Source organism: Pseudomonas sp. (genome assembly GCF_048269965.1).
Classification (GTDB): Bacteria; Pseudomonadota; Gammaproteobacteria; order Pseudomonadales; family Pseudomonadaceae; genus Aquipseudomonas.
Genome location: NZ_JBLWTV010000025.1, coordinates 1 through 55,395, shown reverse-complemented (window position 1 = coordinate 55,395; position 55,395 = coordinate 1). Strand labels below are relative to the sequence as shown.

The window sequence follows — 55,395 nt, the reverse complement described above, 5'->3', positions numbered from 1 at the left end:
TGCTTCGAAACGCGCCAGGGCATAGACGTAGGCCTCTACCTGGCTGGCACTGCCCAGGAAGTTGCTCTGCGGTCGAGTGAACAGCGGCATGGCGGCCTGTGGCACAGCGTCGATGCCCTTCTTGCGGATCACTGACAGCGCCAGTGCCGCGCCACGTGTCACGGCGTTGTGCCGGCGCGCTTCCTCGCGTAGCGGCAGCAGCAGCTCGCGAGCCTTGCGCAGTGTCAGCTGGGCGGTGGTCTGCATTTCCAGGATGCGTGCGTGGGTGCGCAGCAGCAGGTCGTCGTCGACCAACTGGCCGAGACGCTGCTGATCGCCGAGCAGGCGCAGCAGCACCTGTTCGACGCGGCGCACGCCCTGCTCGAAGGCGCCGTCGGCGGCGACCAGCTGGATCATCGGCTCGACGTATTCGTCCCAGGTGGCGAGCACTTCGGCATAGCGCTGGCGCAGAGGAATCTGCCGATCCGAGGTCTTGGCGCGGTCGGCCACGCTGACCAGCGCCTGTTCGTCGTTGGCCAGCTTCTTCAATACGTCGCGTACGCGCATGTCGAGCAGGCGCAACTGGCGCGCCAGGTCGTTGGCATCGCGTACTTCGAAGGCGTCCTGGATATAGCCGGCCAGGCGCTCCAGGTGGCGCAGATAGGCTTCGATCTCCAGACACAGGCCCAGGCGGTGCTCACGGCGCAGGTAGGCGAGAAAGTCGTGGATCTGCGCGTTCAGCTCGAAACGGTTGGGGCTCTTGGCTACCGGCACCAGGATGTCCAGACGAATCCAGGTGTCGAGCAACGCAGTGGTGTCGCTGGGCGTGGCGTCGGGCAGTTGCGCGGTGAGCTGGCCGCGCAGCTCCACCAGGCTCAGGGTGCCGGCGTCGAAACGCTCGCAGAGCGGTTCGAGCAACGTCCAGTGTTCGGCGAGGGCGCGCAATACGCGCTTGGGATCGATCATCGAGGCGCCGGTTCCAGGCAGGTTGAAAGCGGCGATTGTACTGCAAGGTGGATGCCGGGTTTGAGTCCGAATCGATCAGAGGCAGGTGACGCTATTCGGCACATTGGGACGGGCTGTGCGTGGGAAGCGCTGGCAAGTGCTTGAAAAGCCGAGAAAACCTGGGTTTTAGAGGTGGCACGCTTTCTGCCGTGGTTAGCCATGAACCTGTTTGTGGAGCCCCTGATGTCTGCCCTTGCCTTGAGTGTCGATGCCCGTTGGCATGAGCTGCAGCACCAGCGTGACCTGAACTGGGACCTGCACGCCATTACCGACCGTGCCCAGGCCATCGCTTTCCTGCGGCGTTTTGAAAACCGTCTGTGCATTTACTCCAGCTATGTCGGGAAGCTCTACAGCAACTACAGCTTCGTGGTGCCGCAGGACGAGCAGGGCGGTATCACCATCCTGCCGGACGAGATGGCCTGGCATGACACCTTTCACGATATTCCCGCCGATGCCGTGGAGCCCACTGGCGTGCACATCCTGCCGGGTGAAACGGTGGGGTTCGACGGCCTGTACCTGAAGGTGCCAGGCGAGTCGCGCCTGATTGCCTCGCGCGAACTACCGTTCCAGGCCGGCTTGCGTCTGCTGATCGAGCGCTATCGAGCGCGCGGCGAGCATTTTCTGCCCGTGCTGGTGAAAGGCGATCTGCGTGAATACGAGGCGCGGATGCCATCGTTGCATCTGCACCGCATCAATCCCGCCAAGCTCGCTCACTGCTCGCGCTTGAGCATCGACAGCATCCGTGGCGCCATCGCCGAGCATTTGCTGAGCCTGTTCCGTCAGCATTGAGCACGGCGGATGTTGCGCCAATGCGATCCGCGCCAGCCCTGTCCGCTCTGGGTGGCGCAGGTGGTGGGCAGGCCTTGCCCGGTCATATCACTGTAACCGCTCGGCCGTAGGGTCTTCGCTCAGCCAGGCCAGACTCCGGTCATCACCGGTTGTACAAAAAATCCCCAATGCCCTTTCGATATTCGCCGGTTATCGGCACAATTCGCGTCCACTTTTTCCCGGGGGCTGAAAGGGCACCTCTAAAAACGTAGGCGAGGCCTTCAGCGCAAGGCAAAAACAGGCGAAAAACGGTCGGAGTCGCGTTCGACTTTACGAGTAGTAAATGAGCATTTTGAGCCTGTTTTTAACGCAGCGATGGCAACGCAGGTAGTTTTTTAAGGTGCCCGAAAGACCTCCATTGATTGACCTTGCTGGGGCGACGAGATGATCCAGACGCCGTACTACCTCATCGACAAACAGAAGCTGCTGGTCAACCTGGAGAAGATCGCCTACGTGCGCGAGAACTCCGGTGCCAAGGCGCTGCTGGCGCTGAAATGCTTCGCCACCTGGTCGGTGTTCGACCTGATGCAGCAGTACATGGACGGCACGACCTCGTCGTCCCTCTACGAGTTGAAGCTCGGTCGGCAGAAGTTCGCCGGCGAAACCCACGCCTACAGCGTGGCCTGGGCCGACGACGAGATCGAAGAGATGGTCGCCAACTGCGACAAGATCATCTTCAACTCCATCGGCCAGCTCGAGCGCTTCGCCGAGCGGACCGAGGGCACCATCCGCGGCCTGCGCGTCAACCCGCAGGTGAGCAGCTCCGATTACCTGCTGGCCGACCCGGCGCGGCCGTTCAGCCGCCTGGGCGAGTGGGACCCGGTGAAGATCGAGCAGGTCATGGGGCAGATTTCCGGCTTCATGTTCCACAACAACTGCGAGAACGGCAGCTTCGAGCTGTTCGACAAGATGCTCACCACCATCGAGGAGCGCTTCGGTCACCTGATCGCTCAGGTCGAGTGGGTCAGCCTCGGCGGCGGCATTCACTTCACCGGCGAGGGCTACCCGATCGATGCCTTCTGTGCGCGTCTGAAAGCCTTCTCCGAGAAATACGGCGTGCAGGTATATCTGGAGCCGGGCGAAGCAGCGATCACCCTCAGCGCCTCGCTGGAAGTCACCGTGCTCGACACCCTGTACAACGGCAAGCACCTGGCCGTGGTCGACAGCTCCATCGAAGCGCACATGCTCGACCTGCTGATCTACCGCCTCAATGCCAAGATGGCGCCGAAGGACGGCGAGCACACCTATATGGTGTGCGGCAAATCCTGCCTGGCCGGCGATATCTTCGGCGAATACCAGTTCGACAAGCCGCTGCAGATCGGTGATCGCCTGTCGTTCATCGACGCGGCCGGTTACACCATGGTCAAGAAGAACTGGTTCAACGGCCTGAAGATGCCGTCCATCGTGGTGAAACAACTCGACGGTAGTGTCGAGGTGGCGCGCCAGTTCGAGTTCGACGATTACCTGTCCAGCCTCAGCTGACAGGTCCAGGTCACGTAGGGTGGACGGCGCTTCATCCGTCCACCGTTTGCCAAGCGATGGTGGATGAAAAGAGCGTCATCCACCCTAGGGCAACGCGCTTTTTTCCAACGCAGTAACTATCCAAAAACGCAGTTCCCTGGAGGTGAAACAATTGAAGAAGAATGTTCTGATCATTGGTGCAGGAGGTGTTGCCAAGGTGGTGGCCCATAAGTGCGCGCAACACAATGACGAGTTAGGTCGCATTGCAATAGCGTCGCGCAACATCTCCAAATGCCAGGCCATCATCGACAGCGTGCAGGCCAAGGGCGGTCTCAAGCAGCCCGGCGAGATCAAGGCCTATGCGCTGAACGCCCTGGACGTGGAAGCGACCAAGGCACTGATCCGCGAGACCGAATCGCAGATCGTCATCAACGTCGGTTCGGCGTTCCTCAACATGTCCGTGCTGCGCGCCTGCATCGACACCGGCGTCGCCTATCTGGACACCGCCATCCACGAAGATCCGAGCAAGATCTGTGAAACCCCGCCGTGGTACGGCAACTACGAGTGGAAGCACCTGGCCGAATGCCAGGAAAAAGGCGTGACCGCCATCCTCGGTGTCGGCTTCGACCCGGGCGTAGTCAACTCCTATGCCGCTCTGGCGCAACAACAGTACTTCGACACGATCGAGTCGATCGACATCCTCGACGTCAACGCCGGCTCGCACGGCAAGTACTTCGCCACCAATTTCGACCCGGAAATCAATTTCCGCGAATTCACCGGCACGGTCTACAGCTGGCAGAACAGCCAGTGGACCAGCAACAGCATGTTCGAAGTCAAACGCACCGACGATCTGCCGGTGGTGGGCGAACAGAACCTGTACCTGACCGGCCATGACGAGGTGCACTCGCTGTCCAAGCACCTCGACGTACCGAACGTCCGCTTCTGGATGAGCTTCGGCGACCACTACATCAACGTGTTCACCGTGCTGAAGAACCTTGGCCTGCTCTCCGAGCAGCCGGTCAAGACCGCCGAAGGCCTCGAAGTGGTGCCGCTCAAGGTGGTCAAGGCCGTGCTGCCTGACCCTGCCTCGCTGGCGCCGGGCTATACCGGCAAGACCTGCATCGGCGACCTGGTCAAGGGCACCAAGGATGGCCAGCCGCGCGAGCTGTTCATCTATAACGTGGCCGACCACGAAGACGCCTTCGCCGAGACCGACAGCCAGGGTATCTCCTACACCGCTGGTGTGCCGCCAGTAGCCGCCGCGCTGCTGGTCGCACGTGGCGAGTGGGATGCACAGCGCATGGTCAACGTCGAGCAGCTGCCGGCCGAGCCGTTCCTCAAGCTCCTGGATGTGATGGGCCTGCCCACCCGCATCAAGGACGAGCACGGCGATCGTCCCTGGGATCAGTAAGCCCAGGTGAACCCCGAAAGCCCCGCTGCGCGAACAGCGGGGCTTTTGCTTTATGGGGGCAGACATTGTTTGCTCGCAATCGCGCCGCGACGCTTCCCGCTCCGGCCATTTCACGCGACAATCCGCCTTTGTTGAAAATCCTCTCTCTGGAGCGCCTGTGATTCCCGAACAGCGCCGTCGCGCCTACCTCGACGCCATGCAGGTGGCCACCTGGCTGCCGCGCACCGAACTGCCCTTTGCGGCGGCGTCGCGCCTGGAGCTGCTCGAGCCGCAGCAGGCAGAGGTGTTCGAGCCTGTGCCAGAGCCTGTTGCCGTCACTCCGGCAGCCGTGCGTGAGGCGCCGGTCGAGCGGCCGAAGATCGAGATTCCGCGCCCTGGCGCCCAGCCGCGCACGGTGATGGCCGAAGTGCCAGCGGCGGAGGCGGAACCGGTCGAGGAAAAACCGGCTCGCGTCAGTGCGCCACCGCCGCGTTTTTCCCTGCAGTTGCTGCGCGCCGGCGACTGCGCGCTGTTGGTTGAGCTGCCCACTGGCCAGCCTTTCCAGAGCCGTGACCCGGCCTACATCCTGCTCAAGGATCTGCTGCGCGCCGCGGGCCTGCCGGACAGCCCGCAGCTGCTTGGCGAACCGGTGCGCTGGCCGCTGCTGGTGCGCGGCAATATGGATCAAGGCCCGCAAGCGGCGCTGGAATTCGTGCAGAGCTTCGTGGCTGCGCGTCTGGAGGAGCAGCCGAGCGCCTGCCTGTGGCTGGTGGGGCTGCCGGCCATTCGCTTTGCCGGCGAAGGCGACGAACACAGCTACAACCGCGAACTGCAGGTCGAAGGCCTTGGCGCCTGCTGGGCCTTGCCAGGCCTGGAACTGTTGATGGAAGAGCCAGCGCGCAAGCGCGAACTGTGGCAGGCCATGCGACGCGTGCGTCAGCGCTGGTCAGCCTCCGCTCGTTCCTGAGAACCCCCGTCTTTGTGCCCGAGTTACGCCCAATGAGCGATGCGATTACCTTCCGCCCGATGACCGAGGCGGATCTCGATGCCGTGCTGAAGATCGAATATGCCGCCTTCAGCCACCCCTGGACGCGTGGCATCTTCACCGACAGCCTCAAGTCCTATAACTGCTGGCTGATGTTCGAGGGCAATCAGCAGGTCGGCCATGGTGTGATCAACCTGATTCTCGACGAAGCGCACCTGCTCAATATCACCGTCAAGGCGGAAAGTCAGGGCCGTGGCCTCGGCCTGCGCCTGCTCGAACACCTGATGAAAGAGGCGTACGAGTTGGGCGGCCGCGAGTGTTTCCTCGAAGTGCGCGCCAGCAACCAGAGTGCCTATCGCCTGTACGAGCGCTTCGGCTTCAACGAAGTGGGGCGTCGGCGTGATTACTATCCGGCAGTGGGTGGGCGCGAAGATGCGCTGGTGATGGCTTGCACACTGGTCGATTGATTAACAGCGTAGCCCGGATGCAATCCGGGAAATCGTTGCCCCGGATTGCATCCGGGCTACGGTCTGGCCGTTTGATCGCACCAGGCGTTTCACCCCGGATGCCCATCCACCCGCGCCCGACACAGCATCGGCGCGTAATGCCAGGCGAACAGGGCGAAGGCCAGGCCCCAGCAAAGCGCTGCCAACCCTAGCCACCCGCCACCGGCCGCGACCCGGATCAACGCGCCCAGATTGAGCAGGCCGAAGGCCCAGGTCATCGCGCCTGGTGGTTGCAGGGCGCGCCCGGTGTGGCCGAGGCTGACCCGCGCCATCATCGCCAGGATCAGCCCGCCCATCGCACCCACCGCCAATGCGTGGCTGGCCAGGCTGGGTTGTGTCAGCCAGCCCAGGTGCCAGGCCGCCATGCCGAGGCTGGCGATCAGCAGCCAGGTGTAGGCCAGATGCAGCGACCACAGCAGCGGCACGCGCCAGATGCCCGGCAGGTACCAGCGCCACAGGCGCAGGCCGTGCAGCACGCTCAGCACGATAAAGGGCACGGCCAACCAGGACCGGGCCTGCAGGTTATGTCCGCTGGCAAACAGTGCCGCGACCAGCACGCCGCAGGCCAGCAGTAGACGGTCCAGCCAGGGATGGGCGGCGAAGGCCTCGACCCGCCCCAGGCCGCGCTGCGTGAAGAAGGGGATCACCCGTCCACCGATCAGGCCCAGCATCACTGCAATCAGCCACAGTGCGGCCAGTGCCCCTCGGCGTTGCAGGTCGCCATCTCCGCTTGCCAGGCCAGCGAGAGTGAGGGACTGACACAGGGCGAGCAGGCTCAGCACCAGCAGAATCGGGTAGTTGTTGCGCTGTTTTGCGGCAAGCAACTGGTGCGCCATCTGTGCGATGAACAGGCCGATAAAGGCCAGTTGCAGGGTGATCAGCACCGGCAACGGCGCGGGGGCGAACCAGGCCAGGCGCGCCGCCAGCCACAAGCCGAACAGCGCGATCAAGGGGCGCCCGCCGAGGCCGGGGCGGCCCGTCCAGGTCTGCACGGCAGTGAGCAGAAAGCCGGCGATGATCGCCAGGCCGAAGCCGAAGGGCATTTCGTGGCGATGCCAGGCCAACATGCCGCCGGGCACCGCTGGGTTTGTCAGGCCGTGCAGCACCGCCGCCCAGAGGGCGACGGCGAGCAGGGCGAACAGGGCGCCAGCGAGGAAGAACGGCCGAAAGCCCAGGCGCCAGAGCGGCGCAATGGCCAGGGCCTGCTGGCGATCAAGCAATTGCATGAGCACATGCCCTGTCGTTCAGGCGCTCCTGAGCGATCAGACGCAGCACGTAGCCGATCTTCAGTACGCTGGGGCCGATCAGTGTCAGGCTGTGGGCCAATACCAGTGTCGGCACATTCAGGTGCTTGTCCAGGCAGTAGGCCAAGACCAGCCCGACGAGCAGCAGAATCAGGCCGCCCCCGAGCAGTTGGCTGGACAGATGAAGAATGTGCGCAGCTGGAAGATTGAGCGGATACATGGTTTACCTCCTGATTGATCAGCTATCCAGTGCCGAAGCCGGGCCGAAGAATTCGTAGCGGCTTTGCTCGGCGGGAACGCCCAGTGCCTGCAGATGACGCTTGACCTGAGCCATGAAGGGTTTCGGCCCGAGGAAGTAGGCGTCCAGATCGCGCTCGGCCGGCAGCCATTGCTCCAGCAGATCGCGGCTCAGAAAACCGCTGGCGTCGGCCTGGTCGCCGTCCCGCGGTTCGCTGTAGCAAACGTAGTGACGGATCTGTGGGTGTTCGGCGGCATGGGCATCGACCCAGTCGCGGAAAGCGTGCACCTCGGCATTGCGCGCGCAGTGGATGAAGTGGATGGGACGGCCGCTGTGCCGCGCCGCGTCGAGCATGGCCAGCGCCGGGGTGATACCGACGCCGGCACTGATCAGGGCCAGCGGCTTGTCCGAGGCGCTCAGGGTGAACTCGCCAGACGGCGGGAACAGTTCGAGTTCGTCGCCGACCTGAACGTTATCGTGCAGGTGATTGGAGACACGGCCGCCGGCCTCGCGCTTGACGCTGATGCGATATTCGCGACCGTTGGCCAGGGCCGACAGCGAGTAGTTGCGGCGCACTTCTTCGCCATCCAGCAGCAGGCGCATGCCGATGTACTGGCCGGGTTGATGGTCGAGCAGGGCGCCGCCATCGACCGGTACAAGGTGAAACGAGGTGATCTCGGCGCTCTCGGCTACCTTGCGCGCCACGCGGAAGGCGCGCGCGCCGCGCCAGCCGCCCGGCGCCGCTGCATTCTCGGTATAGAGCTGCTCTTCGGCGCCGATGAAAATATCGGCCAGTTGCTGGTAAGCCACGGCCCAGGCTTCGATCACCGCGTCGGTGGCGATCTCGGCACCCAGCACCTCGCGGATCGCGCGCAGCAGGCAGCCGCCAACGATGGGGTAGTGCTCGGGGAGAATCTGCAGGGCCACGTGTTTGTTCACCACCTGACGCACCAGCGGGCCGAGGGCTTCGAGGCGGTCGATATGGCGGGCGTACATCAGTACGCCGCCTGCCAGGGCGCGCGGCTGGTCACCGCTGGCCTGGTGGGCCTGGTTGAACAGCGGGCGCACCTCGGGGTGCTCGCTGAGCATCATCCGGTAGAAGTGGGTGGTCAGCGCCTCGCCGCCGCTTTCCAGCAGCGGCACGGTGGCTTTGATCAGGTCGCGTTGAGCATTGGTCAGCATAAGGGTATCTCCGCAGGGCAAATAAAGACGCCGGTGTGGCTCGTCTGGCCAGTTGTGGCGTGCTAGCGTTAGCGATAGATACCTATCAGTAAGCGTGCCAATTAAATAATCCTTAAATATCAGCTGCTTACTTGTTTTGTTGTGTTAATGACTCGCTTTGCATGTGGGTCATAATGACTTTGAGTAGTCTAAATGACCGCTAATCCTCTGCTGGAAACGCTTATTCCCCTGGTCGCCGATCTGTCTCGCGAGTTGGACGACGGCGAACGTTATCGTCGCCTGCTCGCGGCCCTGCGTCAGTTGTTCCCCTGCGATGCCGTGGCGCTGCTGCGACTCGACGGCGAAATCCTGGTTCCCCTGGCGGTCGAGGGGCTGAGCCCCGATACCTTGGGGCGGCGCTTCAAGGTCAACGAGCATCCACGCCTGGCTGCGTTACTGGAACACGTCGGGCCGACCCGTTTCGCCGCTGATTGCGGCCTGCCTGATCCCTACGACGGTCTGGTCGAGGGGCTGCATGGCCACCTGGAAGTACACGATTGCCTGGGCTGCCCCTTGTATCTGGACGAGCGGCTCTGGGGCCTGCTGACCCTGGACTCGCTCGACCCGGCCAGCTTTGGCCGGCTCGATCTGGACAGCCTCGATGCGTTCGCCAGCCTGGCCGCGGCTACGGTCAAGGTCAGCGAACGCATCAGCGGCCTGGCGCAGCGGATTGAAGCCGAGCGCCAGCTCACCGAGTTGTACAAGCAGGCTCGCCAGCAACCGCGCGAACTGGTGGGGCAGAGTGCGGCGCTGCGCAAGCTGCAGGACGAGATTCGCCTGGTCGGTGACAGCCCGCTGACGGTGCTGATCACCGGCGAGACCGGGGTCGGCAAGGAGTTGGTGGCCGAGGCGATCCACGCGGCTTCGCCACGTGCGCAGCGCCCGCTGGTCAGCATCAACTGTGCGGCGTTGCCCGATGCGCTGGTGGAGAGCGAGCTGTTCGGCCATGTGCGCGGCGCCTTTTCCGGGGCCATGAACGAGCGCAGTGGCAAGTTCGAGCTGGCTGATGGCGGCAGCCTGTTTCTCGACGAAGTGGGCGAGCTGCCCCTGGCGATCCAGGCCAAGCTGCTGCGTGTGCTGCAAAGCGGCCAGTTGCAGCGGGTCGGCTCGGATCGCGAGCACCGCGTCGATGTGCGGGTGATCGCTGCCACCAACCGCGATCTGGCGGCGGAGGTGCGCGCGGGGCGGTTTCGTGCCGACCTGTATCACCGTCTGAGCGTTTACCCGTTGCCGGTGCCGCCGCTGCGCGAACGTGGTCGCGATGTGCTGTTGTTGGCCGGCTACTTCCTCGAGGAGAACCGCGCTCGCCTCGGGCTGCGCAGCTTGCGCCTGAGTCCTGAGGCGCAGAAGGCGCTGCTCGGTCATGACTGGCCGGGCAACGTACGTGAACTGGAACACCTGATCGGCCGTGCGGCGATCAAGGCACTGGCGCGCCACGGCGAGCGCCCGCGCATTCTCAGCCTGGACGTGCAGGACCTGGATTTGCCGACGGCCCAGGCGATGGCTGCCTTCGACGACGTGCCGGCGCCCGTTGATCTGCCCCCGGCAGGCCTGGAACTGCGTACGGCAGTGGATGTTTTCCAGCGCCAGCTGATCGAGCAGTGCCTGGCGCGCCATCATGGAAAATGGGCCGACGCGGCGCGTGAGCTGGGCGTGGATCGCGCCAACCTCAGTCGTTTGGCCAAGCGCCTGGGCATTCGCTAGGGTGCGCTGCGCGCACCGGGGCCATCGGTGCTGGCTGGCGGTGCGCACCCGTTCGTAGCCCGGATGCAATCCGGGGATTGCCGGCTTCGGACTGCATCCGGGCTACAGATACGAAGGGTTATCCCTGCTGGAACACCAGCGCCTTCAGGTCGCTGTTCGGATCGATATCCGCAAACTCCGGCGGGTTGTCCAGGCGCCGTTCGAAGCGCAGTTGCGGCACTTGCTCGGTCATGCTGTCGATCAGAAATGATGGGCCGATATCCGGTGAATTGACGCAGGCCAGCACCGTGCCGCGCTCGGTGAGCAGCTCGGGTAGGCGACGCAGGATCTTGCGGTAGTCCTGGGTGAGGGCGAAGCTGCCTTTCTGGAAGGTCGGCGGATCGATGATCACCAGATCATAGGGCCCGCTCTTGCGCACCTTGCCCCAGGATTTGAACAGCTCGTGGCCGAGAAACTCCACCCGGCTCAGGTCGTGGCCGTTCAGGCGGTGGTTGTCGCGCCCACGGGAAAGCGCGGCGCGTGCCATGTCCAGGTTGACCACTCGCTCTGCGCCGCCTGCGATGGCCGCGACGGAGAAGCCGCAGGTGTAGGCGAACAGGTTGAGCACGCGCTTGCCGCGCACTTCTTCCCGAACCCATTGCCGTCCGAGGCGCATATCGAGGAACAGCCCGCTGTTCTGCTTGCTGCCCAGGTCGAGCAGGTAATGCAGGCCGTGCTCGGTGATCTGCCACTGCGTCTGCGGTTCGCCGGCCAGCCACTCGCTTGCGCTGCCTTCGCGATGACGATGTTGCAGCAGCAGGCCGCGTGCACCGCTGTGCTGCCACTGCGGTGAGCGAGTCAGCTCGTCCAGCAGTTCATACAGGGCGGCAAGGTGCTGCGCTTCGGGTTCGCGAAACAGCATCACCAGCACGATGCCTGACAGCCAGTCGACGGTGATCTGCTCCAGTCCAGGCCAGCAGCGACCACGGCCATGGAACAGGCGGCGGGTTTCCGCGCCGGGGTGGTTTTCCAGTGCCTGCAGCAGGTGCTCACGCAGGACGGCAAGGGCAGCGTCAGTCATCGCGGGTCAGCACTTCCAGCAGCTCGATCTCGAAGGTCAGGTCGGCGTTGGGTGGAATCGCGCCCATGCTGCGCTCGCCATAACCCAGGTGCGCGGGCACCTGCAGTTTGCGTTTGCCGCCAACCCGCATGCCCATCAGGCCCTGGTCCCAGCTTTTCGGTTTGTGATATTGCGTTATCATGACCCCTTTACACCCCTCTCCCTTGGGAGATTCCCCCTCTGATTCAGGTTGCGCAGTATGACAAAGCAAGCAATCCCCTACATTCGATTTTCCAGCTACAGGCAAACCGAGGGTGATAGCTACAGGCGACAGGCTGAGCTGATAGACAGGTGGTTAGCCCAACACACTGAGTACACACGCTCGAACCTGACATTTGAGGACCTAGCTAAGAGTGGCTTTTCTACACATGCCGGTAAGGCCGCATCAGGCTTTTTAAAGATTCGTGAAGCTATCGAAGCAGGGGCGATCCGGGCCGGCGACTGCGTGTTACTGGAGGCAATCGACAGAGCGACACGGCGCGGCGCATTGGATGCTTTCGATTTGTTGGCGCCCATTCTGCGAGCTGGGGTATCCATCGTGACGATTGATGATGGAACGGAATACACAGAGCAGAGTTTGAACGGGACACAGATATTTCTACTGGTGGCAAAACTTCAAGCTGCACATGGCTACTCTAAAACGCTTTCAGAGCGCGTATCAGCGTCTTATGATGCAAGACGTACCAAGGCTAAGGGTGGGGAGAGAATTAAGCGTCATACGCCCGTATGGCTCGATTCAGAGGGTGGTGTAATTGAAGATGTGGCACAGCAAATCCGCCTTGTATTTGATTTGTATGTTTCTGGTGTTGGCAAACATTCAATTGCATCAAGAATTAGGCAATCTGGTGTTGAGAAATTATCTAAATGTTCAGGACCAACAGTTCAAGGTTGGTTAACTAATCCTGCTTCTATTGGAGCATGGGCTAACACTGATAGCACGGGAGATTTAATCCATGGTGTTTATCCGGCAATTGTAGAGCCCGAAACATTCCATCTTGTTCAGAAGCTTCTAACAGAGCGTAAAACAGAGCGGAAACGCACAAGTAAACACTTTCTTGTCGGATTGGTGAAATGTGCTCACTGTGAGGCGTCAATGGTGTTTCATTCAGTGAAGGGGATTCCTTCTGCCATGCGTTGCCTCACTCACCATAGGCTCAAATCGGCTGGGTGTATTAATAATAAATCTATCCCTATAAACATCATCAAGCTTGTGCAAGTGTTGACGTCAAACAGAGCATTCAAGCGGGCATTGGCAAAACAAACCTTATCCAACACTGACAAGCGTAGAATCACCTTAGAAGCTGAAATAGCACAGGCAACAACAGAGATTAACAAGTTGGTGGTGCTGGCGCTGTCTGTTGATCTACCAGAGATTCAAAGCAAGCTGATAGCATTGAAAGCCGATAGGGAAGCATTGGAGGTAGAGCTTTCTTCCCTGAACACTGGAGACATTATTGTAAGTGAATCTTTGACAGTGTTGAGGGAGGAAAGCTCATTAATGCATTCTGACCCCGTTGTGTTGAATGCAATGCTTAAAGATGTTGGATATGCAATTAAATGCGATAGGGATGGCCGTATAACAACCACTGAGGGGAGAGGGCAATGGGAATATCTAGGTGTGAAGAGAAAACCAAAGAGCAACAGCACAGAGGCGTACAGGCTCTATGAAAAGCCTTACACCATGATTATGGTGAATCCTGATCCCTCTATCGAAGTGCCAGCTATCCACACAACTGACTTGCTGTCAGAAGCAGAAACAAACATTCGATATCAGAAATATTCAGGGCTTGTCTTGTCAGCTATGAATGGTGGTGGTGGTGAAGAACATCTAGACACGCCATATGTCAGGATTATCAGAAAATGAATTCCCCATTCCCCGCCAGAAATAAAGTTGTTTTTGGTTAGGCAAATATATTTCTGATTAGAGAAATATCATGTTGGGGATATTGTATTGATATCTGCTTTGCTTAACGGTGTGGACAACTCCCACTCCCTTCTTTTTCTATAATATCAAAATATCTGTTCATTACAGGAAATGCTTTATAAGGCCTCTAGGAGGCCCTACAAGGCGTTTTAAGCTCATAGGGCTACCATCGTACTATCTTGCATAGAAAAGCGCTGTATGAGGCTATCTGGTGGCTTATACGCTGCTTATGCACCTCAGATAACAAATTCATGGTAACTAGCGTCAATCTCGCTCTGAGTGAGGCCAATGTAAGCCATCGTCACCGCTGGACTTGAGTGATTCAACACTTTACAGATGAACTCAATAGGCCGGCCTGCGCTGTGCATCAACCAACCACGGGTTTTGCGCATGGAATGTGTGCCTAGCTGAATACCCAGTTCATCCCCTACGGCCTTGAACGCAACGGCGACAGCCACACGGCTGACAGGCTTACCACTGGCCCTGTTGCTCTCTACTTCAAACAGATAGGTGTGGTGAGGGTGTGCGGCGCGGCGCGCTCTCACTATGTCCATTGCCTTGCTGTTCAGCTCGATAGAGCGTGTCTTATTGGTCTTCCCTTCTTTCAGCACCAGACGACCCGACAGAGCCTCATCATAGGTGATTGTGAGTAAGTCGGTGATCCGTAGCGCCACCTGAAGGCCAAAATTCCAAATGTCAGCATACAGGCTGTTGCCACGTGCATTTAGGGTGAGCTTATGGGCAATTTGTTGCACCTCAGCTTGAGTCTTGACGGCTTCTACGGCTTGCATGGTATTCCTCTCTATTTATCTGGCCTGGCTAATTAACACAAAAAATCTGATAGATGCAGAATACCACCGCTAGACACGAAGTCAAGAGATACGGTGCTTTGCTAGTTTACAAAATAGGATTCTGTTAATTAGAAGCCATTTCGAGATGATGGCCAGACACGGCAGCATTTGCCGACACACAACACAAACAAGCAGAGAGGGGAGGATTCTGCTTAACACAAAGATCAAGCAGCAGCAGAAAGAATGAGGGGTGTAGCTATATTGAATGTTGGGAGGGGAGGGGGATGCTGTATGTGCCCCCCCCGTTATTCCCTATTATTCCCGCATTTTTATGGGGTTATTTCTGGTGATACAGGATTATTTCAGTTGAAATTCAGGTAACTGTCAAACAGTTCTGCTGCTTCCTTCTCAAGCTCATCCATCAACTTTTGCTCTTTCTGTTCTGCCTTCTCAAGCTCTTTGCGCTCATGGTTGGCTTTGCGCTGAGCAATTAGCTTGGATTTTGCTTGCTGCACTTCGTCACGAATCCTATTTTCATACTTCGTCTTCACGTTAGCTTTGACCACTTCCAAATCCTTGTCGATTTCAGCCTGCTTCTTTTTGAAAGGAATCAGATATGGGTCAGTACGATGATGGCCGTGTGTGAGGTGTTCATAGCCCTGTTGTGTCAGTTCCACAATGCGCTGACACGCAATCATGAAACTTGATTCAGTGATTAGAAATGTTGCATTCCCAGGGGCTGCTAACCACTGTTGGCACGCAACCTCTTGTAGCTGTTTAAGCTCTTCAGCATTGAATTGTGTAGGCATTTTCACTGTGCATTCTTTGTCATTGATAATTGTTTTACTCATTTATATTTCTCCTATGTGATTAGCGCTTGTTAATCATGAATTGTCTAAATTGCTTAACCATTGATTTCTTCCTAACTTCTTCCTCACTCAATGACTTGCTAACACTTGCTGTGGTGGTGTTGTTCGTGGTGCTTTTAGCGATCACTGGCTTTGCTGGTGATGGCTTGCTGGTGAAGATATCAGCCACTGTTGGCTGTTTGTTTGGATGTTTGTTCATCCAAGCATTGTATGATGCTAACGCCTCTTTCGATGCCGGAATATACTTTGATGACTTAATGTGCATCTCAATATCTGTGTGGATTACACCAGTGATTACTGATTTGCTTAGTACAAAATATTTCATGTTTTAATTCTCCATTGTTGTTATTGGGCGTATGCCCGTTATTTGTGTTTGTATTGGTATTTACTGATGAATAAGAATAAAAACTAAAGCATCCCTGAACACAACAGCATTTCTAACTGAAGGAATGCAGTCAGTATTTAGATATCATCATAATTCAGTGTTGGGCTTTTGCTTCTGCTTTTCTTATGTTCTTATGAGCAAGCAGCGCGAGCGAAATAAGAACATGCTTTTATTGTCACTACATACTAATATTCTTATTATTTATTCTTATACCTATTCTTATTATTCTTATTGTGTTGCAAAATGCAACTCTCGTAAGTGGCAAAATGCAACTCTCGTAAGTGGCAAAATGCAACTCTCGTAAGTGGCAAAATGCAACTTTGGTGGTTGCAAAATGCAGCTCTCGTGAAAGATGCTTTCTCAACCTATCAGAAGGGGCAACTCTCATTTATTTCCATACCGAGATAATCATATTCTCGTTGGTAATAATCACCGTAACACTCAACCGGGATATCTTCCTGTAGGTGTGATGGCATCACTGCTGGTGCTGGATGCTGGGGTGATGATTCTTCTTGCTTCTTGTTAAAAACCAATTTAATAGGCTTAGTTATCGCAGACTTAACAACTGTTGGCTTCTCTTCAATATCAACAGAAGAGATATCTTTTGAATTCCTTTCTATAAGCTCTTTAGAGCTGTTTTCTGGTGTAGGCGCTACGTCTGCATCAGATTCACTAGAATCTGCTTGTACGGGCTTATTTAGGGCCTTCTCGGCATGCTCCTGTACCTCTTCCGACACTACTTCCAATGCGTAGGGCAGTACCCAGTTGCAACCTTCCCATTTTGGTTCTTTAATCAGGTATCCGTGTTCTTCAAGCAGTTTCATAGCCTTAATGACGATATCTCTCGATACGCGGCATGCCTTGGCAATACTCCGCTGTGATTCGTGATAGGTGTTCCCTTTCATTTTGCAGCTTTCATAAAAGTCTTTCATGTATTGAAAAATCACAAGCTGAGTTAGGTTTAGATCGAACTTTGTTCCCTTTTTGCGACATACAAAGCCAGGAGCTTTTAGAAGGCGGTGAGGGATCAACAGAAAATTTTCATCAGTGGTTTGTGGTTTAGCTTTTACTGCATTTGTCATTAGTATTGTTCTCCATTTGTGGAACGAGGGATTTATATTTATTTGTGATCAGGCACTGCACAGCATGAGTTGGTGAATCAATTCCCATGGCTTGCATTATCTGTAGTAGCAGTTGCCTGCTGTTGTCATTCAATACAATTTTCATCTGTTTTCCTTTCTTGTTTAATTGCATCTGTGTTCAGTGCTTTTCATGGTGTGTTGGGAATGTGTGTTGGGAATTTAATCTAGGGTTTGCCAAATTCCGCAATCCGTACCGCGTGGCACTAAGGCTGCAGAGGAGCAAAATGTGTGAGACATAGGTCAGCCTCAAAAACACACTTTGATGCTCTACAAGCCAATAAACACGTTGTTAGCGATAGCGACGATTATCAATCGTGGTGGTGTATCTCACCTTACCGCTCTCTTGCTGGAGGTAGGGTGTCTTCACTGCAATATCACCAACATCAGGACAAAGATCAGGATGTTTTGATAACCACAGATGATAAACATCTAGTGCTTTGTCATTTGCCCTGATGAACTTATGTTCTGTAGAGGTTTGGGGAAAACCGCTGGTGGAAATTACATTTACGATTAGGTTTGATTGTCTATGTACAACGAAATAATTCATCATTGATCTCCTGTATAGGAGACTTTTCTTATTCTTCACAGCCTGACAGGGATTGGTTCCTCTCTGTTGTCCTTACGCTAATTTGAATTTGATAGTCTCTATTTTATGTTTATTTAAATTGTTGTGCTTTCTCAGTGTGGTGAGACGCGACCTTTTACCATTGCAGAATGCTGCAATCAAGAAGTTTAATTGATAAGAATATATCTAATTTAATTGATAACTCTGTTATTCAATTTCATAAATTCTTGCTTCAACTCGTAGTCAAGTATGTGGCTTTTTAATAGCTTAACAACTAAAGCTGATAGGGATGTTTGCATGTTTGCATTGTTGATTGATTCGAATAGCCATGCCGGTACATTCACTGATATCCGATGTTGACGTTTAATTCTCTTTTTTTGTGACATTATTATTTTTCCTTTTCTATGATTGTTGTTATTAGGTGCCGGGGATTTGACACAATGGGAAATAGAGATTTCTACCCCAGTATTGATTTCCTGAATTTGATGCGATTGTGTCGCTGCCTCTTACAGAGATTGCTGTTTTAGCTGCGTTCACTGAGAAGTAGAACCCAACACTGCTTGCAGATTCATTAACTGAAAATGGAACAGCTTGTGTAGCATCTCTAAAGATCACCCATGGCATACCGTCGAATGTAGTGGTGATTGCTGCGGATGTTGTGGAATTAGCTACTGTGAGGTCTGGTCCTGGCACCGCTGCAATCTGCTTAACTCTCGGATACTTTCTTGATGATGAAAAATTCAATTCCCCATTAGCATCGAATATCTGTAAACCAAAACCTTCATCACCAGTGTTAGTAACAGACTTTGCTGTTGATGCCAGGGCTAAATCAAATGTTCCTCTTGTGCCTAAATTGCTTATATACAACAGTAGGTTATCCCCTGATCGTCGTATGTGCGTCCACCCATACCAAAGCCCAGCACGAGGACGTAGCAATAATGTTGGTGTTTCAGGCCAGCCTGAATATGGAATAACGACAGGATCAATTCCGGTAGGCATTGTTAGATTAGGTAAATAGGTATGTACGTAGATGTTTGGTTCATTTGATGATATGAGCAAATCTCCAGACGTATTATAGATTTCAATTCCTGCTGTCATTGTTTTAGTGCCGCCCAATAATGTGTTTCTGTTGGTGTGAAATAATCAAATCTCCTAACGGTGAATGAGCCATTGTTGATTCTTATAACTACATAGCCCGTACACGATACATACCAACTACCATCATCTACCATTCCCGGTACACTAATAGTGTAAGATTGTGATGAGGTGGTGAATGTTAGTTCTCCTGATGCCATTAACTTGGCAAGCTTGTCTGTAAGGTCGGCAACGATGTTCCCGTCTGCATCCCACACTTGTAATCCTTGCATTACACTTCTCCTAATATTGATTCAATAGCTTTGATCTTCTGAACATCTGCCAACATTAGTAGCTTATTCAGGGAGCTTGAAACACGCTGGCGCAGATAGAAGAGCCTCAATCTGCAAGCTGTACTGCAAGTGGTACGTGGTCTTCCGATTGATGGCTGTGTTAGTGGTGAGCTACAGACATAACACTCAGTAGATTTCATTGAGGTTCCCCTTGCTTATAGTTCTTGTTCGGGTGATTGCCACCAAATAGTTTGATGCTTTCTAAATAAGCAAACCCTGTTGTGTTATTGATGTTTAGCTTTTCAGTCCAGCGCTTGAACCCTATAGAACAAGCATCTGAACATGTAAATTTTGAAGATCGAACAAATTCATAAGTGGCATTGCACCAAATGCAATGTTTGGTAAATTTAGGCAATAGTCTTTCCCTCCATTAGGTTATTAATAGATAAAAGTTGTCGGTTTAACGAATTTAAAGCAATAAAAAAACCCCTGGATTAGAGGGGCTTTCTAGAGAATATGTGCTGACATTAATAGGAAAGGAAGAAACCTATTAAGAGGTCAGCGATGCGCCATAATCAACTAGAGGGAAGTTATGGGCGCTGTATGCCGATGCTGATTTCGACATATATAAGGAAGTGCTTCAGAAGGAACTAGAAGGAATGGATAAATTTTCATTTATCTATAGCACATAATAACATTAGTTTCCCAATCTGTCAAGTGTTTTATTAATTTTATTTCAACTTTTTAGTCAAGAAAGTGTATATAGAATCAAACTTTCACAACACTTTTAATACTTATGTTTTATAAAACCCAGTAAATCCGGGGGCTGTAGAGCATTTGATGTTTTAAATAAAGTCAATCACTGCTCGTCGGAAAGTTGTAACAAATTGTGTATTGTCACTAATAAAAACCCTGATCCCAGCCCTTGATCACCCGGCCGGTGCCGATCACGCACTGGAAGGGTTTGCCGCGCGAGTAGGAGGAGTCGAACTCGCTGCCGCCCTCCAGCCAGCCACGGTACTGGGTGGTGATCAGGGCGCCCTTGACCACGGCCTTGCCGTCGCCGGGTTGCAGGTCTTCGATGATCAGTTCGTCATTCATGTCGGGGTTTCCTTGCGGTGACGGTTTTGACTGGCCTGTACCGAGCGTTCGGCGGGTACGCGTAGTTGGATCAGCAGGTAGTCGGAGAAGGCGGGCGCATAGCCCTGCTGGGCGATGGCGCCGGCCATGCAGCTCAGCCAGCTTTCCGCCAGCGCCTGGTCGATTGGCCACTGCGCATGGAAGGCCGGAATGCTGATGCTGCCGTATTTCTCGGCGAACAGACGCGGCCCGCCCAGCCAGCCGCTCAAGAAGCACGCCAGCTTGTCGCGCGAGGCGCTCAGGTTGGCCGGATGCAGGGCTCGCAGTGCGGCGGCCTCGGGGCGTTCGTCCATCAGCCGGTAGAAGTCGTCGACCAGTCGGCGCAGACCGTCGATGCCGCCTGCGGCCTGATAGGACGCATCACCGGTGCCGTAGGGAGGTGTGTGGCTCATCGCGTTGTTCCGCGGAAAAGGCGCCATTGTAACTGCTCGCGTAGAATGGCTTGCCAGTTTGAGGCGCCTAATCCTGTGGGAGGCGCTTTAGCGGCGACTTTCGCGGCTAAAGCCGCTCCTACAGGCTGCCCATGATCTGCCGTGCAACCCGTGACCCAATCCCAATGACGCAACCCCAGCAAGGCTTCGTGCTCAGCCGCCATTGGCGCGACACGCCGGAGGGCACCGAGGTGGCATTCTGGCTGGCCACCGATGCCGGCCCACGCCAGATACGCCTGCCGTGCCAGGAGACGGTAGCTTTCATCCCGGCCGAGCAGCGCGCCTGGGCCGAGCCGCTGCTGCGCACCGAGCCGGGTGTCGAGCTGCGTGAGCTGGCATTGCGCGACTTCAAGCGTCGCCCGGTGCTGGGGTTGTACTGCCGCCAGTACCGCCAGTTGCTGCAGCTGGAGAAGAAGCTGCGTCAGGTCGGCGTGGACGTCTTTGAAGCCGATATCCGTCCGCCGGATCGCTACCTGATGGAGCGCTTTATCACCGCCAGCGTGCTGTTCGACGGTATCGAGCAGGAAGACGGCAGCCTGCTGTGCAAGTCGCTCAAGCCCGCCGTTGATTACCGCCCGGCGCTGCGCCTGGTGTCGCTGGATATCGAGACCAGTGCCCGTGGCGAGCTGTATTCCATCGCCCTGGAAGGTTGCGGCCAGCGCCAGGTGTACATGCTCGGCCCGGCCAATGGTGACGCCGGCATCCTCGACTTCGATCTGGAGTACTGCGACAGCCGCAAGGTGCTGCTCGAACGCCTGAATGACTGGCTGGCGCTGCATGACCCAGACGCCATCATCGGCTGGAACCTGGTGCAGTTCGACCTGCGCGTGCTGCGCGATCACGCCGAGCAACTCAAGGTGCCACTGATTCTGGGGCGTGGCGGCGACGTGATGGGCTGGCGCCAGCACAACAGCAGCCAGCATTACTTCGCCGAGGCGGCCGGGCGGCTGATCATCGATGGTATCGAGGCATTGCGCTCGGCGACCTGGAGCTTCCCGTCGTTCAGCCTGGAATCGGTGGCGCAGACGCTGCTCGGCGAAGGCAAGGCCATCGACACACCCTATGCGCGGATGGACGAGATCCAGCGCATGTTCGACGAGGACAAGCCGGCGCTGGCTCTCTATAACCTCAAGGACTGCGAGCTGGTCACGCGCATCTTCGCCCATACCGACCTGCTCGCCTTCCTGCTGGAACGCTCCAGCGTCACCGGCCTAGCTGCCGACCGCAGTGGCGGTTCGGTGGCCGCCTTCACCCACCTGTACCTGCCGCCCATGCATCGCCTGGGTTTCGTCGCGCCGAACCTCGGCGACATTCGCGGCGAGAACAGCCCCGGTGGCTTCGTCATGGATTCGCGCCCTGGTCTGTACGACTCGGTGCTGGTACTGGACTACAAGAGCCTGTATCCGTCGATCATCCGCAGCTTCCTGATCGACCCACTGGGCCTGGTCGAAGGCCTGCACCAGCCGGATGACGAACACTCGGTGGAGGGCTTTCGCGGCGCGCGCTTCTCGCGTACCCGGCATTGTCTGCCGGCCATCGTCGAGCGTGTCTGGCAGGGGCGAGAGGCGGCCAAGCGTGACGGCAATGCAGCCTTGTCACAGGCTCTGAAGATCATCATGAACGCGTTCTACGGCGTGCTCGGTTCCAGCGGCTGCCGCTTCTTCGATCCGCGTCTGGCCTCGTCGATCACCCTGCGTGGGCATCAGATCATGAAGCGCACGCGCGAACTGATCGAAGCCGAGGGGCATGCGGTGATCTACGGCGATACCGATTCCACCTTCGTCTGGCTCGGGAGTGCGCATGGCGAGGAAGATGCCGCGCGGATCGGTCGTGGCTTGGTGAGCAAGGTCAACGCCTGGTGGCGTGAGCATCTGCAGCGTGAACACGGCCTGACCAGCGCGCTGGAGTTGCAGTACGAAACCCACTATCGACGTTTTCTCATGCCCACCATCCGTGGCACCGAAGAGGGCAGCAAGAAGCGCTACGCCGGCCTGGTGCACGGCGCCGATGGCAGCGAACGCATGGTGTTCAAGGGGCTGGAGACGGTGCGTACAGACTGGTCGCCGCTGGCCCAGCGCTTCCAGCAGGAACTGTACCGTCTGGTGTTCGCCGGTCAGGCCTATGAGGACTACGTGCGCGACTACGTCAAACGCACCCTGGCCGGCGAGCTGGACGAGCTGCTGGTCTACCGCAAGCGCCTGCGCCGGCGCCTCGACGACTACCAGCGCAACGTGCCGCCGCACGTGCGTGCTGCGCGCCTGGCCGACGAGCACAACCAGCATCTTGGCCGGCCCTTGCAGTACCAGCGCGGCGGCTGGATCAGCTACCTGATCACCACGGGCGGGCCGCAACCGCTGGAGCGTCTGCTGTCGCCGGTGGACTACGAGCATTACATCAGTCGCCAGTTGAAGCCTGTGGCCGATGCCATCCTGCCGTTCGTCGGCGGCGAGTTCGAGCGCCTGGTGGATGGGCAGCTCGGGTTGTTCTGAAACCTTCGGATAAACAGCGAACCCTTTAGGTGGCAGCAGGTTCTGTGGCGTCTTAGAGCCGGAAATACTTTGCAAAAGTCGTCTCGTTGAGCCGCGTTCGCGGCCTGAGTATCGTGGCGCCCGTGATACCGGGCCCCTCTGGCGGTTAACCCCGCGATGTCGGATCACAGTCTGTTCAATCTGACTGTAGGAGGGGCTCATGACTGCCCTAGAACCGTTTCTATTCGCCGACTTTCTCGGCACGGCCACCTGGTTGTGGCTGGTCTTCATCGCTGTCGTCATCTCCCTGCTGGCCTTCGACCTTGGCGTGCTGCATCGCGATAACCGCGAAATCGGTGTGCGCGAGAGCCTGTTGCTGTCCGCTGGCTACATCAGCGCAGGTCTGCTGTTCGGCGTCTGGGTGTTCTTCCAGAAGGGCGGCGACGCCAGCATGGATTACCTCACCGGCTTTCTGATCGAGAAATCGCTGTCGATGGACAACGTGTTTCTCATGGCCATGATCTTCAGCTTTCTCGCCATTCCACGGCAGTACCAGCACAAGGTGCTGTTCTGGGGAATCATGGGTGTGCTGGTGCTACGGGCGATCATGATCGGCCTGGGCGCCGCGCTGATCCACGAGTTCGCCTGGATCCTCTACGTGTTTGGCGCCTTCCTGTTCTTCACCGGTGTGAAGATGCTGTTCTCCAAGCTCGACGATGCGCCTGATCTGCAGAACAACGTGCTGGTGAAGTTCCTGCGCAAGCATCTGCGTGTGACCGACAATCTGCATGGCCAGCGCTTCTTCGTCCGTCAGGACGATGGCAAGGGCCGCAGCGTGCTGTGGGTAACGCCGCTGTTCCTGGCGCTGATCCTGATCGAGTGCGCTGACCTGGTGTTCGCCATCGACAGCGTGCCGGCGATCTTCGCCATCACTCAGGATCCGTTCATCGTCTACACCTCGAACATCTTCGCCATCCTCGGCCTGCGGGCCCTGTATTTCGCCCTGGCCGCGCTGATCCACCGCTTCGCCTACCTCAAGTACGCGCTGGCCCTGGTGCTGGTGTTCATCGGCGCGAAGATCTTCCTGGTCGGCATCATCGGCAAGATCCCGGCGGTGGTGTCCCTGAGCGTGACCCTGGGCCTGCTGATCGGTGGCGTGCTGCTGTCGCTGTACAAGACTCGCGGCCAGCCGCCCGCGCAGATCTGATCACAGACTTTAGCCCGGCCATGCACAACGTCTGGCCGGGCCCTCGAAACTGGAGAAGCATGATGCACAAACATTTGCGAAATCGACTTGCGCCTGCCGCACTGGGCCTGGCGTTGATGGCTCTGGTCGGCTGCGATGCGGCCGAACAGTCAGCGCAGAAACTCGCCGAGCAGGCGAAGAAGGAAGCGCAGGCGCTGATCAACGACTCGGTCGGCGAAGTGGTCGATGAGGTCAACCGCCAGGTGGACTCTCTGCAGGAGTCCACCAATCGCGCCCTGGGCCAGGACGAGCCGGAGGAGGAAGCTGAAACGGAGCCCCAAGAGGCTGAGAAGACCCGCGAAGAGGGCGTCGAGACCTGAATCGCCATGCCATCAAGCGCAGCGCGAAACCATCAGCCGTGCTCGGCGCCAGCCGGATGCAGCAGTGCGCTCAGCAGCAACCCTGGCAGTTGTGCGAGGACGAACAACTGCCATTGACCCAGCAGCAGCTCCTTGAGCACCTCACTGGCGCTCCAGGTATTGCCGTATGAGGGCGCCAGCAGGGTGACGGCGCAGTAGGCGCAGAGCGCGGCGCTGGCGACAAAGACCAGCTGTGCAATGGCTTTGCCGTGACGCCGCAGCCCAATGCCCGCCACGATAAACAGCAGCAGGCCGGGTAGCGAGGCGAGCGTCAGTTCCAGCCACAGCGAAGTGTGCGGATCCAGCGTCAGGGGCCAGGCCAGTCCCAGGCGAGAGTGCTGCAGCTCGCTGGTCAGCAGGCCAATGAACAGCGCGGTGGTCGGGATCAGCGCCAGACCCGGCAGCGTACGTCTCAGGTTCTGACGCATGTACGCAGCAGACGTGACGGGCAGAGTGTTGCGGCATTCAGGCCGTGGCGGGCCAGATGTTCCGGCAGCGGCTGTCGACGGATCAAGGCTGCGCACGCCTGGCCCATGGCCGCGCTGGTCTGGATGCCGTAGCCGCCCTGTGCTGCCACCCAGAAGAAGTCATCGGCGTGAGTGTCGAAGCCGCCGACCAGATCGCCGTCGGCGACGAAGCTGCGCAGGCCGGCCCAGGTATGCGCCGGGCGGCGAATCTGCAAGGTGGTGTGTGCCTCGATCTGATGGATGCCCAGTGCGATATCGAGCTCTTCCGGTTGCACGTCATGCGGCACCACCGGGTCGGCATTGGCGGGTGAGCCCAGCAGCAGGCCGGCATCGGGCTTGAAGTAGAAGGACTCATCCAGGCTCACCAGCGCAGGCCAGGCCTGGCAGTCGACACCCGGCGCACCGTCAAAGGTGAAGGCCGCACGGCGTTTCGGCTGCAGGCCGATGCCGGGCAGCCCGGCGAGCTGGGCGATCTCATCGCACCAGGCGCCGGCCGCATTGATCAGCACGGCCGCGCGGTAGCTGTGCCCGGCGCAATCCACCTGCCAGCCGCCAGCGTGGCGCATGATGGTCAGCACGTCGCGGTTGCAGTGAATCTCACCACCTTGCTGGCGGATGCCACGCAGGTAACCCTGGTGCAGCGCTGCAGTATCGATATCGGCGGCGCTGGGGTCCAGCAGTGCGCCATGCACGCGCTCACGGCGCAGCACAGGCACCAGCGCGCAGGCCTCGTCAGCGCCGAGCAGACGAGCCTCGCTGACATGCTCGCGGGCTTGTTCGTACTGGCGCTGCAGCTCGGCGGCGTCACCGCTGAAATCCACCACCAGCTCGCCGCGCGGCGTGAGCAAGGGATGCTCGGTGAAGCCGGCCGGCGGTGCGTCGTAAAAGGCGCGGCTGGCGGCCGTCAGCGCGCGGACCTGCGGCGTGCCGTAGGCCACGGTGTAGAGCGCGGCCGAGCGGCCGGTGGCGTGATAACCGGGCTGCGCTTCACGTTCGAGCAGCAGCGTACTGCCGTGGCTGGCGAGAAAATAGCCGGTCGAAGCGCCGGCAATGCCGGCGCCGATAATCAGGTAATCGCAATGCTGCATGGCGTATCAATCAACGGGGTCAAATGAAAAAGGCGAAGCTGGAGGGCTTCGCCTTTGGTTTGCCTGCGCCGGCTCAGTGCTTGCGCGGCACCGGCTTGAGCAGCTCGTCCGGCGGCATTTCACACTGGATCTTGCGGCCGATCAGCGTTTCGATCGGCGGCAGGGCGAAGGCATCGTCCTCGCCGGCGAAGCTGATCGAGGTGCCGCTGGTGCCGGCGCGGCCGGTACGGCCGATGCGGTGCACGTAATCGTCCGGGTCTTCCGGCAAGGTGAAGTTGATCACGTGGCTGATGGCATCGACGTGGATGCCGCGACCGGCAACGTCAGTGGCGACCATCACGCGGATCTTGCCTTCGCGGAAGCCTTCCAGAGCTCGGATGCGCTTGTGCTGGGGAATGTCGCCGGACATCTGCACGGCGCTGATGCCGTCGCGGGTCAGGCGCTCTTCGATGCGCCGCACTTCGTCCTTGCGGTTGGCGAAGACCATGACCCGCGTCCAGTCATTCTGGCTGATCAGGTTGTACAGCAACTTGTATTTATCGGCCGAGGCCACGGCGTACACATGCTGCTCGACGGTGTCGCTGGCGACGTTCTCCGGCTCGATCTCGACGATGGCCGGGTTGACCGTCCACTGCTTGGCCAGGTTCATCACGTCTTCGGTGAAGGTGGCGGAGAACAGCAGGGTCTGGCGGTCGCCCTTCATCGGCGTCTGGCGGATGATCTGGCGTACCTGCGGGATGAAGCCCATGTCGAGCATGCGGTCGGCTTCGTCCAGCACCATCACCTCGACCATGTCCAGGTGCACTTCACCGCGCTGGTTGAAGTCCAGCAGGCGGCCCGGCGTGGCCACGAGGATGTCGCAGAAGCGCGACTCCAGTTGCTTGAGCTGCTTGTCGAAGTCCATACCGCCGACGAACTGCATGACATTCAGGCCGGTGTACTTGGTCAGCTCGGCAGCGTCCTTGGCGATCTGCACCACCAGCTCGCGGGTCGGCGCGATGATCAGCGCGCGTGGCTCGCCCATGTAGCGCTCTTTCGGCGGCGGGGTCTGCAGCAGCTGGGTGATGATCGAGATGAGGAAGGCGGCGGTCTTGCCGGTGCCGGTCTGGGCGCGGCCAATGGCGTCCTGGCCCTTGAGGGTGTAGCCCAGTACGCCAGCCTGGATCGGCGTGCAGTAGGGGAACCCCAGGTCATGAATGGCGTGCATCAGCTCGGGGGCGAGCTTGAAGTCATGGAAGCGCGTCTTGCCTTCGGCAGGCTCGACCACGAAATCGTCCAGTTTCCAGGTGTCTACCGGCTTGGCTGGGCGCTCGCGGCGCGGCTTGTCGGCCTTTGGCGGGCGGGGCTGTTGCTGCGCCGGGCTATCGCCTGCGGTCTCGCTGGCGGTGAGGGCGGGCTTGTTCTTGCGGGGACGCTTCTGCTCTGCGGCACCGCTCTGGGCGGGCGCTGCTACGGGTGACGGCGCTGGTTGTGGCTGCTCGTCTTCGGCTTTGCCGAACATTTTCTTGAGTGCTTTGAGCACGGGCTTCTCATCGACTGGTTAAGGAGTGAACGCCCGCCAGTGTAATGCAAGACGCGGGCGTGGCGAAGTGCTTCGCTCGCGTCTGTCAAGAGCACTGTGTGCTCAGGGCCTCATTTCTCCGGCAGGCTGGCCAGCAGCAGGCGCTGTACATTGCCGCCCATGATCGCGGCAATGGCGTCATTGTCGAAGCCGGCGGTTTGCAGTCCCTCGGTAAGTTGCGCCAGGCCGGTGACGTCGAACGGCGTATGCACGGTGCCGTTGAAATCCGAGCCCAGGGCGACGTGCTCGACGCCGACCTTGTCCGCCGTATAGCGGATGGCGTTGACGATGGCGGCGACCGAGGTGTCGCAAACGGCGGTGCTCCAGTAGCCGATACCGATCACTCCGCCCGTGGCGGCGATGGCCTGCAGGTGCTTGTCGCTGAGGTTGCGCGTGCCGGGGCAGGTGCCCTCGACGCCGGTGTGCGAGACCAGCACCGGGCGCGTGGCCATGGCCAGCACATCGTCGATCAGCGGGCGCGAGGCGTGGGCCAGGTCCACCAGCATGGATTTTTCTTCCAGGCGCGCGATCACCTGGCGCCCCAGCGGGGTCAGGCCGCCTTTTGCCAGGCCGTGGGCCGAACCGCCCACTTCGTTATCGAAGAAGTGGGTCAGGCCGGCGATACGAAAGCCTGCATCAAAGAGCGTATCGACGTTCTCCAGCTGGTTCTCGATGGGCTGCAGGCCTTCGGTGGCGAGCAGGCCGGCGACGCGCTGCGGGTCTTTGTCCCAGGCCTCGATGAAACGGGCCAGGTCCGCGCGGCTGCGGATCAGCACCAGGCGACCTTCGCTGGCGTGCGCCGCATCCTGCAGCTTCTGCGCCTGGTACAGCGCGCGCTGCAGCAGGCTGTTCCAGGTTTCCCGGGGCCAGCGCTGGGCCATGGCCAGCAGGGTGATGTTGTCGCTGTCGGCGGCGTTGCTCTCCATGTTCAGCCCGCGCGGCGTCTTGGTCACGGTGGAGAACACCTGCAGGCCGAGGCGACCTTCGAGCATGCGCGGCAGGTCGGAGTGACCGTAGTCGTAGCGTTTGAGCAGATCGCGCTCCCAGAGCAGGGCGTCGTCGTGCAGGTCGGCAACGAACAGCCCCTGGTGCAGCTTCTGCGCGCTGGCGCTGGCTGGATAGGGTGGCGGGCTGGCGACGCTGTTCATCTGCGCGTCGATGACTCGGGGCAGGCCCAGTACGGCGAGGGCGCAGAGGGGAACGAGCAGAAGCAGGGCGATCAGCAGTTTGCGCATGAGTGGCCATCCGGGCATGTTGTTATGCCGGGCACTCTAGCAGGCTGTTAAAAAACTACCTACGTTGCCATTGCTGCGTTAAAAACAGGCTCAAAATGCTCATTTACAACTCGTAAACTCCGCTTTTTCGCCTGTTTTTGCCTCGCACTGGCTGCCTCGCCTACGTTTTTTAACGGCCTGCTAGCAGGGACGCGTTGCGCGCGGCCCACCCAGCGGTAGGGTGCGCCGTACGCAGCAAGGCGATCTAGGCTCAGCCGCAGAGGCAGTTACGACCCTGTTGCTTGGCCTGGTACAGCGCCGCATCGGCACGCGCGATAAGGCTTTGCAGGCTGTCCTGATGGCGCATCTGCGCCAGGCCGATGGAAATGGTGACGCCGGGCAGCACGCCGACCGGCGAGTAGAAGGAGGCGATCTGCTCCAGGCTGATACGCAGGCGCTCACCGATACCGCGTGCAGCCTCATCGGTGATCTCCGGCAGGAGAATGACGAACTCCTCGCCACCGAAACGTACCAGGCTGTCCTTGGCCCTCAGCTGGCTGCTCAGGGTATGCGTCACCAGGCACAGGGCGTAGTCACCGGCCAGGTGGCCGTGCTGGTCGTTATAGGCCTTGAAGTGGTCGACATCGAGCATCAGCAGCGACATGGGTTCATCGTTGAAGGCGCAGCGGGTGCTCTCGCGCTCGAACACGTGCTCCAGCCAGCGCCGGTTGAAGCAACCGGTGAGGGTGTCGACGTTGGCGTTCTGCTCACTGTCGAGAATCTGCCGGTTGCCCTGGCGCACGCGTTCACAGAGCAGCTCCAGCAGGTTCTGCATCATCTGCGGGGATTGCTGGAACAACGCCACCAGGGACTCGCGATGCAGGCGCAGGACGAGGGAGGGGCGCTCGGCCACCACGTAGGCGGAGGGATGTTCGTTGTCGATGAAGCTGATTTCACCGGCGCAGTCGCCGACTTCGAGGGTGCTGACGGCCTGGTTGTCCAGTGAGCCGAGGTAGACGCGCAGCTGGCCCTCGATCAGCAGATAGAGGTGCTGGTTGCGATTGAAGGGGGAGAGCAGCACTTCGCCGGCTTCCAGCTCGCAGGCGCGAAATTCCCTTAGCAGCTGGTCCAGGCTGCTGGTGGCGACATTATGAAATAGTCGCAGCTGTCGAACTTGTTGCAGGTCTGCCTGCCAGTGCGCCGGTTTCATTACAATCTCGTCGGGCCTGAGCGGGCGAAAAGCCCGAGGCACCACCAACGCTCCCTGTCGTGTCTACGAATAGCGTTCGACATTATTCCCGGGCTTCAGGCGTGGCAATGCTTGCCTGAAGCTCTGCCGACCAGTGGTTGCACGAAAATGCAAAGTTGTTAACTGGTGCGCGTCCTTGCGCGCTCTGGGTCACGCTGCGAAGTGGATGCGATGGCCCACCGCGTAGCCGGACAGGCGCTCGCCAATGGTGGCAGCCAATGCCTGATCCTGATTTGGCAGGTGGATATGGGCCAGTTGACCGGCCTTGTCATCGCTCAGCACTTCGACCCGAACAGCCGGGTGCAGCTCATCGACAGCAGCCTGGTAAACACGGGCGATGGCATCGAAGCGCAGCGCTGGTTTGAAGGTCTTGCCCACCGCAGTGAGCGGAATGGCATCGATGATCCAGGCGTCCTTGGGCACCGCTGCTCGTTCGGGAATATGGACGGCGGCATGTTCCAGCAGCTCGACTTCGCTGACCTGCGCGCCCGGCTTGAGCTGCACGTAGACCACCGGCAATTCGCCGGCCTTTTCATCTGGCTTGCCCACGGCAGCGGCCATGGCGACGGCGGGATGCCTGTGCAGGGCGTCCTCGATCATCTGCGGGTCGATGTTGTGACCGCCACGGATGATCAGATCCTTGCTGCGCCCGGTCAGCCAGATATAGCCGTCGGCATCGACGCGACCCAGATCGCCGGTGTTGAACCAGTCGCCATCGACCCAGATGCCGGCGTTCTTGCTCGCCTGCAGATAGCCCTTGAACACCGTGGCGCCACGGATGCACAGGTTGCCGATCTCATCCTGCGCTGCATCCCGGAGATAGCGCCCCTGTTCGTCGAGTACCTTGATGCGCACTTCGCAGTAGGGCATGGGCAGGCCGATGGAGCCGGGGCGGCGTTCGCCTGCCGGTGGGTTGGCGCAACTGCCGCAGGTGCCCTCGGTCAGGCCGTAGCCTTCGAGCAGGGTCAGGCCGGTCTTGGCCTCGAACTGGCGGATCAGTTCCACCGGCATCGGCGCGGCGCCGCACAGGGCGTATTTCAGCGAGGACAGGTCATAACCCTCGCTGGGAATCTGCAACAGGCCGGCATAAATAGTGGGAACACCGCTGAAGAAGCTGACCTTGTGGCGCGCGATCACCTTCCAGAAGTTGCTGATCAGCGTGGTATTGCGATAACCCTGCGGTGTGGCCAGCAGCACTTCCGCGCCGCCGATGAACGCCGTAAGCCCGGTGACGATCACGCCGTTGACGTGGAACAGCGGCAGGCCGCAGAGCGTCACGTCGCCGACGCCGAAGCGGGTCACCAGGTTCATGCTGTAGGCCATCGCCACTTCGTTGCCGTGGCTGTGCGGCGCCAGTTTCGGCGTACCGGTGGTGCCGCCGGTGTGGAAGTAGCTGGCGATGTCGTCGGCGGCAATCACACGGCCGCTTTCCAGGTGGTCGGCGGGGCAGGCGGCGATGGTTTCATCGAAATCCAGCACGCCCTCAGGCAGCGGGCCGCGCTGGGCCTTGAGCGCGCTGCGTTGTGGTTCGGGCAACAGGTTGGCCATGTCCACGCAGAGAATCGCTTTCAGCTCTGGCAACCGATCGCGCAGGGCATCGACCTTGTCCCACAGCTCGGTGCCGGGGAAGGGCGCCAGGGTCACCAGCAGCTCGGAGTCCGACGCGTGGATCAGCTCGGCGATGTGCTCGGGATCGAGCAGCGGGTTGATCGCATTGACGATGCCGGCCGCCTCGCCGCCCCAGATGGTGTAGTGGGTCTGCGGCAGGTTGGGCAGCAGGAAGGATACCGCCTTGCCAGGACGCAGGCCCAGGCGGTGGAAGGCGTTGGCGGTCTGGGTGATCTTGCCGAGCAGTTCGGCATAGTTCAGGCGCAGCGGGGTCTCCTCTCCCGTACCCTGGGCAATGAACGACAGCGCCGCTGCCTCGGGACTGGCCTGCGCCGTGCGGCGAATCAGCTCGAAGGTGCTGCTGGGCAGATCGCGATCACTCAGGGCGGTGCGCTCGATCCGTTCGATATCCTGCAGTGTGCGAATGAGGGGCGCTGTGCTCATTTATCGTGCATCTCTCGGGTCGGTCAGTCGGCCAGCAGTTGGCCCAACCATTGGGCGATATCGCGAATCTCTTCCGGCAGCACCTCGTGCGCCATCGGATAGTCGCGCCATTGCACCGGCACCCCACAGGCGTGCAGGCGGTCATACGCGGCACGCCCCATATCGGGTGTCACCACGTCGTCGAATCTGCCATGCAAACAAAGCACCGGCAGTTGTCTTTTTGTATCCGCCAGCGGCATGTCGTCGCTGAAGGTCGGGGCGTAGGTCGAGAGTGCCAGTACCCCGCCGAGGACCTCTGGATAACGCACGAAGGCCGTGTGCAGCACCACAGCACCGCCCTGGGAGAAGCCCGCCAGGACGATGCGTTCAGGGGCGATGGCGCTTTCGCGCTCGGCGTCGATCAGGGCGATCACCTGGTCGGCGGACTCCTCCAGTTGCGCCTGGTCGATGGCACGTGCCGGACTCATGGCGAGGATGTCGTACCAGCTCGGCATGCTCCAGCCGCCGTTGATGGTGACCGGGCGGGTTGGCGCCTGCGGCAGGATGAAACGTGTGCTAGGCAGGCGCTCCTGCAGCATCTCGGCGACCGGCAGGAAATCGTAGCGGTCAGCCCCCAGCCCATGCAGCCAGATCACGCTGGAATCGGCGGATTGTGGGGGCTGCAAAATCATGGGTGCGGTCATTGGTAGCTCCAGTGTGGTGCGGGCGCCTTGTTTTGGGGCGGCGCCCTGTTCAAGGCTTGGCTAATCTGTGAATAAGTTGTCGCACGGGTGAATCTTTTGCCCTTGACCCTCTCATATCCGGCCACTTGCCATGTGCTGGTACGGGGCTTGCTAAGTCTCACTCGAACTGACGACGCGGCGCGCTAACGGTAACACTGTGCCACTGCGCACCGCTCAACAGGCAGGAATCTGCTGTGTGGGGTTCCTAATAGACCGTCGGGGCGGTTGATCGCCCAGATGGATGACGATCCGTCTCTGGCCCGTTCAATCAATGGGCTGGGCGGGGGCAGTTGGCCAGCAGAGGGTAAAGCCGACTAGACTCCTGCCTGACGTTCGAACTTCTCGTCGATACCGTTGCTGCCAGCGGATCGCGTGCCTCAAAAGGGTGGGGAAGGCGGACGGAGACTCCAACACAACAAGAGCAACTGGAGGTTTTTGATGAAGATGGTGAAATCCACCCTGGCTGTGCTGACCACCGCAGCTGTGCTCGGTGTCAGTGGCTTTGCTCAGGCAGGCGCCACCCTGGATGCAGTGCAGAAGAAAGGCTTCGTGCAGTGCGGTATCAGTGACGGTCTGCCTGGCTTCTCCTATGCCGATGAAAAAGGCAACTACCTGGGTCTCGACGTTGACGTCTGCCGTGCTGTTGCAGCTGCGGTTTTCGGCGACGCGACCAAGGTCAAGTACAGCCCGCTGACCGCCAAGGAGCGCTTCACCGCGCTGCAGTCCGGCGAAGTCGACATCCTGTCGCGTAACACCACCTGGACCAGCTCGCGCGACGCCGCACTGGGTCTGAACTTCACGGGCACCAACTACTACGACGGCCAGGGTTTTCTGGTGAACAAGAAGTTGGGCGTTTCCAGCGCCAAGGAACTGGACGGAGCTACCGTCTGCATCCAGGCCGGTACCACCACCGAGCTGAACCTCTCCGACTACTTCCGTGCCAACGGCATGAAGTATACCCCCATCACCTACGATACCTCCGACGAGAGCGCCAAGTCGGTCGAAGCCGGCCGTTGCGACGTGCTGACCTCCGACCAGTCGCAGCTCTATGCACAGCGCATCAAGCTGGCCAACCCGGACGACTATGTCGTGCTGCCGGAAGTCATCTCCAAGGAGCCTCTGGGCCCGGTCGTGCGCCAGGGTGACGAAGAGTGGTTCGACATCGTGCGCTGGACCCTGTTCGCCATGGTCAACGCCGAAGAGCTGGGTGTGACCTCGGCCAACGTCGAAGCGACTGCCAAAGACACCAAGAACCCGGACGTAGCACGTCTGCTGGGTACTGAAGGTGAGTTCGGCAAAGACCTCAAGCTGCCGAAGGACTGGGCAGTACAGATCGTCAAGCAAGTCGGTAACTACGGTGAGACCTTCGACCGTAACGTCGGTGCCGGCAGCGAGCTGAAGATCGAGCGTGGCCTCAACGCCCTGTGGAACAAGGGTGGTCTGCAGTACGCACCGCCGGTGCGTTGACCGTCCACAGCGGCAGGCGAGAACCTGTTCATAGGATTGCGAGCTAGAGGTATGCAAGGAAAAAACAGGCGAAGAAGCGCAGTTTACGAGTTGTAAATGAGCATTCTGAGCCTGTTTTTGACGCAGCAGGCCCGACGCGCAGCAGACTATGGACCGGTTCTCGGGGCCTGCCGCTGTCGTTTCCGATTACGTGAACTCCGGCCGGCTTGCGTGCGGCCGGGGCTTCCATGAGGGTTGTCATGCACACGACTGCTAATGCCCCGCGCCCGCGAGGATCGCTTCTGAACGATCCGCAGGTGCGTGCTTGGGCTTTCCAGATCATTGCCGTTATCGCCGTTGTGGCGCTCGGCTGGTTTCTCTTCCAGAACACCCAGGCCAACCTGGAGAAGCGCGGGATCATTTCCGGCTTCGCATTTCTCAATAACAGCGCCGGTTTCGGTATCGCCCAGCACCTGATCGACTACACGGAAAGCGACAGCTACAGCCGTGTCTTCCTGGTCGGCTTGCTCAATACCCTGCTGGTGTCCTTCATCGGTATCGTGCTGGCCTCCATCCTCGGCTTCCTGCTGGGCGTGGCGCGGCTATCGCCCAACTGGCTGATCAGCAAGCTGGCCACCGTTTACATCGAGATTTTCCGCAACATTCCGCCGTTGCTGCAGATCCTCTTCTGGTATTTCGCGGTATTTCTCGCCCTGCCTGGCCCTCGGCAGAGCCTGGGTGTTGGTGAGATGTTCTTCCTCAACAGTCGCGGTCTGTACATGCCGGCGCCGGGCCCTTCGGAGAGTTTCGGGCTGTTCGCGGTGGTCCTGCTGGCAACCATCGTCGGCATCATCGCCCTGGGACGCTGGGCCAAGAAGCGCCGCGAGGCCACTGGCCAGATCTTCCCGCTGCTGTGGACCTCGCTGGCGCTGATCGTGGTGATTCCCGGCCTTACCGTGCTGATCGGCGGCAACCCGCTGGTGTGGAGCGTGCCGGCGTTGACCGGTTTCAACTTCCGTGGCGGCTGGGTGATGATCCCCGAGCTGATGGCGCTGACCCTGGCACTGACCATCTACACCGCAGCCTTCATCGCCGAGAACGTGCGCTCCGGGATCATGGCAGTCAGTCATGGTCAGACCGAAGCGGCACGCTCGCTTGGGTTGCGCCCGGGCGTCACCCTGCGCCTGGTGATCATCCCGCAGGCACTGCGCGTGATCATTCCGCCGCTGACCAGTCAGTACCTCAACCTGGCGAAGAACTCGTCCCTGGCCGCCGGTATCGGCTACCCGGACATGGTTTCACTGTTCGCCGGCACCGTGCTCAACCAGACCGGCCAGGCCATCGAGGTGATCGCCATCACCATGAGCGTGTATCTGGCCATCAGTATCAGCATTTCCCTGCTGATGAACTGGTACAACAAGCGCATCGCGCTGACCGAGCGGTAAGGAGCAGCCATGCAGACTCATACATTCAAACCGGACCTGCCGCCGCCACGCATGAGCGTCGGTGCGGTGGGCTGGCTCAAGGCCAACCTGTTTTCCAACTGGTTCAACAGCCTGTTGACCCTCTTCGCGATCTACCTGATCTGGCTGGTGGTGCCGCCGCTGCTGCAGTGGGCGATCATCGATGCCAACTGGGTGGGCAGCACCCGTGCCGACTGCACGAAGGAAGGCGCATGCTGGGTGTTCATCCAGCAGCGTTTCGGTCAGTTCATGTACGGCTTCTACCCCAGCGAACTGCGCTGGCGCGTGGACGCCACACTGTGGCTGGCCATCGTCGGTGCGGCGCCGCTGTTCGTGCCGCAGATGCCGCGCAAGGCGTTCTACGGCCTGGGCTTCCTGGTGATCTATCCGGTGATCGCCTGGTGCCTGCTGCACGGCGGCGTATTCGGCCTGAGCGTGGTATCCACCAGCCAGTGGGGCGGCCTGATGCTGACCCTGGTGATCGCCTCCGTGGGCATCACCGGTGCCTTGCCGCTGGGTATCCTGCTGGCACTGGGACGACGTTCCAACCTCCCGGCGATCAAGGTCATCTGCGTCACCTTCATCGAGTTCTGGCGCGGAGTGCCGTTGATCACCGTGCTGTTCATGTCCTCGGTGATGCTGCCGCTGTTCCTGCCCGAAGGCATGCATTTCGACAAGCTGATGCGTGCGCTGATCGGGGTGATCCTGTTCCAGTCCGCCTACATCGCCGAAGTGGTGCGCGGTGGTCTGCAGGCCATTCCCAAAGGCCAGTACGAGGCCGCTGCGGCCATGGGCCTGGGCTACTGGCGGATGATGGGGCTGGTGATCCTGCCGCAGGCGCTGAAGCTGGTGATTCCGGGCATCGTCAACGTCTTCATCGCCCTGTTCAAGGACACCAGTCTGGTGATCATCATCGGCCTGTTCGATCTGCTCAACAGCATCAAGCAGGCGACCACCGACCCGGCATGGCTGGGTATGGCCACCGAAGGCTATGTGTTCGCCGCGTTGGTCTTCTGGATTTTCTGTTTCGGCATGTCCCGCTATTCGCTGCATCTGGAGCGGAAGCTGGATACCGGCCACAAGCGTTAGGAGCTGATCAGTATTTGCTGCGCGTCGGCCAGGCGGCGTTGAAAACATTCTCGGAATGCTCACGTACAACCGTACGCTGCGCTTCCTCATCTGTTTTCGCCTTGCCTGGCTCTCGCTCGCTAAATCCTGGATCAGCCCCTCGAGAGGAGTGAATTTATGAGTGAAGCAATCAAACAACCCAGCGCCGAGCCGATGATCCTGCTGCAGGGTGTGAACAAGTGGTACGGCCAGTTCCACGTGCTCAAGGACATCAACCTCAGCGTGCAGCCGGGCGAGCGTATCGTCCTGTGTGGCCCGTCCGGTTCGGGCAAGTCCACCACCATTCGCTGCATCAACCGCCTGGAAGAGCACCAGCAGGGGCGCATCCTGGTCGATGGCACCGAGCTGACCAGCGACCTCAAGCACATCGAAGCGATTCGCCGTGAAGTGGGCATGGTGTTCCAGCACTTCAACCTGTTCCCGCACCTGACCGTGCTGCAGAACTGCACCCTGGCGCCGATGTGGGTACGCAAGATGCCCAAGCGTCAGGCCGAGGAAATTGCCATGCACTTTCTCGAGCGCGTGCGAATTCCCGAGCAGGCCAACAAGTTTCCGGGGCAACTCTCCGGCGGTCAGCAACAGCGTGTGGCGATTGCTCGCGCGCTGTGCATGAAGCCGAAGATCATGCTGTTCGACGAGCCGACCTCGGCCCTCGACCCGGAGATGGTCAAAGAGGTTCTGGACACCATGATCGGCCTGGCCGAAGACGGCATGACCATGCTCTGCGTGACCCACGAAATGGGGTTTGCCCGCACCGTGGCCAACCGCGTGATCTTCATGGACAAGGGCGAGATCGTGGAGGAAGCCGAGCCGAACGCCTTCTTCACCAACCCGCAGAACGAGCGCACCAAGCTGTTCCTCAGCCAGATCCTGCACTGAGCCGGCATCGCGCCATCGATCAGGGAGCCTTCGGGCTCCCTTTTTCATGGGCCACGGGACAGGGTGCGCCGTGCGCACCGCAAACCCGTAGCCCTCTCGAATGCCCAGCGTCCCAGATTGGTGTGCACGGCGCGCCCTAAGGGGCCGGCGGCGCGGCTCCGTTGCCCTGCATGCGCTTGCGGAAGGTGCCCGGCGTTTCCCCGCACAATTGCTTGAAGCGCTTGGCGAAGGTCGCGCGGTCGGCAAAACCCACCTGGCTGGCGACCTGCTCCAGCGACTGCGCCGAATCGGCCAGCGCCTGCTGCGCCAGACTGATGCGCAGGCGCTGCAGGTAATTGCCCGGAGTCAGCCCGGTGGCCTGTTTGAAGCGCCGCAACAAGGTGCGCGGCGAACAGTGTGCCTGCTGCGCAAGACGGTTGAGATCGATCACTTCGGTGTGATGCTCGCGCAGCCAGGTCAGCAGCGGGGCAAGGGATGTGTCTTCGCTGCTGGGTAGCAGCGGGGCGAAACGCGTCTGCGTACCGCGCTGACGCTCGATCACCATGGCGCTGGCGACCTGTTGCGCCAGCCATTCGCCGGCATGCAGGGCTATCAGGTGCAGACACAGGTCGAGCCCGGCCTGGGCACCGCCGGAGCAGAACAGCGGACCGTCCTCGGTCAACAGCAGATCGCTGCGCAGGTTCACCTGGGGAAAGTGCCGGGCGAAGGCATCAGCCAGGGCCCAGTGGGTGGTCGCCTGACGACCATCGAGCAGGCCGGCAGCCGCCAGCAGGAAGGCGCTGCTGCACAGGCTGGCCACCTGTTGCTGGTCGCGTCGGGCCAGCCAGGGCAGCAGTTTGGCGTTGCTCTCCAGCGTGCGGGTGATGGCGCTGCCGGTGGCGGGAACGATCAGCAGGTCGGCTTGCTCGGCCAACTCAAGGCCGCCATCGACCAGGATCTGCGCGAATTCCAGGTGCACGGGTTGGCCATCGAGACTGAAACGCTGCAGCTGAAAACGAGGCGCGCCGGCCAGACGATTGGCCAGGCCGAAGGCGTCCTGCGCCATGCTCAGGCTGGAACAGATGGTTTGCGGGCAGACGTACAAGGCGATGCGCAGCATGACGGTGACCTGGAACGGGTTTGGCGATTATTGACACAAAGTTGTCTTTATAGCCAATCGCCACACCCTTCTTCTGCGCCCAGACTAGGCTGCATTCACCCGCGCGCCGCAGGGTGCGCTGTGCGCACCGATGTCATCGCATCGTCGGCGGGTGAACCCGACCCATAACGCACGCAGGAGCGAACCATGAGCCACGCCAACGCCGAGTTGATCCAGCGTTTCTACAGCGCCTTCCAAAAGCTCGATGCCGCGACCATGGCTGGCTGTTACGCCGAGGACGTGCGCTTCTCCGACCCGGTCTTCGTCGACCTGCGCGGCGCGCAGGCGGGCGATATGTGGCGCATGCTGTGCAGCCGCGCCGAAGACTTCTCGCTGACCTTCGACGCGGTGCACGCCGACGATCATGCCGGCAGTGCGCGCTGGGTCGCCCACTACCGTTTCAGCGCCACCGGTCGTCAGGTGGTCAACCATATTCAGGCGCGCTTCGTGTTTCGCGACGGGCTCATCGTCGAGCATCGCGATCACTTCGATCTGTGGCGCTGGGCACGTCAGGCGTTAGGTGGCAAAGGGCTTCTGCTGGGTTGGGCGCCACCGGTTCAGGCTGCCATTCGTCGACAGGCAGCACGCGGGCTGGCGCAGTTTCGCGGCACGCGCTGAGGCGGACGAAGGAACGCAGTGGTAGGCTATCCGGTCTTAGCCTTCAATAAAGAGTGCGCACACCGGGTGCCGCACCTCCACTGCCAATCGAGACCTGCCGTGACCGAATTGATCGTTGCCGTAAAACAGGCCAAAGCCTGGGGGGTCCATGCCGTTACCGCCAGCGGCGTGATCCTCGCCCTGCTGGCATTGCTGGCCGTGCTCGACGGCCAACCCAAGCAATGCCTGTTGTGGCTCGGCCTGGCGCTGCTGGTCGATGGTCTGGACGGCTCGCTGGCGCGCCGTTATGACGTCAAGGGCGTGTTGCCGCATTTCGACGGCTCGACCCTCGACCTGGTGATCGACTACCTGACCTACGTATTCATCCCCGCGATCTTTCTCTACCGCTTCATCCCGCTGCCGGATTACACGCCGCTGTTCGCCGTGGGCCTGATTCTGCTGTCCTCGCTGTTCTGCTTCTGCAACCTGAACATGAAGAGCAAGGACAACTACTTCGTCGGCTTCCCGGCGGCGTGGAACGTGGTGGTGCTGTATTTCTTCATCCTCGACGTGCATCCCTGGATCACCCTGGGCGTGATCGTCCTGTTGGCCGGCCTGACCCTGACCAAGATGAAGTTCCTACACCCGTTCCGCGTGCGCCAGTTCATGCCGCTGAACATCCTGGTGACCTTCGTCTGGATGCTCTCCAGCGCGCTGCTGATCCTGCAGTACCCGGTCAATCAGTTCTGGCTGCTGGCCCTCTGGTGGTTGGCTTCGGCCTACTTCGTCGGCATGTGCCTGTGGCGCTCGGCGCGTGAGTGGTTTCCCGCTCGCGGATGAATGCAGTCGTCGAAAAGGCCTGGTTCGTCTATCTGGTGCGCGCCGCCAATGGCGCGCTGTATTGCGGCATCAGCGATGACCCGCAGCGGCGTTTCGCCCAGCACCAGAGCGGCAAGGGCGCCCGGTTCTTCCATACCAGCCCGGCGCTGGCCCTGGCCTACGTCGAAGCCTGTGCCGGCAAGGGCGATGCGTTGCGCCGTGAGCGTGCGATCAAGCGCCTGAGCAAAAGCGCCAAAGAAGCGCTCATTCTGGCCGTTGATGGCGGTTCATCAGCCTGAGACGGTGTGCGTGCGCGTGCTGCACGGGTAAGCTGAAGGCTTTCGATCCGACGCGGAGCGCGCCATGCATGAGTTGATCCTTCATCACTACCCGACCTCGCCGTTCGCCGAGAAGGCCCGCCTGATGCTGGGCTTCAAGCAACTGTCCTGGCGGTCGGTGATGATCCCGCCACTGATGCCCAAGCCCGATCTCACCGCGCTGACCGGCGGCTACCGCAAGACCCCGGTGCTGCAGGTTGGCGCCGATATCTACTGCGATACCGCGCTGATCGCTCGCCGCCTGGAAGCCGAGAAGGCCACTCCCGCGTTGTTGCCCGAAGGTCAGGAGTTCAATGTCAGCCTGCTGGCGCAGTGGGCCGACTCGGTGTTGTTCCAGCATGCCGTGGCGCTGGTGTTCCAGCCGGAGTCGATGGCGCTGCGCTTCGCCAAGGTGCCGCCGGAGTTCGCCAAGGCCTTTGCAGCCGACCGTGGTGCGCTGTTTTCCGGTGGCACGGCGAGCCGTCTGCCACTGGAGCAGGCCAAGCACAATTGGCCGGCACTGATGGGCGCATTGCAACGCCAGTTGCAGCGCGAGCAGGGCGATTTCCTCTTCGGTGAGCCGTCGCTCGCCGATTTTTCCGTGGCCCATTGCCTGTGGTTCCTGCGTGGCACGCCGGTCACCTCGCCGTTGATCGACGATTACCCGGAGGTCGCTGCCTGGCTTGGTCGTGTGCTCGGCTTCGGCCATGGCTCGTTGAGCGAGATGAGCAGCGAACAGGCGATCGCGGTGGCGCGTGAGGCGACTCCGGCAGCGCTGCCGGAAGAGGATTTTGTCGAGCCCAATGGCTTCAAAGCTGGCCAGGCGGTGAGCATCGCTGCAGTGGACTATGGTGTCGACCCGGTGCAGGGCGAGTTGCTGCATGCCGGGCGCGACGAGCTGATCCTGCGTCGCGAGGACGAGCGTGCCGGCATCGTGCACGTGCACTTCCCGCGTTTGGGCTTTCGTATCGAGGCGCGCTGAGGCCTCTCGCGCCGCCTGTCAGTAGGCGGCGCGAATGGCGCGCACGTCGTAGCCGTGGATGACCTGCCCACGCAGGTCGATCACCGGCACGCCGCGACCGCCAAGTGCCTGGTACTGGGCGCGGCCGCTGCTGTCCTTTTCTATATCCACTTCGCGATAGGCGATGCCGTCTTCGGCGAACAGCTCGCGTGTCTTGGCGCAGTAGCCGCACCATTGCGTGGCGTAGAGCACCACCTCGCCGCTGGCGTTACCCGCCTGGGGCGGGTCGATCCAGCGCTCGATCTTGTCCCAGTTCTGCCACAGGGCCAGGGCGGCGAGCATCAGCAGAATCGTCTTCATGGTTTCGCATCCTTGTGTGATGGCGCGGTCCTGCCAGCGTAAACCGCGCCGGGCCATGCTGCCATATCAACCTGTGGCTCGTAGGCGGGCGTAGGGTGGGCCGGGCGGCGATCCGCTTCAGCCCACCAAAACGATCCTGGCCTTGTAAGGTAGGCCGGGCGCCCACATGGACTAGTTCCTTGGTGGGCTGAAGCCCACCCTACAAAACTAGAGCGGATCGCCGCCCGGCCCACCCTACAAATGCATCAATCCTGGCGACGCTTGAGCTGGTCTTTCAGCTGTGTCGGCAACTGGCGAATGATCAGCATGTCGCGGCCTTCGTCATACTCGACCTTCGAGCCCAGCAGGTGCGCCTCGAAACTGATCGACAGCCCCTCGGCACGGCCGGTAAAGCGCTGGAACTGGCTCAGGGTACGTTTGTCCGCCGGAAATTCCGGCGCCATGCCGTAGTCCTTGTTGCGGATGTGCTCATAGAAGGCCTTGGGGCGCTCTTCGTCGATCAGACCGGACAGTTCTTCCAGAGTGATCGGCTCACCCATCTTGGCCTGGCCGGTGGCGTAGCCGACCAGGGTCTTGGTCTTCTCGCGGGCCTGCTCTTCGGGCAGATCCTCGCTTTCCACGTAATCGCTGAAGGCCTTGAGCAGGGTGCGAGTCTCGCCCGGGCCGTCGACGCCCTCCTGGCAGCCGATGAAGTCGCGGAAGTAGTCCGAGACCTTCTTGCCGTTCTTGCCCTTGATGAAGGAGATGTACTGCTTGGACTGCTTGTTGTTCTGCCACTCGCTGATGTTGATGCGCGCGGCCAGGTGCAGTTGGCCGAGATCCAGGTGCTTGGCCGGGGTCACGTCCAGCGCGTCGGTCACCGCCACGCCTTCACTGTGGTGCAGCAGGGCGATGGCCAGGTAGTCGGTCATGCCTTGCTGGTAGTGAGCCAGCAGGACGTGGCCGCCGGTGGAGAGGTTGGATTCCTCCATCAGCTTCTGCAGGTGTTCGACGGCCTGACGGCTGAAGGCAGTGAAATCCTGCTCGCCATCGAGATAGGCCTTGAGCCAGCCGCTGAACGGGTAGGCGCCGGATTCTTCGTGGAACAGACCCCAGGCCTTGCCCTGCTTGGCGTTGTAGCTCTCGTTGAGGTCGGCCAGCAGGTTCTCCATGGCTTGCGACGTGGCCAGCTCGCTGTCGCGAGCGTGCAGCACGGCGGGGCTGCCGTCGGGCTTCTTGTCGATCAGGTGGACGATGCAGTGGCGGATCGGCATGGCGGTCTCGTGGGCAAATGAAACAGGGGCGCAGTTTACCCGAAGCCGCTCGATCACGTAGCGCGTAGGGTGGATGTCGCTGTTTACATCCACCGCTGTGGTGGATCGATGAAGCGTGATCCACCCTACGGATGCCGTCGCTGCTGCAGCACGCGCAGCCGCTCGATCACGTAGCGCACGTGCATGTGCAGTTCGTACAACTCGTTGGAGTACGACAGGGGTACCTCCACGGCTGCCAGCTCGTCTTCCATCTGCTCCAGGCGTTCGATCTCGCTGCCCAGCTCGTCGGGCAGGGAGCCGGCGTGCAGCTTGCGGTCGACTTCGCGCAGGTGCTTGTACCAGCGGTAGATGCGCGCACGGATGCGCCACTGGTAGATCGGTCCGACGGCCTTGAACAGCGGGATCATCACCACGATCAAGGGGATCAGCAGGATGATGTAGCGGTCGGCCAGCGAGGCGATACGAAACGGCAGGTAACGCTGCAGGATCGGCAGGCCCTTGTCGTAGTAATGCCCTGCATCCTTGTGCAGCTCGAAGGTGCGAGGCTCGGCGCTGGGAAAGGTGCCGGCGGCGTCGAGCAGGTTGCCGCCGCGCATCACTTCACGACTGGCCTCGAGAAAAAGCGGCACCAGGCCGGGGTTGAAGTCGTCATTGACCACCAGGGTGGCGACCGGAGCGAGGGTGACGATGTCGCGATCAGGTGCATTGCTGGCCAGATCGAGCAGGCCTTCGCCGACGGTCACCTGATTGAAGAACGGCAAGCGCGCGGCGTAGGCGGCGGCGCGACGAAAGTGCGCCAGGGCGATGTCCGGGTTGGCCGCCAGTTGTTGCACCAGGGCGTTTTCTGCCGGGCCAACGAAGAATGCGGCATCCAGTTCGCCGGCCATCAGCGCGCGGGCGGCCTTGCCACCCCCGATGCTCTGCCAGCTTGCGGGATAGTGTTCGGGCCCGATGGCATTGGCGCCGAGGATGGCATCGCTGGCGGCACGGGTGCCGCTGCCTTCGCCGCCCAGACCGAGGCGCAGTGGCAGCAGGTCGGCAATGCGATCCAGCGCCACGTCACGGCGATAGAACAGCCACAGGGGCTCCTGATAGATCGCTCCCAGGCTTTCCAGCTGACGCTGTTCTTCGGGTGCCAACTGGCGCTCCAGGCCGCTCTGCACCAGGGCGATCTCCACTTCCGGGTCCTCGGCCAGCAGACGCTGCAGGTTGTCGCGCGAGCCGGAGGTCGGCACCAGATTCAGCTCGAACCCTTCCTTGGCCAGTTCTTCCTTCAGGCGTTCGGCGAACTGCTGGTAGGCACCGCCTTGAGCGCCGGTGGCCATGCTGGCGCTCATCGGCGGTGGCGGCGCGACGAACTGGAACAGTGCCCAGACCAGGCCGGCCACCACCGGGACGATCCACAGGTTGGCCAGGATCATGATTTTCAGGTCGTTGAGTACGCGGCGCATGGGGCTTCCTTTCGGCGAAATCAGGGTAAGGATAGAACCCTATGCGCCTCACGGTCACCTGTTGGGTGGATGACGCTCTTTCATCCACCACCAGGCTTGCGGTGGATCGGTGAGGCGTGCTCCACCCTACGCCAGCGCTTTATGTCTTGCCCGCAGATGACTGAGCAGCAGCAGGGCGGCAAGCAGCCCTGCGGCATACAGCGCATCGCTGCCGAGCATCACCAGCAGCGCTGCACAGAGCAGCCCGCTGAGTCCGGCCAGCAGGCGCCAGATGCCACTGAGCAGCACCCAGCCGGCGGCCATGCTGAGCAGGTAGATCAACACGAAGTTGCCGTTGGCATAGCGGATCAAATCATCTACCGACAGGTTCAAGGTGGCCGAGAGCATGGCGCACAGCGCACAACAGATCACCACCAGCAGCAAGGCTCTGCCGGGTACGCCCTGGCGGTTGCGCACGGCCAGTCTGGCAGGCAGGCGGCCTTCATCGGCCAGGCTCCAGATAAGCCGGGCGAAGCCCTGGATGTACACGTTCATCGAGGCGAAGCAGGCCAGGTAACCGAGCACTGCCACCAGCACGCGCGCCTGCTCGCCCAGCAGTTGCTCGAACAGACGGGGCAGGGCGGTGGTGTCGCTGTGTACGTCGCCGTAGGTGGCAAAGCTCAGCACCGCCACCGAGCAGGCCCAGTACACCAGGCCCGCCAGCAGTACGCCGAGCAGCAGCGCCAGGGGGAAGTCGCGCTCCGGGTGTTTGAACTCCTCGCCCAGATGGGTGAACGCCTCGATACCGACGAAGCACCAGAACATCACCCCCAGCGCCGTTGGCAGCAGGTGCCATTGGCCCTCCATCGGCGGCAGCAGTGGCTGGCTGGCGCGCGGCAGGTCACCGACCCACCAGATCAGCGCCACGCTGGTGACGATGGCCACGGCGATCAGCCCCTGCAGCATGCCCGATGCTTTCGGTGGACGCTGGCCAAGCAGGAGAATGGCGCCCAGCGTGGCCAGTTCGATGAGCAACAGGCCACTGCGATCGAGATCGAACAACGCCAGCCAGAAGCCGCTGGCGATATGCAGGGCCGCCGGCAGACCGACCGGCAGCACGGCGAGAAACAGCAGGGCGCTGACCCCTTCCATGCGCAGGCCGAAGGCGCGGCCGATCAGGTGCGGCGCGCCGCCGGCATGAGGGAAGCGCTTGCCCAGCTGGGCGAAGGTGAACGCCACTGGCAGTACCAGGACGATCAGCAGCATCCAGGCCCATAATGACGCTGCGCCCGCCGCCGTGGCCGCCAGGGCCGGCACCACGAAGATGCCGGTGCCGAGCAGCGAGGTGCTGAGCAGGGCGATGCCCTGCAGCAGGCCCAATTCCTTGTTCAATCGACTCATGGGGTATGCTCACGCCTTTGCAGATACCGCCATGGTAGAGCGCCGCCTGATTGCAGGTTGGCGCCTTTTGCCGACGAAATGGCGGTTTCCCACGTCAACCTGATTGCCGCCCCGAGAAGCCCCGTGGACAAGTTCGATCGTCAGATCCTCGCCCTGCTGCGCAGTGATGCGCGTACCTCCGTCAGCCAGATCGCCCGTGAGGTCAACCTGTCACGTTCGGCGGTCAGTGAGCGGATTCGTCACCTGGAAGAGAGCGGGGTGATTCGCGGCTATCACGCCCAGGTGGCGGTGCCCGGCGAGGGTGGGGTCAAGGCCTTCCTCGAGCTGTTCTACCAGAACGCTCGTTGCCAGGATTACGTCGAGCGCATGCGCGAATACCCGGAAATCCGCCATTGCAGCGGCATCAGCGGCGAGACCGACATGCTGGTGCTGGTCGAAGCGCCAAACATGGCGCGCCTGAGCGAAGTGCGCGCGGCCATCGAAGCTTTCCCGCAGATGCAGCGGGTCAAGACCCACATCGTCGTGCAGGACTGGCCGCTATGAGCCTGCGCATCCTGCACACCTCCGACTGGCACCTGGGCCAGCACTTCATGGGCAAGACCCGCCAGGCCGAGCACCTGGCCTTCTGCACCTGGTTGCTGGAACAGGTGCAGGCACATGACGTGGATGTTTTGCTGATTGCCGGCGACGTGTTCGACACCGGCGCACCGCCCAGTTACGCCCGCGAGCAGTATTACCGGCTGGTGGTGGAGCTGCGCGATGCCGGCTGCGCCCTGGTGGTGCTTGGCGGCAACCACGACTCACCGGCCATGCTCGGGGAAAGCCGCAGCCTGCTGGCGCAACTGGGCGCCCAGGTGGTGCCGGGTGTTGGCGTCGACCTGGCCGAACAGGTACTGCTGCTCAATGATCGTACTGGCCAGCCGGGCGCCGTTCTCTGCGCCATTCCCTTCATTCGCCCGCGCGACGTGCTGGCCAGCCAGGCGGGGCAGAGCGCGCAGGACAAGCAGCAGTCGCTGCAGCAAGCCATCGCCGAGCATTACCGGGCGCTATACGAGCTGGCGTCGAGCACGCGTGACGAGCTGGGCCAGGCGCTGCCGATCGTCGCCACCGGTCACCTGACCACGGTTGGTGCCAGCGCCAGCGAGTCGGTGCGCGAGATCTACGTCGGCAGTCTGGAGGCCTTCCCCACCAGTGCCTTCCCACCGGCGGACTACATCGCCCTTGGCCATATCCACCGCCCGCAGAAGGTCGGCGGGCTGGAGCACATCCGCTACAGCGGCTCACCGATTGCGTTGTCCTTCGACGAGGCGCGTCAGCAGAAGGAAGTCCTGCTGCTGGAGTTCGGCGCTGCCACGTTGCAATCGATCACACCGCTGCCCGTGCCGGTGTTCCAGCCCATGGCCAGCCTGCGCGGCTCGCTCAAGGAGCTGGCAGGCGCCATCGCCGAGGCCGCTGCTCAGGGCACGCCCGAGCGGCCCGTATGGCTGGAGGTGCACGTGAGCACCGACGACTACCTGAGCGACCTGCAAAGCCGGATCAATGCACTCTGTGAGGGGCTGCCGGTGGAAGTGCTGCGCATCCGCCGTGAACGCGGCAACGCCAGTGCCAGCCTGGCCAGCGAAGCGCGGGAAACGCTGGATGAACTGAGCGTGGAGGACGTATTCGCCCGACGCTTGCAGCAAGAGACATTGGAAGAAGGGGATGCCCAGCGTTTGCAGGGTTTGTACCGGCAGGTGCTGGAAGCGCTGCCCAAGGCCTAGCGGCACAGACCTCCGTAGCCCGGATGCAATCCGGGAACGGCCGTCGCGACACTCCGGCCAAGCGCCTGCTGCGCTCAACCCAGCGGGCTGACTCCATCGATGCAGCAGCCTCACCCGATGACCAAACGATTGCGTGAAGCGCTCCAGTAATGCGCAGCGCCACAGGCCTCCAGCACCCACTCGACCGGCTCGGCCTGCTCCTGTATATATCGCCAGAACGCCTCTCGGTTCAGCCGCTTGCGCTGCACCACCTGGCCGGAACGGACACTCTCGGCAACCTGGTAAACGGACTTGGCCAGATCAACTGCAATTCGTTTCATGGCAGCTCTCCCATTCTTCAAGCCTCAACGCCTTGGTAGGGAACCGTGGCGCGGGGAGAGTCCATTACAGCATTCAAATCGTTCGCTTCGCTCACTGGGTGGCTAAAACTCGCCCCTTAACCAAACGTCAGGCCTTAGCTAAAAACAAGGAAGTCATGGAACTGGAATTCTCAATAACCTCGGACCAGTTAAAAATATTGGCAAAGAGAGTTAATTCAGAGCGAGTCGCGAAAAACGCAACGTTAGCTCTGCGGCTACATGCATTCATAATGCGTACACTGTTTTTTTGGCTTCCACTGTTATCGCCAGCAATAATTTACTGCTCAATCTGGGAAGACAAAACCTTGGAAGCCTATCTTGCAATAGCAATCTGCGCCGTTCTCTATCTGTCCGCCTGGAAAAGCTTAATAAAAGCGAAAGTAGAATCTCGAGTCAGTAAGTTTTCAGACAAAACGAACGCTCTGAATTACTCTGTGGAAACACTAACCGCGCGCAGACTTGCTGCCATGGAAGGTAATTACAAGGCAGTTGTTACACCTGAGGCTCTGCGGCTAGCTATGCCGAGCGGTAAGTTCGTCACCATGAAATGGAGAAAAATTTGTTGCCTCAAAGAAGATGGTGATTTTTATTGCATTACAATTAGAAAATATATGTTTTTTAAAGTCGCATACTTGATATCAAAAAGCGGTGATATTGCAGATGCAAGAATCCAGTCTGCGCTAGAAGAAGTATTCTCTCGATTGAGTTCTTTTACAAACCGCCCTGGCAAATCGAGTGAAGCCTAACAAGTGTATATGGACTCTCCCCGCACGTAGCGAGCACAGCTTTTCTTTGCACCTGTCGTCAGCGCGGTTACATTCGTATACCCGGCCTGTTTTGGGCTCTTGTGCCCTGGCCATTCTGTAGTTCGCGCAGCGAGGCCGGCTATCGGTCGTTAGTCGCGCAATTGGCTTCCAGGCATTGGTTCAGACCGTTCCCTCCGTTCACTGGGACGGGCTGAAGCCCGTCCCTTAACCAACCGCTATCGATACCCTAAATGACTCTTCTCCCATCATCTTGGGCCAGCGCCTGGTCAGACCTGGGCCTGTAGCCGCCGTCAGGCCTGTTCGAGCAGCTCGTTCGTGCCTACGAGGAACCGCAGCGGCACTATCACTCGCTGCAACACCTGCGCGAATGCCTGATGCTTTTTGCTCAAGCGCGCCACCTGGCGCAGCAGCCGGGTGAGGTGGCCATTGCGCTCTGGTTCCATGACGCCATCTACGACGTGCGCGGCAAGAACAACGAGCGCCAGAGCGCGGATTGGGCCATCCGGGTGCTTGCGAGCTGTCAGGCCAGCCAGGCGACGTTGGCGCGGGTCGAACGACTGATCATGGTCACCCGGCATGACGCGACGCCGGGTGAGCCGGATGAGCAGTTGCTGGTGGATATCGACCTGGCCATTCTCGGCGCCACGCCGGAGCGTTTCGCCGAGTACGACGCCCAGGTGCGTGCCGAGTACGCCTGGGTGCCGGGCCTTGTGTACCGCATCAAGCGGCGCAGCGTTCTGAAGTCATTTCTGGCGCGCTCGATGATTTACAACACGGATCATTTCAGGACGCGCTACGAGGCACAGGCTCGGATCAATCTGGCGGGCGTGCTTTGACAGGCGATTGAGCGAAGCCTGCATCGCATTCGACGCAACAAGCGTTCTATGCTGTGAATAGTGGCCATTCGACAGGGGAGCGAAAGTGCCGTTGTTCAATACCTTGCTGCGTGCGCTTGACCCTTTGCATGGAGTGCCGGAGGCGACTCGACAGGCGTTTGCGTGCTGGTATCTGCAGGCGAAGATTCCGCAGATTCGCTATGTGGCTTTTCTGACCATGGCGCTGTATCTGATCTATGCCGCCATCGAGCAGAACGTCGAAACCGATCAGCCTCTCGCGCGCTTCATCGTGCATGCGTTGCTGGTGCCGGCAGCGTTGCTGGCTATCGGGCTGCTGAGTTTTCAACCAAGGCGGCAGCCGTTGATGCTGGGGTTGCTGTCACTCGCGCCCATCATCTCGGTGCTGTCCAACCTCTACTTCAATTTCGGCTCACCGCGTTTCGCCTTTTACGCGCCGGAGATCTATCTCAACCTGATGTGGACATTCGCCATCTCCGGGCTGACGCTCAGGCGTGCCATGGCTACCGCGTTGTTCTCTCTGGCGGCGATTTTGCTGGTCACGCTCGAGCACTCGCTGACGCCCGGCATGCAGCGCCTGCACCTGATCTGGATTCTCGCTTCGTTCTCCTTCGGCCTGCTCAGCGCCTTTGTTCTGGAAAAGGCGCACAAACACATGTTCCTGCATCAGGACAGCCTGGCCCTGAGCGCCAGTGTCGACAGCCTGACCGGGCTGTGGAATCGTTCGCGTACCCTGCGTTTTCTGATCGAGGAGGTGGCGCGGACCAATCGTTACGGCACGCCGTTTTCGGTGGTGCTGATCGATATCGATCACTTCAAGAGCGTCAACGATACTCATGGCCATGCGGTGGGGGACAGCGTGCTGCGCCAGTTCGCCGGGCTGCTGCGCGATGGCGTGCGAGTCGTGGACAAGGTCGGGCGGCTTGGCGGCGAGGAGTTTCTCATCATCCTGCCGGAGACCGATGCGGCTCATGCAGAGCAGGCTGTGCAGGCCCTGCAGAAGCGTATCAGCGGGTTTTCGTTCGAGCGGGTGCAACGCAAGAGCGCCAGTTTCGGCATTGCCGAGTATCGCCCTGGCGAAAGCCTGGACTGCCTGATGGAGCGGGCGGACCAGGCGATGTACCGTGCCAAGGCCAATGGCCGCGACCGTATCGAAATACTGTGAGCGCCTGGGCCTGAACCGCTGATGTGCGGTTCTGGTCGAAACGGCTAACCCTTCCTGTGGAGAGCGTCATGCACAGAACTGCGCACTTTCTTTTCGCGGCTGCGGCCGTTTCTCTGTTGCTGACTGGCTGCGCCAGGTCGTCCGGCGAGCAGGACGCCAGGGTGACCGAGCAATGGCTGGGGCGCTGGAACGGACCCGAGGGTACCTACCTGGCTATCAGTGGCACGCCGGCCGACTACCGTCTGACCATCGCCAACCTCGACGGCCCGCGCCGCTTCGTCGGCCGTGCGCAGGGGGCGAAGATCGTCTTCGTGCGCGATGGCGTGGTGGAGAGCATCAGCGCCACCGACGGCGAAGCCACCGGCATGAAATGGCTGCTGGATAAACAGAACTGCCTGACCGTGCGCAGCGGTGAGGGTTATTGCCGCGATTGAGTCTTTACGTGGGGGCGGATATGCCAGAATGACCGCCTCCAACGGCTTACGACCTGTGCATGAAAATCCTCAGCCTGCGCCTCAAGAACCTCAACTCCCTCAAGGGCGAGTGGAAGATCGATTTCGCCGCCGAGCCTTTCGCCGGTAGCGGCCTGTTCGCCATTACCGGGCCGACCGGCGCGGGCAAGACCACGCTGCTCGACGCCATCTGTCTGGCCCTGTATCACCGCACGCCGCGCATGAGCACGCTGTCGGCCAGTGGCAACGAACTGATGACGCGGCACACCGCCGACTGCCTGGCCGAGGTCGAGTTCGAGGTCAAGGGGCAGGGCTACCGCGCCTTCTGGAGCCAGCGCCGCGCGCGCGACAAGGTGGACGGCGCGCTGCAGGCGCCCAAGGTGGAGCTGGCGCGTATCGCCGATGGCGAAATCCTCACCGACAAGATTCGCGAAAAGGAAAGCCTGACTGCCGAGCTGACCGGCCTGGATTTCGAGCGCTTCACCAAGTCCATGCTGCTGGCCCAGGGCGGCTTCGCGGCGTTTCTCGAGGCCAATGCCAACCAGCGCGCGGAGCTGCTGGAGGAGCTGACCGGCACCGAGGTGTACGGGCAGATTTCCCAGCAGGTCTACGAGCGCACCAAAGCCGCCGAACAGGCGCTCAATCTGCTGAAAAGCCGCGCACAGGGCATGGAGTTGCTCGACGAGGCGCAGCGCGCCGAACTGCAGGCCGAGCATCAGCGCCTTAGTCAGGACGAGGCCCCGCTGTTGGCCCGGCAGCAAGCGTTGCAGGCCCAGCGTCGCTGGCGTGAAGCGCTGCAGCAGGCCGAACAGCAGCGGGAGCAGGCTCGATCGGGGCTGGAGCGGGCCCAGCAGGCGCGTCAGGATGCGGCCGGTGAACTGCAGCGTCTGGCCGCCAGTGAGCCGGCCGCGCGATTGCAGCCGCTGTACCTGGCCTGGCAACAAGTACAGCTGGACAGGCAACAGGCGCAGCAGGCGCTGGATGACCTGCACCAGCAGCAACGCCACAGCAGTGAACGCGAGCAGCAGCAACTCTGGCTGGCCAGCCGCTATGCCCAGCAATGCCTGAGCCTGCGTCAGGCGCAGCTGCAGGGGCTGGTCAAACAACGCGAAACCCTGCGTGCACGTCTGAGCAGTGCGCCGCAGCAGGAACGTCTGGGCGAGTTGCTTGGCGGCTGGCGCGCGCAGTTCGACCAGCGCGGACAACTGCTCAAGGAGCAACAGGCGTTGTACGCACGCGTGGCGCAGGCGCATGAACAGCTCGCCGTCTTGCAGCGCCAGCGTGAGCAGCTCGGTGCGCAGCAGGCCGACGCGCTGAAGCGCCTGGAGGCAGCGCGCGCCAGTGAAGCCGGGCAGCAGAGCGAACTGCAGGCATTGCTCGGCGAGGGCGACGAGGCTGGGCTGCGTCAGCGTTGGCAGCAGTTGCAAGTGCAGGGGCGCGCGTTGGATCGCCTGGAGCAACTGGCGCAGGTCCGTGAGCAAACGGCCGCCCAGATCGCCGAGCTGACCCCGCATCTGGCTCGGTTGCAGGTACAGCACGCCAGCAAGAACGATGAAATCACCGGCCTGCGCGAGCGTTACAAGGCGCTCAAGCAACAGCAGGCCGACAAGGAAAAGCTGCTGGAGCAGGAGCAGCGCATTCAGGATCTGGAAGCCTACCGCGCCCAGCTGCAGCCCGGCGAAGCCTGCCCGTTGTGTGGTTCGCACGAGCATCCGGCGGTCAGTCAGTACCAGGCGCTCAACGTCTCCGCCACGCGCCAGGCGCTGGAGCAGTGCCGCAGCGAACTGGCGCAACTGGAAAGCCAGGGCGGCACCCTGCGTGACGAACTGACCCGCCTGGCGACGCAGATCGCTCAGATGCAGCAGCAACTGCAGCAGGCGAATCAGCAGGCCGTTCAGCAGGACGTGCAGTGGCAGCAGCAACTGAGCGAGCAGGCCCTGCAGGTTACTGACGGTGCCGATTTGCGCGAATGGCAGCGCCAGCATGAGCAGAGTCTGACGCATCTGCAGGCGCGACTCGCCTCGGTCGAGGCTGGGCAGGCGCAACTGGCGCAGGCGCGTAGTGACCGTGAGGTGGCCGAGCATGCCGTGGCCGATGCGCAGCAGCGCCAGGCGCTACTGGCGCGTGATGAGGAGAACCTGCAGGCGCGACAAACCGAGCAGGGCGAGCGCCTGCAGCATCTGCAGCAGGAGTTGCAGCACCACCAGCAGACGCTGCTGAGCAGCCTTGCAGGCTTTGCCACGGAGTTGCCGGCGGACGCCGTTGCCTGGTTGGCCGAACAGGAAAGTACCTGGCGCGACTGGCAGCAGGCCCAGGCTCAGGACCAGCAGTTGCAGGAGCAGCAGCGTGAGGCGCAGCGCGTACTCGCTGAAGCAGAGGCACAGGCCGAGCACTGGCAACAGCGCTGGCAAAGCGAAGGTGCGCTGACGCTGACTGAACCCGAGCCATCAGCACAGCCGCAAGTGGCGTTGAATGAGGCCGTCAATGGCCTTGCCAGTGCCCAGCGTGAAAGTGATGCCTTGCGCGGTCGCGAGCAGAGTCAGCGGACAGTGCTGCAGCAACTGCAGCAACGCTCGAGCGAGGCCGAGCAGCATTGGCTGCAGGCACTGACGGCCAGTCCTTTCAGCGATCTTGCCGCGTTTCTCGCCGCGCTGCTGGAGGAGGATGAGCGAACGCGTCTGCTGGCGTTGCAGGCCGCTGTGGAGCGCGCCCTGACCGAGGCTTCGACGCTGTTGGCTGCCGCCGACGCGCAGTTGCAGCAGCTCGCCGCCACGCCGCAGACCGAGCTGGCGCTTGGCGAGCTGGACGAGCAGTTGCAGCTACTGCAGAGCGAATTGCGTGCACTGAGCGAGCGCCAGGGCGAGTTGCGCGCGCAGTTGCAGGCCGACGATGCACGACGCAGCAGCCAGCAGGCGCTGTTCGCCGAGATCGACGCGCAGGAGGGTGAGCACGCCCTCTGGCAACAACTCAACGGCCTGATTGGCTCGGCCGACGGCGCCAAGTTTCGCAAGTTCGCCCAGGGCCTGACCCTCGACCACCTGATCCACCTGGCCAACCGCCAACTGACGCGGCTGCACGGGCGTTACCAGTTGGCGCGCAAGGGCAGCGGCGAGCTGGAGCTGGAGGTGTGCGACACCTGGCAGGCCGATGTGGCGCGTGACTGTCGCACGCTGTCCGGTGGCGAAAGCTTTCTGGTCAGTCTGGCGCTGGCGCTGGCGCTGTCCGACCTGGTCAGCCACAAGACCAGCATCGACTCGCTGTTTCTCGATGAAGGCTTCGGCACCCTCGACGGCGAGACGCTGGAGGTGGCGCTGGATGCGCTGGACAACCTCAACGCCAGCGGCAAGACCATCGGTGTGATCAGCCATGTCGAGGCGATGAAGGAACGTATTCCCGTGCAGCTGCGGGTGCACAAGGGCGTCGGCCTGGGCTACAGCCGGCTCGACGCGCGTTTTGCGGTGAAGGAAGGAGCGCAGTGATGCTGATGCGAGCGAAGGATTCCACCCTGTTGGTCATCGACCTGCAGGAGCGACTGCTGCCGGCCATCGATGGCGGCGCGGCGGTGATCGAACAGGCCTCGTGGCTGGTGCGTGTGGCGCAGCGCCTGCACGTGCCGGTGATCGCGACCGAGCAGTATCCCAAGGGCCTGGGCTATACCGAGGCGGGCCTGCATGAGCTGCTGCCGGGCGAGGGGTTGCGGGAGAAGATTCATTTCTCGGCGACCGCAGGAGCGGGGCTGTTCGACTTGCCGGGCGGTGAGCGTCAGCAGTTCATCGTCTGTGGCACGGAAACGCATGTCTGCGTGCTGCAGACGGTGCTCGGACTGCTGGCGGCCGGACGTGAAGTGTTCGTGGTCGACGAGGCCGTGGGTTCGCGTCGGCCACGTGACAAGGCGCTGGGCCTGGCACGCATGGAGCGTGCCGGGGCGGTGATCGTCTCGCGTGAGATGGTCGCCTTCGAGTGGCTGGAGCGGGCCGGTACCGAGCTGTTTCGCGAGATCAGTCGCAGTTTCATTCGCTGATACGTAGCCCGGATGCAATCCGGGAATATCAGGTACCGCTGCCCCGGGTTGCATCCGGGCTTGTATGTTCGTCAGGCACTCTAAAGTGGAAGAGGTAAGCCAAAAGAGTGCCGAGGCGGAGGGAC

General features: G+C 60.6%; 51 protein-coding genes and 3 pseudogenes (1 of these 54 only partly in view). 26 read left to right on the top strand and 28 right to left on the bottom strand.

What is annotated here, in order from left to right:
- A protein-coding gene (gene mksB / locus ACN0X6_RS21935) for an Mks condensin complex protein MksB (RefSeq protein ID WP_160019889.1) crosses the window boundary here: on the bottom strand, nt 1-945 show its 5' portion. Its footprint begins 291 nt before the window's first position; only the first 945 of its 1,236 coding nucleotides appear in the window; it begins with the start codon at nt 943-945; its stop codon lies off the left edge, out of view.
- A 222-nt stretch (nt 946-1,167) separates the two neighbouring features.
- On the opposite strand from mksB, the gene ACN0X6_RS21930 reads away from it, so the two are divergent.
- The 5 genes from ACN0X6_RS21930 to rimI all read left to right on the top strand — a co-directional run bounded on the left by ACN0X6_RS21930 (nt 1,168) and on the right by rimI (nt 6,115).
- Entirely contained in the window at nt 1,168-1,773 is a 606-nt protein-coding gene (locus tag ACN0X6_RS21930) for a hypothetical protein (protein ID WP_417707222.1), read from the top strand.
- A 423-nt stretch (nt 1,774-2,196) separates the two neighbouring features.
- Entirely contained in the window at nt 2,197-3,294 is a 1,098-nt protein-coding gene (locus ACN0X6_RS21925; RefSeq protein WP_417707220.1) for a carboxynorspermidine decarboxylase, read from the top strand.
- Nucleotides 3,295-3,445: 151 nt separating this feature from the next.
- The gene (locus ACN0X6_RS21920) at nt 3,446-4,684 is read left to right on the top strand and encodes a saccharopine dehydrogenase family protein (protein ID WP_417707218.1); all 1,239 of its coding nucleotides are present in this window, start codon (nt 3,446-3,448) and stop codon (nt 4,682-4,684) included.
- 157 nt (nt 4,685-4,841) lie between these two features.
- The gene (locus ACN0X6_RS21915) at nt 4,842-5,630 is read left to right on the top strand and encodes an energy transducer TonB (RefSeq protein WP_417707216.1); all 789 of its coding nucleotides are present in this window, start codon (nt 4,842-4,844) and stop codon (nt 5,628-5,630) included.
- 32 nt (nt 5,631-5,662) lie between these two features.
- Complete coding sequence (gene rimI, locus ACN0X6_RS21910; protein WP_417707214.1) at nt 5,663-6,115, top strand: ribosomal protein S18-alanine N-acetyltransferase; 453 nt, start codon at nt 5,663-5,665, stop codon at nt 6,113-6,115.
- An 89-nt stretch (nt 6,116-6,204) separates the two neighbouring features.
- Here rimI and ACN0X6_RS21905 read toward each other — a convergent pair whose 3' ends face one another.
- The 3 genes from ACN0X6_RS21905 to hmpA are packed head-to-tail and all read right to left on the bottom strand — an operon-like array spanning nt 6,205 to nt 8,818.
- Complete coding sequence (locus ACN0X6_RS21905; protein ID WP_417707212.1) at nt 6,205-7,380, bottom strand: NnrS family protein; 1,176 nt, start codon at nt 7,378-7,380, stop codon at nt 6,205-6,207.
- Nucleotides 7,367-7,618: a transmembrane sensor/regulator PpyR gene (locus ACN0X6_RS21900; RefSeq protein ID WP_417707210.1), complete on the bottom strand. Its 252-nt coding sequence runs from the start codon at nt 7,616-7,618 to the stop codon at nt 7,367-7,369. Before ACN0X6_RS21900 ends, ACN0X6_RS21905 begins: the two co-directional genes overlap by 14 nt.
- A gap of 18 nt (nt 7,619-7,636) precedes the next feature.
- Complete coding sequence (gene hmpA / locus ACN0X6_RS21895) at nt 7,637-8,818, bottom strand: NO-inducible flavohemoprotein (protein WP_417707208.1); 1,182 nt, start codon at nt 8,816-8,818, stop codon at nt 7,637-7,639.
- A gap of 192 nt (nt 8,819-9,010) precedes the next feature.
- Between hmpA and norR the strand changes: the two genes are divergently transcribed.
- Nucleotides 9,011-10,561, top strand: a complete 1,551-nt coding sequence (gene norR, locus ACN0X6_RS21890) for a nitric oxide reductase transcriptional regulator NorR (RefSeq protein ID WP_417707206.1) — start codon at nt 9,011-9,013, stop codon at nt 10,559-10,561.
- 118 nt (nt 10,562-10,679) lie between these two features.
- On the opposite strand, the gene ACN0X6_RS21885 is transcribed toward norR, so the two are convergent.
- A complete protein-coding gene (locus ACN0X6_RS21885; RefSeq protein WP_417707205.1) occupies nt 10,680-11,621 on the bottom strand; it encodes a class I SAM-dependent methyltransferase in 942 nt (313 codons plus the stop codon).
- Nucleotides 11,614-11,778 (bottom strand): annotated as a pseudogene (locus ACN0X6_RS21880) (FKBP-type peptidyl-prolyl cis-trans isomerase); the annotation flags it as partial. The pseudogene ACN0X6_RS21880 and the gene ACN0X6_RS21885, both read right to left, overlap by 8 nt.
- A gap of 81 nt (nt 11,779-11,859) precedes the next feature.
- Here ACN0X6_RS21880 and ACN0X6_RS21875 point away from each other — a divergent pair.
- The gene (locus tag ACN0X6_RS21875) at nt 11,860-13,524 is read left to right on the top strand and encodes a recombinase family protein (RefSeq protein ID WP_417707204.1); all 1,665 of its coding nucleotides are present in this window, start codon (nt 11,860-11,862) and stop codon (nt 13,522-13,524) included.
- Between the two features lie 296 nt (nt 13,525-13,820).
- On the opposite strand, the gene ACN0X6_RS21870 is transcribed toward ACN0X6_RS21875, so the two are convergent.
- The 9 genes and pseudogenes from ACN0X6_RS21870 to ACN0X6_RS21830 all read right to left on the bottom strand — a co-directional run bounded on the left by ACN0X6_RS21870 (nt 13,821) and on the right by ACN0X6_RS21830 (nt 20,235).
- Nucleotides 13,821-14,375 (bottom strand): tyrosine-type recombinase/integrase, encoded by a 555-nt coding sequence (locus ACN0X6_RS21870; protein WP_417707202.1) that lies wholly within the window; start codon nt 14,373-14,375, stop codon nt 13,821-13,823.
- 362 nt (nt 14,376-14,737) lie between these two features.
- Nucleotides 14,738-15,226, bottom strand: a complete 489-nt coding sequence (locus tag ACN0X6_RS21865; RefSeq protein ID WP_417707201.1) for a hypothetical protein — start codon at nt 15,224-15,226, stop codon at nt 14,738-14,740.
- A gap of 19 nt (nt 15,227-15,245) precedes the next feature.
- Nucleotides 15,246-15,569, bottom strand: a complete 324-nt coding sequence (locus ACN0X6_RS21860) for a hypothetical protein (RefSeq protein ID WP_417707200.1) — start codon at nt 15,567-15,569, stop codon at nt 15,246-15,248.
- 428 nt (nt 15,570-15,997) lie between these two features.
- Entirely contained in the window at nt 15,998-16,711 is a 714-nt protein-coding gene (locus ACN0X6_RS21855) for a hypothetical protein (RefSeq protein ID WP_417707198.1), read from the bottom strand.
- Between the two features lie 349 nt (nt 16,712-17,060).
- Nucleotides 17,061-17,318 carry a hypothetical protein gene (locus ACN0X6_RS21850; protein ID WP_417707196.1) on the bottom strand — a complete coding sequence of 86 codons (258 nt, stop codon included), beginning with the start codon at nt 17,316-17,318 and terminating at the stop codon, nt 17,061-17,063.
- A gap of 435 nt (nt 17,319-17,753) precedes the next feature.
- Entirely contained in the window at nt 17,754-18,434 is a 681-nt protein-coding gene (locus ACN0X6_RS21845) for a hypothetical protein (RefSeq protein WP_417707194.1), read from the bottom strand.
- Complete coding sequence (locus tag ACN0X6_RS21840; protein WP_417707192.1) at nt 18,431-18,703, bottom strand: hypothetical protein; 273 nt, start codon at nt 18,701-18,703, stop codon at nt 18,431-18,433. The genes ACN0X6_RS21845 and ACN0X6_RS21840 overlap by 4 nt, the downstream gene beginning before the upstream one ends.
- Nucleotides 18,704-19,612: 909 nt before the next feature.
- Nucleotides 19,613-19,804, bottom strand: a pseudogene (locus ACN0X6_RS21835) (FKBP-type peptidyl-prolyl cis-trans isomerase); the annotation flags it as partial.
- Nucleotides 19,801-20,235 (bottom strand): group II truncated hemoglobin, encoded by a 435-nt coding sequence (locus ACN0X6_RS21830; RefSeq protein ID WP_417707190.1) that lies wholly within the window; start codon nt 20,233-20,235, stop codon nt 19,801-19,803. The pseudogene ACN0X6_RS21835 and the gene ACN0X6_RS21830, both read right to left, overlap by 4 nt.
- 164 nt (nt 20,236-20,399) lie before the next feature.
- Here ACN0X6_RS21830 and ACN0X6_RS21825 point away from each other — a divergent pair, with 164 nt between their 5' ends.
- The 3 genes from ACN0X6_RS21825 to ACN0X6_RS21815 all read left to right on the top strand — a co-directional run bounded on the left by ACN0X6_RS21825 (nt 20,400) and on the right by ACN0X6_RS21815 (nt 24,308).
- The gene (locus tag ACN0X6_RS21825) at nt 20,400-22,763 is read left to right on the top strand and encodes a DNA polymerase II (RefSeq protein WP_417707188.1); all 2,364 of its coding nucleotides are present in this window, start codon (nt 20,400-20,402) and stop codon (nt 22,761-22,763) included.
- Between the two features lie 199 nt (nt 22,764-22,962).
- Nucleotides 22,963-23,949: a TerC family protein gene (locus ACN0X6_RS21820; RefSeq protein ID WP_417707186.1), complete on the top strand. Its 987-nt coding sequence runs from the start codon at nt 22,963-22,965 to the stop codon at nt 23,947-23,949.
- 62 nt (nt 23,950-24,011) lie between these two features.
- Complete coding sequence (locus ACN0X6_RS21815; RefSeq protein WP_417707184.1) at nt 24,012-24,308, top strand: hypothetical protein; 297 nt, start codon at nt 24,012-24,014, stop codon at nt 24,306-24,308.
- A 32-nt stretch (nt 24,309-24,340) separates the two neighbouring features.
- On the opposite strand, the gene ACN0X6_RS21810 is transcribed toward ACN0X6_RS21815, so the two are convergent.
- From ACN0X6_RS21810 to ACN0X6_RS21780, 7 genes are all read right to left on the bottom strand, one after another.
- Nucleotides 24,341-24,775, bottom strand: coding sequence for a hypothetical protein (locus ACN0X6_RS21810; RefSeq protein ID WP_417707182.1), 435 nt, complete (start codon nt 24,773-24,775; stop codon nt 24,341-24,343).
- Nucleotides 24,760-25,902, bottom strand: a complete 1,143-nt coding sequence (locus tag ACN0X6_RS21805; RefSeq protein WP_417707181.1) for an NAD(P)/FAD-dependent oxidoreductase — start codon at nt 25,900-25,902, stop codon at nt 24,760-24,762. Before ACN0X6_RS21805 ends, ACN0X6_RS21810 begins: the two co-directional genes overlap by 16 nt.
- A gap of 73 nt (nt 25,903-25,975) precedes the next feature.
- Complete coding sequence (gene rhlB, locus ACN0X6_RS21800; RefSeq protein ID WP_417707179.1) at nt 25,976-27,424, bottom strand: ATP-dependent RNA helicase RhlB; 1,449 nt, start codon at nt 27,422-27,424, stop codon at nt 25,976-25,978.
- Nucleotides 27,425-27,534: 110 nt separating this feature from the next.
- The gene (locus tag ACN0X6_RS21795) at nt 27,535-28,698 is read right to left on the bottom strand and encodes a dipeptidase (protein ID WP_417707177.1); all 1,164 of its coding nucleotides are present in this window, start codon (nt 28,696-28,698) and stop codon (nt 27,535-27,537) included.
- Nucleotides 28,699-28,948: 250 nt separating this feature from the next.
- On the bottom strand, nt 28,949-29,887 hold the full coding sequence (locus tag ACN0X6_RS21790) for a GGDEF domain-containing protein (protein WP_417707175.1): 939 nt from the start codon (nt 29,885-29,887) through the stop codon (nt 28,949-28,951).
- Nucleotides 29,888-30,076: 189 nt separating this feature from the next.
- The gene (locus tag ACN0X6_RS21785; protein WP_417707173.1) at nt 30,077-31,978 is read right to left on the bottom strand and encodes an acyl-CoA synthetase; all 1,902 of its coding nucleotides are present in this window, start codon (nt 31,976-31,978) and stop codon (nt 30,077-30,079) included.
- Between the two features lie 23 nt (nt 31,979-32,001).
- On the bottom strand, nt 32,002-32,661 hold the full coding sequence (locus tag ACN0X6_RS21780) for an alpha/beta hydrolase (RefSeq protein ID WP_417707172.1): 660 nt from the start codon (nt 32,659-32,661) through the stop codon (nt 32,002-32,004).
- Between the two features lie 477 nt (nt 32,662-33,138).
- Between ACN0X6_RS21780 and ACN0X6_RS21775 the strand changes: the two genes are divergently transcribed.
- The 4 genes from ACN0X6_RS21775 (at nt 33,139) to ACN0X6_RS21760 (ending at nt 37,616) form a co-directional block, all read left to right on the top strand.
- Entirely contained in the window at nt 33,139-34,167 is a 1,029-nt protein-coding gene (locus tag ACN0X6_RS21775; protein ID WP_160019861.1) for an amino acid ABC transporter substrate-binding protein, read from the top strand.
- A 239-nt stretch (nt 34,168-34,406) separates the two neighbouring features.
- The gene (locus tag ACN0X6_RS21770) at nt 34,407-35,591 is read left to right on the top strand and encodes an amino acid ABC transporter permease (protein WP_417707170.1); all 1,185 of its coding nucleotides are present in this window, start codon (nt 34,407-34,409) and stop codon (nt 35,589-35,591) included.
- Nucleotides 35,592-35,600: 9 nt separating this feature from the next.
- Nucleotides 35,601-36,698, top strand: coding sequence for an amino acid ABC transporter permease (locus ACN0X6_RS21765; RefSeq protein ID WP_417707168.1), 1,098 nt, complete (start codon nt 35,601-35,603; stop codon nt 36,696-36,698).
- A gap of 156 nt (nt 36,699-36,854) precedes the next feature.
- Nucleotides 36,855-37,616, top strand: coding sequence for an amino acid ABC transporter ATP-binding protein (locus tag ACN0X6_RS21760; protein ID WP_192984682.1), 762 nt, complete (start codon nt 36,855-36,857; stop codon nt 37,614-37,616).
- Between the two features lie 136 nt (nt 37,617-37,752).
- Here the strand turns inward: ACN0X6_RS21760 and ACN0X6_RS21755 are convergent, their stop codons facing one another.
- Nucleotides 37,753-38,715, bottom strand: a complete 963-nt coding sequence (locus ACN0X6_RS21755) for a GlxA family transcriptional regulator (RefSeq protein WP_417707166.1) — start codon at nt 38,713-38,715, stop codon at nt 37,753-37,755.
- Between the two features lie 186 nt (nt 38,716-38,901).
- On the opposite strand from ACN0X6_RS21755, the gene ACN0X6_RS21750 reads away from it, so the two are divergent.
- The 4 genes from ACN0X6_RS21750 to ACN0X6_RS21735 all read left to right on the top strand — a co-directional run bounded on the left by ACN0X6_RS21750 (nt 38,902) and on the right by ACN0X6_RS21735 (nt 41,469).
- Nucleotides 38,902-39,372, top strand: coding sequence for a nuclear transport factor 2 family protein (locus ACN0X6_RS21750; RefSeq protein WP_417707164.1), 471 nt, complete (start codon nt 38,902-38,904; stop codon nt 39,370-39,372).
- A 99-nt stretch (nt 39,373-39,471) separates the two neighbouring features.
- Nucleotides 39,472-40,191 carry a phosphatidylcholine synthase gene (pcsA, locus tag ACN0X6_RS21745; RefSeq protein ID WP_160019855.1) on the top strand — a complete coding sequence of 240 codons (720 nt, stop codon included), beginning with the start codon at nt 39,472-39,474 and terminating at the stop codon, nt 40,189-40,191.
- The gene (locus ACN0X6_RS21740; protein WP_307321480.1) at nt 40,188-40,469 is read left to right on the top strand and encodes a GIY-YIG nuclease family protein; all 282 of its coding nucleotides are present in this window, start codon (nt 40,188-40,190) and stop codon (nt 40,467-40,469) included. The genes pcsA and ACN0X6_RS21740 overlap by 4 nt, the downstream gene beginning before the upstream one ends.
- 64 nt (nt 40,470-40,533) lie before the next feature.
- Nucleotides 40,534-41,469, top strand: a complete 936-nt coding sequence (locus ACN0X6_RS21735) for a glutathione S-transferase family protein (RefSeq protein ID WP_417707161.1) — start codon at nt 40,534-40,536, stop codon at nt 41,467-41,469.
- An 18-nt stretch (nt 41,470-41,487) separates the two neighbouring features.
- Here the strand turns inward: ACN0X6_RS21735 and ACN0X6_RS21730 are convergent, their stop codons facing one another.
- From ACN0X6_RS21730 to yjeH, 4 genes are all read right to left on the bottom strand, one after another.
- Nucleotides 41,488-41,808 (bottom strand): glutaredoxin family protein, encoded by a 321-nt coding sequence (locus tag ACN0X6_RS21730; protein ID WP_417707159.1) that lies wholly within the window; start codon nt 41,806-41,808, stop codon nt 41,488-41,490.
- Between the two features lie 245 nt (nt 41,809-42,053).
- Nucleotides 42,054-43,061, bottom strand: a complete 1,008-nt coding sequence (yejK, locus tag ACN0X6_RS21725; RefSeq protein WP_417707157.1) for a nucleoid-associated protein YejK — start codon at nt 43,059-43,061, stop codon at nt 42,054-42,056.
- Nucleotides 43,062-43,186: 125 nt separating this feature from the next.
- Nucleotides 43,187-44,512, bottom strand: a complete 1,326-nt coding sequence (locus ACN0X6_RS21720) for a TAXI family TRAP transporter solute-binding subunit (RefSeq protein WP_417707155.1) — start codon at nt 44,510-44,512, stop codon at nt 43,187-43,189.
- A gap of 126 nt (nt 44,513-44,638) precedes the next feature.
- Nucleotides 44,639-45,892 (bottom strand): L-methionine/branched-chain amino acid transporter, encoded by a 1,254-nt coding sequence (gene yjeH, locus ACN0X6_RS21715; RefSeq protein ID WP_417707153.1) that lies wholly within the window; start codon nt 45,890-45,892, stop codon nt 44,639-44,641.
- Between the two features lie 123 nt (nt 45,893-46,015).
- On the opposite strand from yjeH, the gene ACN0X6_RS21710 reads away from it, so the two are divergent.
- Together ACN0X6_RS21710 and sbcD are read left to right on the top strand one after the other, a co-directional pair.
- The gene (locus tag ACN0X6_RS21710; RefSeq protein WP_192984700.1) at nt 46,016-46,435 is read left to right on the top strand and encodes an Lrp/AsnC family transcriptional regulator; all 420 of its coding nucleotides are present in this window, start codon (nt 46,016-46,018) and stop codon (nt 46,433-46,435) included.
- Nucleotides 46,432-47,652 (top strand): exonuclease subunit SbcD, encoded by a 1,221-nt coding sequence (gene sbcD, locus ACN0X6_RS21705; RefSeq protein WP_417707151.1) that lies wholly within the window; start codon nt 46,432-46,434, stop codon nt 47,650-47,652. The genes ACN0X6_RS21710 and sbcD overlap by 4 nt, the downstream gene beginning before the upstream one ends.
- Before the next feature lie 84 nt (nt 47,653-47,736).
- Here sbcD and ACN0X6_RS21700 read toward each other — a convergent pair.
- Nucleotides 47,737-47,972 (bottom strand): annotated as a pseudogene (locus ACN0X6_RS21700) (IS110 family transposase); the annotation flags it as partial.
- Nucleotides 47,973-48,127: 155 nt separating this feature from the next.
- On the opposite strand from ACN0X6_RS21700, the gene ACN0X6_RS21695 reads away from it, so the two are divergent.
- From ACN0X6_RS21695 to ACN0X6_RS21670, 6 genes are all read left to right on the top strand, one after another.
- The gene (locus tag ACN0X6_RS21695) at nt 48,128-48,757 is read left to right on the top strand and encodes a hypothetical protein (protein ID WP_417707149.1); all 630 of its coding nucleotides are present in this window, start codon (nt 48,128-48,130) and stop codon (nt 48,755-48,757) included.
- Between the two features lie 395 nt (nt 48,758-49,152).
- The gene (locus ACN0X6_RS21690) at nt 49,153-49,614 is read left to right on the top strand and encodes an N-methyl-D-aspartate receptor NMDAR2C subunit (protein ID WP_417707147.1); all 462 of its coding nucleotides are present in this window, start codon (nt 49,153-49,155) and stop codon (nt 49,612-49,614) included.
- Nucleotides 49,615-49,699: 85 nt separating this feature from the next.
- A complete protein-coding gene (locus ACN0X6_RS21685) occupies nt 49,700-50,797 on the top strand; it encodes a diguanylate cyclase (protein WP_417707145.1) in 1,098 nt (365 codons plus the stop codon).
- Between the two features lie 68 nt (nt 50,798-50,865).
- A complete protein-coding gene (locus ACN0X6_RS21680) occupies nt 50,866-51,231 on the top strand; it encodes a hypothetical protein (RefSeq protein ID WP_417707143.1) in 366 nt (121 codons plus the stop codon).
- A 59-nt stretch (nt 51,232-51,290) separates the two neighbouring features.
- Nucleotides 51,291-54,728, top strand: a complete 3,438-nt coding sequence (locus ACN0X6_RS21675) for an SbcC/MukB-like Walker B domain-containing protein (RefSeq protein WP_417707141.1) — start codon at nt 51,291-51,293, stop codon at nt 54,726-54,728.
- Nucleotides 54,728-55,270, top strand: a complete 543-nt coding sequence (locus ACN0X6_RS21670) for a hydrolase (protein WP_417707140.1) — start codon at nt 54,728-54,730, stop codon at nt 55,268-55,270. The genes ACN0X6_RS21675 and ACN0X6_RS21670 overlap by 1 nt, the downstream gene beginning before the upstream one ends.
- Nucleotides 55,271-55,395: the final 125 nt, after the last annotated feature.

What these genes read in the sequence shown, in the direction of transcription:
- ACN0X6_RS21930 (WP_417707222.1), top strand. Translation starts at nt 1,168, where the DNA reads ATGTCTGCCCTTGCCTTGAGTGTCGATGCCCGTTGGCATGAGCTGCAG.
- ACN0X6_RS21925 (WP_417707220.1), top strand. Translation starts at nt 2,197, where the DNA reads ATGATCCAGACGCCGTACTACCTCATCGACAAACAGAAGCTGCTGGTC.
- rimI (WP_417707214.1), top strand. Translation starts at nt 5,663, where the DNA reads ATGAGCGATGCGATTACCTTCCGCCCGATGACCGAGGCGGATCTCGAT.
- ACN0X6_RS21905 (WP_417707212.1), bottom strand. Translation starts at nt 7,380, where the DNA reads ATGCAATTGCTTGATCGCCAGCAGGCCCTGGCCATTGCGCCGCTCTGG.
- ACN0X6_RS21900 (WP_417707210.1), bottom strand. Translation starts at nt 7,618, where the DNA reads ATGTATCCGCTCAATCTTCCAGCTGCGCACATTCTTCATCTGTCCAGC.
- hmpA (WP_417707208.1), bottom strand. Translation starts at nt 8,818, where the DNA reads ATGCTGACCAATGCTCAACGCGACCTGATCAAAGCCACCGTGCCGCTG.
- norR (WP_417707206.1), top strand. Translation starts at nt 9,011, where the DNA reads ATGACCGCTAATCCTCTGCTGGAAACGCTTATTCCCCTGGTCGCCGAT.
- ACN0X6_RS21885 (WP_417707205.1), bottom strand. Translation starts at nt 11,621, where the DNA reads ATGACTGACGCTGCCCTTGCCGTCCTGCGTGAGCACCTGCTGCAGGCA.
- ACN0X6_RS21875 (WP_417707204.1), top strand. Translation starts at nt 11,860, where the DNA reads ATGACAAAGCAAGCAATCCCCTACATTCGATTTTCCAGCTACAGGCAA.
- ACN0X6_RS21870 (WP_417707202.1), bottom strand. Translation starts at nt 14,375, where the DNA reads ATGCAAGCCGTAGAAGCCGTCAAGACTCAAGCTGAGGTGCAACAAATT.
- ACN0X6_RS21865 (WP_417707201.1), bottom strand. Translation starts at nt 15,226, where the DNA reads ATGAGTAAAACAATTATCAATGACAAAGAATGCACAGTGAAAATGCCT.
- ACN0X6_RS21860 (WP_417707200.1), bottom strand. Translation starts at nt 15,569, where the DNA reads ATGAAATATTTTGTACTAAGCAAATCAGTAATCACTGGTGTAATCCAC.
- ACN0X6_RS21855 (WP_417707198.1), bottom strand. Translation starts at nt 16,711, where the DNA reads ATGACAAATGCAGTAAAAGCTAAACCACAAACCACTGATGAAAATTTT.
- ACN0X6_RS21850 (WP_417707196.1), bottom strand. Translation starts at nt 17,318, where the DNA reads ATGAATTATTTCGTTGTACATAGACAATCAAACCTAATCGTAAATGTA.
- ACN0X6_RS21845 (WP_417707194.1), bottom strand. Translation starts at nt 18,434, where the DNA reads ATGACAGCAGGAATTGAAATCTATAATACGTCTGGAGATTTGCTCATA.
- ACN0X6_RS21840 (WP_417707192.1), bottom strand. Translation starts at nt 18,703, where the DNA reads ATGCAAGGATTACAAGTGTGGGATGCAGACGGGAACATCGTTGCCGAC.
- ACN0X6_RS21830 (WP_417707190.1), bottom strand. Translation starts at nt 20,235, where the DNA reads ATGAGCCACACACCTCCCTACGGCACCGGTGATGCGTCCTATCAGGCC.
- ACN0X6_RS21825 (WP_417707188.1), top strand. Translation starts at nt 20,400, where the DNA reads ATGACGCAACCCCAGCAAGGCTTCGTGCTCAGCCGCCATTGGCGCGAC.
- ACN0X6_RS21820 (WP_417707186.1), top strand. Translation starts at nt 22,963, where the DNA reads ATGACTGCCCTAGAACCGTTTCTATTCGCCGACTTTCTCGGCACGGCC.
- ACN0X6_RS21815 (WP_417707184.1), top strand. Translation starts at nt 24,012, where the DNA reads ATGCACAAACATTTGCGAAATCGACTTGCGCCTGCCGCACTGGGCCTG.
- ACN0X6_RS21810 (WP_417707182.1), bottom strand. Translation starts at nt 24,775, where the DNA reads ATGCGTCAGAACCTGAGACGTACGCTGCCGGGTCTGGCGCTGATCCCG.
- ACN0X6_RS21805 (WP_417707181.1), bottom strand. Translation starts at nt 25,902, where the DNA reads ATGCAGCATTGCGATTACCTGATTATCGGCGCCGGCATTGCCGGCGCT.
- ACN0X6_RS21795 (WP_417707177.1), bottom strand. Translation starts at nt 28,698, where the DNA reads ATGCGCAAACTGCTGATCGCCCTGCTTCTGCTCGTTCCCCTCTGCGCC.
- ACN0X6_RS21790 (WP_417707175.1), bottom strand. Translation starts at nt 29,887, where the DNA reads ATGAAACCGGCGCACTGGCAGGCAGACCTGCAACAAGTTCGACAGCTG.
- ACN0X6_RS21785 (WP_417707173.1), bottom strand. Translation starts at nt 31,978, where the DNA reads ATGAGCACAGCGCCCCTCATTCGCACACTGCAGGATATCGAACGGATC.
- ACN0X6_RS21780 (WP_417707172.1), bottom strand. Translation starts at nt 32,661, where the DNA reads ATGACCGCACCCATGATTTTGCAGCCCCCACAATCCGCCGATTCCAGC.
- ACN0X6_RS21775 (WP_160019861.1), top strand. Translation starts at nt 33,139, where the DNA reads ATGAAGATGGTGAAATCCACCCTGGCTGTGCTGACCACCGCAGCTGTG.
- ACN0X6_RS21770 (WP_417707170.1), top strand. Translation starts at nt 34,407, where the DNA reads ATGCACACGACTGCTAATGCCCCGCGCCCGCGAGGATCGCTTCTGAAC.
- ACN0X6_RS21765 (WP_417707168.1), top strand. Translation starts at nt 35,601, where the DNA reads ATGCAGACTCATACATTCAAACCGGACCTGCCGCCGCCACGCATGAGC.
- ACN0X6_RS21760 (WP_192984682.1), top strand. Translation starts at nt 36,855, where the DNA reads ATGAGTGAAGCAATCAAACAACCCAGCGCCGAGCCGATGATCCTGCTG.
- ACN0X6_RS21755 (WP_417707166.1), bottom strand. Translation starts at nt 38,715, where the DNA reads ATGCTGCGCATCGCCTTGTACGTCTGCCCGCAAACCATCTGTTCCAGC.
- ACN0X6_RS21750 (WP_417707164.1), top strand. Translation starts at nt 38,902, where the DNA reads ATGAGCCACGCCAACGCCGAGTTGATCCAGCGTTTCTACAGCGCCTTC.
- ACN0X6_RS21740 (WP_307321480.1), top strand. Translation starts at nt 40,188, where the DNA reads ATGAATGCAGTCGTCGAAAAGGCCTGGTTCGTCTATCTGGTGCGCGCC.
- ACN0X6_RS21735 (WP_417707161.1), top strand. Translation starts at nt 40,534, where the DNA reads ATGCATGAGTTGATCCTTCATCACTACCCGACCTCGCCGTTCGCCGAG.
- ACN0X6_RS21730 (WP_417707159.1), bottom strand. Translation starts at nt 41,808, where the DNA reads ATGAAGACGATTCTGCTGATGCTCGCCGCCCTGGCCCTGTGGCAGAAC.
- yejK (WP_417707157.1), bottom strand. Translation starts at nt 43,061, where the DNA reads ATGCCGATCCGCCACTGCATCGTCCACCTGATCGACAAGAAGCCCGAC.
- ACN0X6_RS21720 (WP_417707155.1), bottom strand. Translation starts at nt 44,512, where the DNA reads ATGCGCCGCGTACTCAACGACCTGAAAATCATGATCCTGGCCAACCTG.
- yjeH (WP_417707153.1), bottom strand. Translation starts at nt 45,892, where the DNA reads ATGAGTCGATTGAACAAGGAATTGGGCCTGCTGCAGGGCATCGCCCTG.
- sbcD (WP_417707151.1), top strand. Translation starts at nt 46,432, where the DNA reads ATGAGCCTGCGCATCCTGCACACCTCCGACTGGCACCTGGGCCAGCAC.
- ACN0X6_RS21695 (WP_417707149.1), top strand. Translation starts at nt 48,128, where the DNA reads ATGGAACTGGAATTCTCAATAACCTCGGACCAGTTAAAAATATTGGCA.
- ACN0X6_RS21690 (WP_417707147.1), top strand. Translation starts at nt 49,153, where the DNA reads ATGCTTTTTGCTCAAGCGCGCCACCTGGCGCAGCAGCCGGGTGAGGTG.
- ACN0X6_RS21680 (WP_417707143.1), top strand. Translation starts at nt 50,866, where the DNA reads ATGCACAGAACTGCGCACTTTCTTTTCGCGGCTGCGGCCGTTTCTCTG.
- ACN0X6_RS21675 (WP_417707141.1), top strand. Translation starts at nt 51,291, where the DNA reads ATGAAAATCCTCAGCCTGCGCCTCAAGAACCTCAACTCCCTCAAGGGC.
- ACN0X6_RS21670 (WP_417707140.1), top strand. Translation starts at nt 54,728, where the DNA reads ATGCTGATGCGAGCGAAGGATTCCACCCTGTTGGTCATCGACCTGCAG.